This is a genomic window from Microbaculum mangrovi (genome assembly GCF_051390635.1).
Classification (GTDB): domain Bacteria; phylum Pseudomonadota; class Alphaproteobacteria; order Rhizobiales; family Tepidamorphaceae; genus Microbaculum.
In genome coordinates, this window is the sequence record NZ_JBPODT010000002.1 from 507,600 (window position 1) to 561,928 (window position 54,329).

Consider the following 54,329-nt stretch of genomic DNA (forward strand, 5'->3'; position numbering starts at 1 on the left):
GGCTTCCCGCCACCGATGCCCTGGTCAAGGTCATGGGGATCGAGCCTGGCATGCATGTGCTCGACATCTGTTCCGGGCTGGGCGGTACCAGCCGCTATCTCGCCTACCGCTATGGCGCGAACGTGCTCGGCGTCGACATCAACGAGTCGCGTGTTGACGGTGCCGCGCGCCTGACCGAACTGGTCGGCCTCGACGACAAGGTGAGCTTCCAGGTCGGCGATGCGGCGCGTCTCGACATGGAGGAGGGCAGTTTCGACAGGGCGATCAGCCAGGAGTCGTTTCTGCACATTGCCGACAAGGAAGCCGTCTTCGCCGGCTGCCTTCACATTCTCAAGCCGGAAGGCGTCTTCGGGTTCACCGACTGGATCGCCACGGAGAAGCTGAGCGACGAGGCCCGCAAGACCATCGCCGATACCTTCGCCGCGCCGCGCCTGATCGGCTACGGCGACTACGGCGCGATGCTGGAAGCCGCCGGGTTCGTTGCTGTTCGGGCCGAGAACGTGTCCAACGAATGGCGCGAGATCCTGAAGGAGCGGCTGGAGATGTTCCGGTCGCTCGAGCAGGAGACTGTCGCCCGTTTCGGCCGCGAGCGCTTCGACACCTATATCCGGAACTACGAGTTCTTCGTGGGCCAGATCGCCGCCGGTGCGCTCGGGGGCGGGCGCTTCGTCGCCAGGAAACACTAGCCGCAGGTGGTTTCCCGCCGGCTGGATGCGCCACGGCGGATCACCTTTGCGCGACCGGCTGTGCGACCGGCGCGGGAATCCGGTATGGATGTGCTCCCGTTTCCTCGGACCGTTCCGGATCTCGACCTGAAGAGCCGCCATGCAGCCGATCGTTTCCATCTCGAACCTGTCCAAGACCTATGCGTCTGGCTTCCAGGCGCTCAAAGCGATCGATCTGGATATCGTTTCCGGGGAGATCTTCGCGCTGCTGGGGCCCAACGGTGCCGGCAAGACGACGCTGATCTCGATCGTCTGCGGTCTGGTCACCGCCAGCGAGGGCACCATCACCGCCGGCGGCCATGACATCGTCCGCGACTATCGCGCCACCCGCTCGCTGATCGGCCTCGTGCCGCAGGAACTGACCACCGACGCCTTCGAGACGGTCTGGGCGACGGTCAATCACAGTCGCGGGCTGTTCGGGAAGCGAAAGGATCACGCCCTTGTCGAGAAGTTGCTGAAGCAGCTCTCGCTCTGGGACAAGAAGGACCAGAAGATCGTCACCCTGTCCGGCGGCATGAAGCGGCGGCTGATGATCGCCAAGGCGCTCGCGCACGAGCCGCGCATCCTGTTCCTCGATGAGCCGACGGCCGGCGTCGACGTCGAGCTGCGCCGGGACATGTGGGATCTGGTTCGCGGCCTGCGCGACGACGGCGTCACCGTGATCCTGACCACGCACTACATCGAGGAAGCCGAGGAGATGGCCGACCGCATCGGCGTCATCAACCACGGTGAGCTGATCCTGGTCGAGGACAAGAACGAACTGATGTGCAAGCTCGGCAGGAAAGCGTTGACCCTGCATCTGCACGAGCCGCTCGACGCGGTTCCGGAGGGGCTCGGCAAGTATGCCCTCGAACTGTCCGGCGACGGCACCGAGCTGACCTACACTTACGACACCCAGGGCGAGCGAACCGGCATCACGGCACTGCTGACCGATCTGTCCGCCGCCGATATCCGTTTCCGTGACCTGCATACCGAGCAAAGCTCGCTGGAAGATATTTTCGTCAACCTGGTGAGCGATCCGCGATGAACCTCCTGGCCGTCCGTGCAATCTACGCCTACGAGATGCACCGCACCTGGCGCACGCTCTGGCAGAGCGTCGTCGCCCCGGTCGTCTCCACCTCCCTCTATTTCGTGGTCTTCGGCGCGGCCATCGGCACGCGCATCAGCGAGATCGACGGCATCAGCTATGGCGCGTTCATCGTGCCGGGCCTGATCATGCTGTCGCTGCTGACCCAGTCGATCACCAACGCCGCGTTCGGCATCTATTTCCCGAAGTTCGTCGGCACGATCTACGAGGTGATGTCGGCGCCGGTCTCCTATTTCGAGATCGTCATCGGCTTCGTCGGTGCGGCGGCGACCAAATCGATGATCCTCGGACTGATCATCCTGGCGACGTCCACCCTGTTCGTGCCGCTGCGCATCGAGCATCCGGTCTGGATGCTCGCGTTCATGATCATGACAGCGTTCACCTTTTCGCTGTTCGGTTTCATCATCGGCATCTTGTCAGGCAGTTTCGAGCAGCTTCAGATCGTGCCGCTGCTGATCGTCACGCCGCTGACGTTCCTTGGCGGCAGCTTCTACTCGATCAACATGCTGCCGCCGTTCTGGCAGCAGGTGTCGCTGGCCAACCCGGTCGTCTACCTGGTCTCCGGATTCCGCTGGAGTTTCTACGAGCACTCCGACGTCGACATCGGCGTCAGCCTCGCGATGACTCTGGTTTTCCTCGCGATATGCCTGGGGCTGGTGGCCTGGATCTTCCGGACGGGATACCGGCTGAAGACGTGACGGCGACGGCGCGGGGCGGGACGACAGGATGACCATCCCCGCTTCCCCTGCCGTCATCGTCGTGCTAATGACCCGCGCCAATCTTTTTCCTTAGACCGCGAGTCGCTGGTTGGGGCCTGAAATGCCCATCGGCGGCGTATTCGCATATCCGGGAGTTGGCGATGACCGATCCGAAAGCCCTGACCCTCGATTCGGCGTTAGGGCCGATCGCGCTCACATTTGACGATGTTCTGCTCAAACCCGCGCATTCCGAGGTGATGCCGGGCGAGGTCGACACCTCGACGCGGCTGACCAAGGCGATTTCCCTCAATATCCCGATCGTATCCTCGGCGATGGACACGGTCACCGAGTCCCGGCTCGCCATCGCCATGGCGCAGGCCGGCGGCATTGGCGTCATCCACAGGAACCTCGATGCCGACCTGCAGGCCGAGGAGGTCCGCCAGGTCAAGAAGTTCGAGTCCGGCATGGTGGTGAACCCGGTCACCGTCACCCCGCAGGAAACGCTGTCCCAGGCGCTCGATACGATGAGTCGCCACGGCATTTCCGGCATCCCGGTCGTCGAGCGCAACGCGACCGGCGAGCAGACCCGTCTGGTCGGCATCCTGACCAACCGCGACGTGCGCTTCGCCACCAATCCCGACCAGCCGGTCTCCGAACTGATGACCAAGGAAAATCTGGTCACGGTGCGCGACACCGTCAATCAGGAGGAAGCCAAGAAGCTCCTGCACCAGCATCGCATCGAGAAGTTGCTGGTCGTCGACGAGGACTATCGCTGCGTCGGCCTGATCACGGTGAAGGACATCGAGAAGGCCCGCCTGCATCCGAACGCGGTGAAGGACGAGCAGGGTCGTCTGCGCGTCGCCGCCGCCACCACGGTGGGCGACGACGGCTACGCCCGCTCGGAAATGCTGATCGATGCGGGCGTCGACGTCGTTGTTGTCGACACCGCCCACGGCCATTCCCAGCGCGTGCTCGACTCGGTCAATCGCATCAAGCGTCTGTCCAACGCGGTGCAGGTGATCGCCGGCAACGTCGCGACCGCCGAGGGCACCCAGGCGCTGATCGATGCCGGCGCCGACGCCATCAAGGTCGGCATCGGCCCGGGCTCGATCTGCACCACGCGGATCGTCGCCGGCGTCGGCGTGCCGCAGCTTTCGGCGATCCTCGAGTCGGTGGAAGTCGCCCGCAAGGCCGACGTGCCGGTCATCGCAGACGGTGGAATCAAGTATTCCGGCGATCTCGCCAAGGCCATCGCCGCGGGCGCGGAATGCTGCATGGTCGGCTCGCTCTTCGCCGGCACCGACGAAAGCCCCGGAGAGGTTTTCCTGTACCAGGGCCGCTCCTACAAGGCGTATCGCGGCATGGGCTCCGTCGGCGCGATGGCGCGCGGCTCCGCCGACCGCTACTTCCAGCAGGAGGTGAAGGACACGCTGAAGCTGGTTCCCGAGGGCGTCGAGGGGCAGGTTCCCTATCGCGGTCCGCTCGCCAGCGTCCTGCACCAGCTTGTCGGGGGCTTGCGCGCCGCGATGGGCTACACCGGCTCGAAGTCGATCGTCGACTTCCATCGGCGCGCCCAGTTCATCCGCATCTCCCCGTCGGCGCTGCGCGAGAGCCATGCCCACGACGTGACGATCACGCGCGAGAGTCCGAACTATCCAGGCGGGATGTAGGAAACCGTAGCCAAGATCTCCCCGCCTGAATGGGGCGGGGCGATCGTGGCCGGCCCGGCGTTGTCGCCTATCGGACCCGCATCAGTTCACCCGCGGTGCTGGGGTCGCGCGCCGGCCAGCGGCCATGTTCGACCTGTGCCAGGAAGTCCGCGACGATCCCGTTGAAAGACGCCGGCTCCTCCAGGTTGACCGCGTGTCCGGTCTTGGGCAGCACCGCGAGCCCGGCCGTCGGTATGGTCCGCTTCAGGAACAGGCTCGGCTTGACGCAGTGATCGTCCTCGTCGCCGACGACGAGAAGGGTAGGCACGCCGAGGGCCGCAAACTGCGTCTCGAAATCGTAGAGCGAGGGTCGCGTCGCCTGATAGCCGCGCATCGTATTCGCCGATCCCGTCGCCGAATGCTCGGCAAGCTGGCATACGAAGTCCTCGAACCCGCGCGGATCCTTTTCGGCCAACGTCTGGCGCGTCGCCGCCGCGCTGTAGACGTCGGCGAAGGCGCCCATGCCCTTCTCCTCGATCAGATCGGCGGTCAGAAGGGCCTCTCGCTTGAACCGGGCGTGATAGTCCGGCTCGGATCCGGCACCCGCACCGGCGGCGACGAGAGACAGCGCGCGCGCCGGATAGGCCAGGCCGAAATGCAGCGTCGCGATGCCGCCCATCGACAGGCCGACCACATGGGCCTTATCGATCCCGAGCCCGTCCATCACGTCTCGGATGTCATCGACGACGCGCCCCTGACTGTAGGCCGCCACCTCTTCTGGCACGTCGGACGGCAGGTAGCCCCGCGCCGAATAGGTGATGCAGCGGTAGCGGCGCGAGAAATAGCGCGCCTGCGGCGCCCAGCTTCGGTGATCGCCGGCGAACTCGTGCACGAACACGATCGGATCGCCCCCTCCCGTGTCCTCGACATGGAGCGCGATGCCGTCGGTTGTCGTGATGCGCCCCATGTCGGATCTCCTGTGGATGCGGGACCGCATGACACCGTTTTCGTCGCGGTGCCGTCAAGTTGCCGTGTTGGCGATGCCGGATGCGATTGACCGCGGCGCGCGAACGTGGTCAGGACGACGGCAGTGGTCTCTCGGCCGGCGCCGTCGTCGGAACGACGGGATTGAAAGTACCAGGAACCGGACTCCGCCATGCCGCTCAACACCGCGTTGATCCTTCTGGCCGCGCTCGCCCAGATGGCGCTGACCTTCGCGATCTATATCGTGATGGTCCGCGGCCGTGTTTCGGCGGTCAGGGCGAACCAGGTGCGCGCCTCGCAATACGTCCTGGTCGAAGGCGAGCCGCCGCATCTCGCGCGCGTAACCAACAGTGTGCGCAGCCAGTTCGAGTTGCCGGTGCTGTTCTACGCGCTGGTGCTGATGCTGGTAGCCATCAACCGGGTGACGATGCTCGATGTCGTCCTGGCATGGGCCTTCGTCGTCCTGCGCGTCGTCCACTTCTTTGCCCACACGAAAGGACAGGACGTGGTTGTGCGCATGCGTGTATTCGGTTTTGGCCTGCTGGTGGTGATGGCGCTGGCCGCCCATGCCCTGGTCATCCTGCTCGGAGAGATATTCGCATGAAGCACGGTGGCATTGTCGCCGCGGCGATCGAGGTTCTCGCCGACATCGAGACCAATCATCGCCCGGCGTCCGCGGCGCTCACGGCCTGGGCCGTCTCGCATCGGTTCGCCGGGTCGGGCGACCGCTCCGCGATCGGCAATCTCGTCTTCGACGCCTTGCGCAAGCGCGCCTCGATTGCTTGGCGGATGGGTGCCGATACGCCGCGCGCGCTGGCGATCGGGGCCTATGCGCATTGTTGGGGCGTCGGCATAGACCGGCTCGAGGTCGCCTTCGCCGCCGACCGGCATTCGCCCGAGCCCCTGACCGATGCCGAGAAGATCGCGCTCAGGACCGGCAGCCTCGACGATGCGCCGGACTGGGTGAAGGGCGACTATCCCGAATGGCTCGATCCCGCCTTCGCGACGGCGTTCGACGGCCATGCGGCGGAGGAGGGCGCGGCGCTCGCCGTCCGCGCCCCCGTGGATCTGCGCGTCAACACGCTGAAATCGACCCGCGACAAGGTGATGAAGGACCTGACGCGTTTCGAGCCGGCTGAAACGCCGTTGTCCCCCGTCGGCATCCGCCTGCAGCCTGGGACCGGGCCGGGGCGGTCGCCGAATGTCCAATCCGAGGCGGCCTTCCGCAAGGGCCGGTTCGAGGTGCAGGACGAAGGCTCGCAGCTCGCCGCCTGCCTCACCGGCGCGGCGCCCGGCCAGCAGGTCGCCGATGTCTGCGCCGGCGCCGGCGGCAAGACGCTGGCGCTGGCCGCCCTCACCGGAAACACGGGCCAGATCTATGCATGGGACGGCGACCGGCATCGGCTCGCCGGTATCCACGAGCGCCTGCAGCGCGCCGGCGCCCGCAATGTTCAGGTGCGCGAGGCCGGCCAGCCGGAAGCGCTCGCCAGCCTCGCCGGCAAGATGGACGTCGTCCTCGTTGATGCCCCCTGCACCGGTACCGGCACATGGCGGCGACGTCCCGACACCAAGTGGCGGGTCAGCGAAAAGGCGCTGGAGGACCGCAAGGCCGATCAGGACGCCGTCCTGGCCCTTGCCGCGCCGCTGGTGAAGCCGGGCGGGCGGCTCGTCTATGTCACCTGTTCTGTGCTGCCGGAGGAAAACGACGCTCGGGTCGCCGCGTTCGTCGCCGCCGATCCGGGCTTCGCGCCGCTCGATCCCGCTGCGTTCGTGGCGGCCGCTCTGCTGCCTGAGGAGACCAAGGCGCGCCTGGCCGACCCCGCGCTTGCGACCGGACACGGCCTGCAGCTCACCCCGCGGCGCACCGGCACCGACGGGTTCTTCGTCTCGGTGCTCGAACGGCGGTGAGCGGCACGCGCCGCCAGCCCCGACAATAACAGCCCCAATTCGAACGGACCCGATTCGGACAGCGCCCGAATCGGTTTGTCAGCGTTTCGACCTAAGCGTCGAAAACGACTCGCGAATGTGCCACTCAGCACTGCGAGGGGGCGGGCCATCTGTTGCATCCCTGACCGAGCTCTGGACCCTGCCAGGAACTGTAGGGCTGGACGCTGTAGCTGGAGTCCGTGGTGCAGGCGGCGGTGAGGCCGGAGGCAACTAGGATTGCCGCGAAGGCGGATATCCGCAAACCAGTCCTGACGATACGCACTTGAACCTCCTCCGGAAACATCATTTGGGGCACCTTAATAGGAGAGACGGCGGGGGCAAATCAATCCGGCGCGACGGGCGGCCGTCGTGCGCAATCCTGTCAATTCTTGCGCCTCACCGGCTGGACACGACTCGTGCTTGCGCATAAATGCTCGCTATGACGGAACTCTCCCACGATCGCGTACTCATCGTCGACTTCGGCAGCCAGGTCACCCAGCTCATTGCGCGCCGGGTGCGCGAGGCCGGCGTCTACTGCGAAATCCACCCATTCCAGAAGGCCGAGGAGGCCTTCACGCGGCTTCGGCCCAAAGGCGTGATCCTGTCCGGCGGCCCGGCCTCCGTACTCGACGACAACGCGCCGTCCGCGCCGATGGCGGTGTTTCAGGCGGGCCTGCCCGTACTCGGCATCTGCTACGGCCAGCAGACGACGGCCCAGCAGCTCGGGGGAACGGTCGAGGGCGGCCACGCCGCCGAATTCGGCCGCGCCTTCGTCGAGATCAACGAGCCGTCCGCCCTCTACGAGGGCATCTGGTCGGTCGGCGAGCGCCACCAGGTCTGGATGAGCCACGGAGACCGCGTGACCCGGCTGCCGGAGGGCTTCGCCGTGCGCGCGACATCGCCGAACGCCCCGTTCGCCGTTGCCACCGACGAGGCCCGGCGCATCTACACCACAATGTTCCACCCCGAGGTCTACCACACCCCGGACGGGGCGAAGCTGCTGAAGCATTTCGTCGTCGACATCTGCGGCTGCCGGCCGGACTGGACCATGGCCGCGTTCCGCGACGAGGCGATAGCGCGCATTCGCGAACAGGTTGGCTCCGATAAGGTGATCTGCGCCCTGTCGGGCGGCGTCGATTCCGCCGTCGCCGCCGTGCTGATCCACGAGGCGATCGGCGACCAACTCACCTGCATTCTGGTCGATCACGGCCTCATGCGCATGAACGAGGCCAGGGACGTCGTCGACATGTTCCGCGGCCACTACAACATCCCGCTGGTCGACGTCGACGCGTCCGATACCTTCATTTCCGCGCTCGAGGGCGTCACCGACCCGGAGCGGAAGCGCAAGATCATCGGCGCCCTGTTCATCGATGTCTTCGAGGCCGAGGCCGAGAAGATCGGCGGCGCCGCGTTCCTGGCGCAGGGCACGCTCTATCCCGACGTGATCGAGTCGGTCTCCTTCACCGGCGGCCCCTCGGTCACCATCAAGTCGCACCACAACGTGGGCGGCCTGCCCGAGCGGATGAACCTCAAGCTCGTAGAGCCGCTGCGGGAACTGTTCAAGGACGAGGTGAGGGCGCTCGGCCGCGAGCTCGGCCTGCCGGAGGCGTTCGTCGGCCGCCATCCGTTCCCGGGCCCCGGTCTGGCGATCCGCTGCCCAGGCGGCATCAGCCGCGATAAGCTGGAGATCCTCAGGAAGGCCGACGCGATCTATCTCGACGAAATCCGCAAGGCCGGCCTCTACGACGCCATCTGGCAGGCCTTCGCCGTGCTGTTGCCGGTCCAGACCGTCGGCGTCATGGGCGACGGCCGCACCTACGACTTCGTCTGCGCGCTCAGGGCCGTCACCTCCGTCGACGGGATGACGGCGGATTTCTATCACTACGACATGGACTTCCTGGCCGCCACGGCGACCCGCATCATCAACGAGGTCAAGGGCATCAACCGCGTCGTCTACGACGTGACGTCCAAGCCGCCCGGGACGATCGAGTGGGAATAGGAGGCATGCGGAGGAGGCCGCTGCGGCATCGCATGCCCGAAGCCTGAAAACGAGACTACAGGCGGCCCGCGACGAAGACCCCGGAGCGACATATGCCCGTGACGATCTACGGCATCCGTAACTGCGACACGATGAAGAAGGCCTTCGCCTGGCTTGATGGCCACGGCGTCGCCTATGCCTTTCACGACTACAAGAAGGACGGCGTCACGGCCGAGGCGCTGCGGCGCTGGTGCGCGGCGGCCGGCTGGGAAAAGGTCTTGAACAAGGCCGGCACCACCTTCCGCAAACTGCCCGACGACGCCAAGGCCGCGCTGGACGAGGCCAGGGCCGTCGCGCTGATGCTCGACCAGCCCTCGATGATCAAGCGTCCGGTGCTGGAGACCGGCGAAACGGTCGAGATCGGCTTCAAGCCCGAGCGCTACGCCGCGCTGTTCGGCGCCGGGTAGGACTGCCGCGCTTGGGCTTGGTGGTCCGGGATTGACGCTCGTTTCGGACGGCCATGAGCCTATACTTGGTGTGTGTTCAGGCATGCCGCCCGAGGATATCTGTCGAAGGCCGCGGCGAGGGCGTTGCTGGTAGACCCTGCTCTGGCCGGGAGGCGGCCTTTTCGTCATCGTGCCGGCTGATTTCTTCAGGGATCCGGAAGCGCGCCAGGACCTGTCACCGTGACGATGCGACGCCCTCGATCAGGCCGATCAGTTTACGGCTTAACGGTCCGGGCTGGCGCTCGCCGGGCCAGGCGACGCCGAGCGAGCGTACGGGATGCAACTGCGCGTCCTGGCAATGCAGGAGCCGGATCGTGCCCGTTCGCACCTCGTCATCGAAGAAGTGGTCGGTCGCAAAGCTCCATCCGAACCCGCGACGGATCATCAGCCGGATGTGCTCGAGATCGTTGGCTGTCCAGAGATCCGAGGAGAACGTCCGCCCCGCGCGTTCGACCTCCAACTCGTAGGACCCGACATAGTAGATCTGCCGCTCGGAGGCGAAGTCGGCCAGCGTGAGTGGTCCGGTCCGGCGGGACAGCGGGTGATCCGCCGCCGCCGCCGGGCTTAGGGTGATCTGGTCGAAGGAGCGGCCCTCCATGTCAAGCGGCAGGGCCGCCAGCAGGCCGAGCGCGAAATCCGCCTTGCCGTTGCGGAGATCCTCCCAGGCTGAGTTGAACGAGGCGGCGAAGAACTGGATCCGTACGTTGCTGTGCTGTCGGGCGAATGTGGTCAGCGCGTCATGCAGCATCCTGATCGGGAACAGCACGTCGACGGCGATCCTGATGCGGGTCTCTTCGCCCAGTTCGAGTGCGCGCGCCCGTGACGCAAAGCGGCGCGCGCGCTCGACCACGGTCTTGGCTTCGGAATAGAGCGCACGGCCCCGCTCTGTCAGGATGACTCCGCGCGGCTTGCGATCGAGAAGAGCGAAGCCGCAATAGGCCTCGACCTGCGCCATAGCATAGCTCACCGACGAGACGGCCCGGCCCAGCTCTGCGGCCGCGGCCGAGAACGACCCGCGCTCGGCCACGACGATGAAGACGGTCAGGTGCTCGATCAGGTTCGGCTGCATTCGAATAATCCGAAAGAACTCTACGGTATTTTCCATATTTTAAGAAAACAAGCCCGCTGCTAGCGTGGTGTTCTGCCGGGGGCGTTTCCGGCCGTTCATGCAGGCTTTGGGAGGGGCAAGCGTGACAACCGAACACCGTGAATCCGGGCACGGCGGGTCTCACGACGGGCGTCTTGGGCGTTACCGCGCATGACCGCGACAGGCTGCGAGGCGGGCCGCGCGCCGGCTCTCGTCTGCGACGACGTCAGCCGCTGGTTCAAGGGCGTGCACGCCCTCAGCAACGTGTCGGTGACGATCGGCGAGGGGACGATCTTTGGCCTTGTCGGACCCAACGGGTCCGGCAAGACCACGCTGGTCAACGCCATCACCGGCTTCTATCCGCCGCAACAGGGCAGGATCCTGTTCGAAGGTGAACAGATCAACGGGTTGAAGCCGCATCGCATCGCCGAGCGTGGCATCGCCCGAACCTTCCAAAACGTCGCGCTTTTCCGCGGCATGAGCGTGCTCGACAACATCTTGATGGGCCGCCACATCTTCATGCGCCCCAATCCGCTCGCCTCGCTGTTCTACTGGTGGTGGGCGCAGAAGGAGGAGATCGCGCATCGTCGCAAGGTGGAGGAGGTGATCGACCTCCTGCAGCTCGAAAGCGTGCGCGACGAGCATGTCGACGTGATCCCCCTAGGCCTGCAGAAGCGCGTCGAGCTGGCCCGCGCATTGAGCGCCGAGCCGCGCATGCTGGTGCTCGACGAGCCGATGGCCGGCATGAACCAGGAAGAAAAGGAGTACATGGTCCGGTTCATCCTCGACGCGCAGGACGCGCTGGGGCTGACGGTGCTGATCATCGAGCACCACATGGACGTCGTCACGGCCATCTGCGAGCGCGTTCTGGTGCTGAACAACGGCTCGGCCATCGCCGAGGGGCCTGCCCGCGAGGCGATTTCCGATCCGCAGGTGGTCGAGGCCTATATCGGGAAGGCGCGCGATGCTGCTTGAGGAAACGAAAGCCGCTGGCGCTGCCGACACGCATCCCAATTGGAAGCGGGACGATCATCTGCTCTCGCTTTTGGCCCGCAACGCCCGGGAGCATCCCGATGAGGTTGCCATGCGCGAGCGCGACCACGGCATCTGGGAGCAATACACCTGGAGCGAATATTGCGAAACCGTCGTCTGCTTCGCGGCGGGGCTGGAGGAAAGGGGCGTCGGGCCGGAAGAGTTCGTCCTGGTCATAGGGGACAACCGGCCGAACCTGTATTTCGCGATGCTGGCCGCCATCTGCCTGCGCGCGATCCCGTCGCCCGCCTATCCGGATACGCCGCCGGAGGAGGTCGTCGGCCAACTCGCGCGCGAAGGCATCCGTGTCGCTGTCGCCGAGGATCAGGAGCAGGTCGACAAGCTTCTGGGCGCGCGCGAAAGCCACCGCGACCTGCGCCTCATCATCTATGACGATCCACGCGGTCTGGCCGGCAAGGAGCCGCCGGGCGTGGTCTCCGCCGCGGGTCTGATTGCCGACGGCCGAGCGCGGCTCGCGCGCGAGCCCGGCCTGCGCGAGGCGCTGCTGGCGCGCCCGAGGGCGCAGGACGTGGCGATCCTACTGCACTCGTCGGGCACGACGGGGGTGCCGAAGGGCATCCCGCTGAAGCACGGGCACATGCTCTCCGGCGTGCGCAATGCCGCCGCGGCCGGTTATTTCCGGCAGGGTGAGGTCCATATGGCGTATCTGCCGGTCGCCTGGGTGGGGGACTTCATCTTCTCGGTCACCGCCGCCCTGGAACTGCGCTTCAGCGTCAACATTCCGGAGGCGCAGGAGACGGCGCTGCACGACCTGCGCGAGATCGCTCCAACACTGTATTTCTGCTCACCGCGGGCCTGGTCGGCGATGCTGACCCGCATCCAGGTGGGCATCGCCGAATCCACCCCCTTCAAGCGCTGGCTCTACGATCGCTTCATGCCCTTTGCGCTCGACCTCGAGCGGGCGCGGCTGGACGGCCGCAAGCCGGGCTTGGCGGGCCGGCTGCGCCATGCGCTCGGCGAGCTGCTCGTCTACGGTCCCATCAAGGACCAACTCGGCCTGTCGCGCGTCGAGCGCCCCTATACGGCCGGCGAGGCGATCGGGGAGGAGGTATTCCTGTTCTTTCGCGCGCTGGGACTCAATCTGCGCCAGTTCTACGGCCAGACGGAGAATTGCGCGCTGGCCGTCGCGCAATCGCCTTCGGACGTGAGCCTCACCACGGTCGGGCGGCCCTTCCCCGGCGTCGAGGTCCAGATCGACGAAAGCGGCGAGATCCTCGTGCGCGGCGACAACATCTTCGACGGCTACTTCCGCGACGAGGCGGCGACGGCGAAGGTTCTGCGGGCGGGATGGCTGCACACCGGTGACGCGGGCCAGTTCGACGAAAACGGCGAGCTCGTCGTGCTCGGCCGCGTCTCGGAGGTGATGCATACCCGCGGCGGCACGCGCTACATCCCGACCTATCTCGAGAACCGCCTGAAGTTCAGCCAGTTCATCAAGGATGTCTGCATCGTCGGCGCCGGGCGCGACTTCCTCGCCGCGATCGTCTGCATCGATCTTCACGCCGCCGGGCAATGGGCGCAGGAAAACGGCATCCCTTACACGTCCTATGCCGAGCTTTCGCAGAAGCCTGCGATCTACGACCTCGTCCAGGGCATCATCGACCGGCTCAACGGCATGCTGCCGGCTGGCCTCCGCATCAGCCGCTTCGTCAATCTCCACAAGGAGTTCGACCCCGACGACGGCGAGGTGACGCGCACCAGGAAGCTGCGGCGCGACGTTATCGGCGAGCGCTACGCGAAGATCATCGAGGCGATCTACGCCGGCGCGGCGGACATCGAATTCGAGGCGCAGATCACCTACGAGACCGGCCAGACCGGCGTGATCGCGCGCACGTTGAGTATCCGGCCGCTGGTGCCGGCCGGGCACGGTGGTGGCTAACCATGGCGTATTTTGCCGAACTCGTCGTCAACGGGGCGCTGACGGGACTGATGTACAGCCTGGCGGCCCTCGGATTCGTTCTCATCTATAAGTCTGCGGGGGTGCCGAACCTGGCCCAGGGCGCCGCCATCATGATCGCCGGCTACGTGGTCTGGCTGCTCGTCTCCTTCGGCCTGCCGCTTGTCGTCGCCATCATTCTCGGCGCGGGCATCATGTTCGTGCTCGGCCTGCTGACGGAGCGCTTCCTGCTTCGCCGCATGGTGGGGCAGCCGGTGATCATGATCGTGATGCTGACGCTCGGCCTGGAGATCCTGCTGCGCGGCATCGGTCCCGGCATCCTCGGGGCCGCTCCAAAACCGCTCGATCTTGGCATCGGCCTTGCTCCGCTCATCGTCGGCGACGTGTTCATCAACCGCGCCTATCTCGTCGGCGGGGTCGTGGCGCTCGCGATGGTCGCGTCGGCGCTGCTGTTCTTCCGCACCAGGCTGGGGACCAAGCTGCGCGCGGTCTCCGACGACCACGTGTCGAGTTGGGCGGTCGGTATCTCGGTGGAGAAGGCGATCGGCATTTCCTGGGGGCTCGCCGGCATGTCGGCTGTCGCGGCGGGCGTGCTGTGGGGCTCGGTGCAGGGCGTTGATTGGACGCTGTCGATGCTGCTCTTTCCGGCGGTGGCGGTGGTGATACTGGGCGGCCTCGATTCGATCTGGGGCGTTCTGGTCGGCGGTCTGCTCGTCGGCATTCTCGGCTCCGTCATCCCCGGCTATCTCGACTCGGTTGTGGGCGGCGGCACACGCGACGTCGTCACCTCGCTCATCATCCTCCTGACCATAATAATCCGGCCGTACGGAATATTCGGCCGCGAAGACATCGAGAGGATCTGACGCATGTTCTACCGCCTCGCCGGTGTCCACCACACGCGCTACGAGACCGCCCGCGCGCTCTGGCCGGTGCCGGCCGACCGTTGGCAGCTCGCGATCGTCGCGCTCCTGGCGTTGGCCGCGCCATTCCTTCTGTCGAGCCTCTATCTCGGCAGCTATCTCCTGCCGTGGCTGATCTGGAGCGCGGCGGCATTGTCCCTGACGTTGCAGATGGGGCTTGCCGGTCAGCTTCACTTTGGATTTGCCGCGGTGATGGCGATCGGCGCCTACAGCTCGATCCACCTGACGCGCCTCGGCGTGCCCTTCGAGCTGTCGCTGATCGGCGCGGGACTGTCGGCCGCCATCATCGGCTCGTTCTTCGGAACCGCGGCGCTGCGCGTGAAGGGGCTGTACCTCGTGATGGCGACGCTCGCCATGCAGTATCTGGTCGACTGGGTGATCATCAACGTGCCGGCCATCTCCGGTGGCGCACAGGCGACGCTGCGCACGCCCTCGGTCTCTTTTCTGCTTGTCGGGCTCGACAGCCTGACGGCGCGCTACTATCTCGCGCTCGCCTGGGTGGCGCTCGTCGCGATCTTCTTCCTCAACGTGAAGCGGACCAGCTTTGGGCGTGCGCTCGTCGCGATCCGCGACAAGGATTTCGCCGCCGCCGTCATTGGCGTCGACCCGTTCCGCTACAAGCTGATGGCGTTCTTCACCTCCTCCTTCATGGGCGGTGTCACCGGCGCCGTCCTTGCCTTTTGCTACTATCGCGCGGTGACGCCGGAGCAGTTCAGCTTCAATGTCTCGATCCAGCTTGTGGCGATGGTGCTGGTCGGCGGTCTCGGCAGCGTGATCGGCGGCTTTCTCGGCGCCGGCTTCGTGCTTCTGGTGCCGATCATCCTCACCAACGTCGTCGCCGGCATGGCGGCGGCGGGCTGGCTCACCGTCTCGTCGAACCTGCTCGCGCACGTGCCGCTGATGATCTACGGCGCGCTCATCATCGGTTTCCTGCTGTTCGAGCCGCTCGGGCTCGCCAAGATCTACGACAACATCCGCAAGTACTTCCTGGTCTGGCCGTTCCGGCACTCCAGGAGCTGAGGTCGCGTTTCATAAGACAGATAACGGCAACCAAAACGGAGGAAATGTCATGAAATGGACTAGGAGAAGCGTGCTCGCCACCGCGCTGATCGCGGGGATGGCAGCCACCGGCGTGGCCACGGCGCAGGAGCAACCGATCAAGTTCGGCCTGCTGCAGGACTTTACCGTCGTCTACACCTTCGTCTCCGGCGAGTACAATCAGGGGCAGCGCGACTATCTCACCCTGGTCAACGAGGAAGGCGGCGTCGACGGCCACAGGATCGAGGCCATCGTGCGCGACACGGGCAACCAGCCCCAGCGCGGCATCGAGGCCTACAACCGCGCCAAGGAGGAGGGCGCGGTCCTGTTCGATTTCCTCTCCACCCCGGTCTCCCGCGCGCTCGTCGACAGCGTGCTGCAGGACGAGGTGGTGATGATCACGCCGCTCCATGGCCGTGGCGACGCCAGCGACGGCGAGACCTTTCCCTATATCTTTCCGATGATGGCGACCTACTGGTCGCAGGCCACTGTCCTGGCGCAATACATCGAGGACAATGGCGGACTCGAAGGCAAGAAGATCGCGCTCGTCCATATCGACACGCCCTTTGGCCGCGAGCCGATCCCGGTGTTGCAGGACCTCGCCGACGAAAAGAAGTTCGAATTCCAGTCGTTCGCCTATCCGAGTCCGGGCAACGAGCAGTCGGCCACCTGGACCGAGGTGCGCCGCTTCCGACCCGATTTCGTGCTGGTCTGGGGCGCGGGCGGCGGCCAGCCGGTCGCCGTGCGCGAGGCGGTCCGCAACGGCATCCCGGTCGAAAACCTGCTCTCCGTCGTTTGGCTCGCCGAGACGGACGTCGCCAATGTCGGCAGCGACACGATGAAGGGTATCAAGCGCTTCGAAGCGGTTTCGACCGGCATCGACAATCCGATCCTGCAACGCATCCAGGAAAAGGTGGTCGACAAGGGACTGGGCGCGGGCGATGCCAAGAACGTCGGCACGAGCTACTACAATATTGGCGTCGCGACCATGGCGGTCGCCGTGGAGGCCGCCCGGCTTGGGCTTGAGGCCGAGGGCGCACCGCTGACCGGCGCCAAGCTCAAGGCCGGCTTCGAGAAGATCGCCAACTTCGACGCGGAAGGCCTGATATCGCCGATCACCATCACGGCCCAGGATCATCAGGGCGGCGGCGCCGGTCGTGTGGCGCAGTGGAACGGCGAGGCATGGGAGGCGGTCTCCGACTGGGGCGCCGCCTATCAGCAGATCGTCCGGAAGGAGATCGAGCAGGGCGCCACGGCGTTCAAGCAGGGCAACTGACGATGCCCCGGCTCGCCCTTTCGAATGTGGAAGTCGTCTACGACAAGGTGTTCCTCGCGATCAAGGGCGTGTCGCTGGAAGTCGAGGAGGGCGACATGGTCGCTCTCCTCGGCGCCAACGGGGCCGGCAAGAGCACCACGCTGAAGACGATCAGCGGGCTGCTCGGTCCCGAACGCGGCGCCGTCACCCGCGGCGAGGTCGTCTATGGGGACAAGGATCTTCTGCCGCTCGGCGCGCCCGAGCGCGTCGCCGCCGGCCTTGTCCACGTGCTCGAAGGCCGCCGTATTTTCGGGCATCTCACGCCCGACGAAAATCTCGTCGCCGCCTTCCGCAGCGGTGGCTCGACCGCGCGCCTCAACGAGCTGCGCGAGCGGGTCTACACCTATTTCCCGCGGCTCAAGGAGCGCGCTCGCAGCAAGGCCGGCTATCTCTCCGGGGGCGAGCAGCAGATGCTTGCGATCGGCCGCGCGCTGATGACCGAGCCGCGCCTGATCATGCTCGACGAGCCCAGCCTCGGCCTGGCGCCGCTGCTGGTACAGGAAATCTTCGCCATCATCCGCGAGATCAACAGCCAGGAAGGCGTGAGCGTGCTCCTCGTCGAGCAGAACGCGGCCGCCGCGCTCGAGATCGTCCGCAAGGCCTACCTGGTCGAGAACGGCCACATCGTTATGAGCGGCACCGCCGAGGTTCTGAAACAGAATCCCGACGTGCAGGAGTTCTATCTCGGCGGTGGCGGCAAGGTGAACTACCACGACGTCAAGCATTACCGTCGGCGCAAGCGCTGGCTGGCTTGAGCGGTACGCGACGAAAGGATTGCCCGATGTCCGAACCGACCGACGGTCGACCCGACGCCGGTGACGAAGCCGCCTTGTTTCAGGGGCTGCGCCAACAGCTCGCGCGCGCGATCGCCGACCAGCCCTATTGGGCCGAACGCCTCGCCGGTATCGAGCCCGGTGCGATCACGGATCGCCGAAGCCTTTCCGCACTTCCCGTCCTGCGCAAATCCGACCTGGTCGCGCTGCAGGCCGCGGCCCCGCCCTTCGGGGGGCTGACACGCCCGACCGCCGGCAAGCTGTTGCGCCTTTACGTCTCGCCCGGCCCGATCTTCGATCCCGAGGGAGGCGGTCGCGACTGGTGGGGCGCCGCCCGCGCGCTCGAAGCCGCGGGCGTGGCGGCGGGTGAAATCGCGCTCAACACCTTTTCCTATCATCTGACGCCGGCTGGGGCGATGTTCGAGACCGGCGCCCATGCGCTTGGCTGTGCGGTGATCCCCGCCGGTCCGGGCAACACCGCCGATCAGCTCGCGGCGATCCGCCAGTACCGTCCGACGATGTATGTCGGGACCCCGGATTTCCTGAAGATCCTGCTCGACAAGGCGGACGCGGCCGGAATCGGTGTCGGCTCGATCCGGCGCGCCATTGTCTCGGGCGCTGCCCTTCCGCCGTCACTGCGCGGTGAGCTGGAAGGAAGAGGGATCGATGTCTTCCAATGCTATGGCACCGCCGATCTCGGGGTCGTCGGCTATGAGGACGAAGGCGACGGGCTGGCCGTAAACGACGGTCTGATCCTGGAAATCGTCAGGCCGGGAACCGGAGAGCCCGTTGCCGACGGCGAGGTCGGCGAGGTCGTCGTCACGCGGTTGAACCGCGACTATCCGCTGATCCGCTTCGCCACCGGCGACCTTTCGCGCAGCCTGCCGGCGGCATCCGACGGGCGCCCGCGCATCGCCGGGTGGATGGGCCGTGCGGACCAGGCGACCAAGGTGAGGGGCATGTTCGTTCGGCCCGAGCAGGTGGCCGTTGTCGGTCGGGAACTTGGCATCAGCGGGCGACTGCGGCTCATCGTCAAGCGCGCGGGCGAGCAGGATTCGTTGCTCCTGAAAATCGAGCACGAGGAGACGTCCATCGCCGAACGCGCAGCCAGGTTGTTGACCGAGACGACCAGGCTGCGGAGCGAGGTTGAGGTCGTCGCGCCGGGGGCTCTGCCGAACGACGGGAAAGTGATCGCCGACGAACGGTGATGCGCGTTTCGGGATTGGGGACGGCACGGACTGCGCCGCCCCGCCGGAGTGCAGCACCATCACCCCATTGAACCTGGATCACGGGCTAATCCCGACCGGCCGCCGGAGGATATCCGCCGTTGTCAAGCCAAGCGGTGATCGCTTTCAGGCGAAAAAGCGAATGGAATGGTTGGGTCAGTGCCTGTCGAGCATCCTTTGCTGCTCGTCCAGTGTGTCGCGCGACTTGTCGATGATCCATTGCATCAGCCATTGCAGCACCTGCGGGATCTCGGGCGTCTGCGGCTCGATGAGGAACTGGCCCCGCGGCGTGATTACCGTGTCGGGTACCGGCCTGACGAGAAGCTTCTTTTCCAGAAGATCCCCGAGGCAGTAGCGCCAGGCCAGGGCGATGCCCTGGCCGTTCACGGCGGCCTGCATCGCGACATGGTAATTGTCGAAGATCAGCCGTGAGGCGGAATCGATATGGCGCGCGCCCCTGCGCTCGAACCATTCGCCCCAATCCATGAAATCCCAGCGGGACGTGTGCCAGCCCAGCAGCGTCTGTCGGGCGAGCGCCTCGAGGCTCCCGATCCGGCCGCGCCCCTCGAGATAGGACGGGCTGCAGACGGGGAACACTTCCTCGTAGAAAAGCCGGTGGCTGGTCGCGCCGGGCCAGTTGCCGTCACCGAAGGTGATGTCCAGGTCGGGACTGGATGGATCGGGCACCGTCCCGCCCTGGTCGGAGACGATCGAGGTGACGATGCGCGGATGCCGCGCGTTGAACTGGGCGATAATCGGCAGCAGCCAGAAGCTGGCGAACTCCGCGTCGGTCCGGATCGTCACATGCGGCATCGGCTGGCTCAGCATCGTCGACGCACCGGCGATCCGCACCAGCCCGTCCTCGACCGCGCTGAGGAAGATCTCGCCCTCTCGGCTCAGGGCGATGCCCCGGCCGGCGCGCAGGAACAGCTTCACCCCCAGATGCGCCTCGAGCTGGCGGATTTTATGGCTCATCGCCGGTTGCGTCACGTTCAACTCGGCCGCCGCCCGCGTGAAGCTGAGGTGCTCGGCCACCCGCTGGAACGCCACCAGCCACTGCAGCGGGGGAAGGTCGTTCACAAGACTCATAAGCCATGCCTAATGAATCTATGAGGTTTTTTCAAGTTTTCATCATCCTGGCGACATGCAAGCTTCCGGCCACGAGTCAAAACTGAGTGTTTCAGCGAACGAAGATGGGATTTCCCGACGAAATGAAATCAAACCGAAGCGCCCTCGTGGCGGTGGATCTACAGGGCGAGAACGCCGCCGGTGGCGTCTGGCAGGTGGCGGGATACGAGACGATCCTCGCCAACGCTGCGAAGACGATCGAGGCCGCCCGCGCCGCCGGCATTCCGGTGATCTACAGCCGCCACGCCCTCGACCCCGCGGGCCACGACGCCCAGCGGCACGAGCCCCGCGATGCCGAGGGCCGGCCGCTCGCCAGCCGCAGCGACAGCCCCGCGGTCGGCATCTGCGACGAGGTGCGCCCGCAGCCCGGAGACGTCGTCTTCGACAAGCAGCGTTTCTCGGCCTTCTATGGCACCAAGCTGGACCTGCTGCTGAGCCAGGTGGACGCGGAGCACCTGATCGTCCTGGGCTGCTGGACCGAGGCCTGCCTGGAGACGACGGTCTGGGACGCGATCTGGCGCGACTACCGGGTGACGCTGGTGCTGGACGCCTGCGGATCGTTCAACACGTTCGCCCACAAGGTGGCCATGCTGGACATGGCGAACTGGCTTTACGGCGGGCAGATCCTGCGCGCCGACGAGGCGGTCAAGGCGATGGCAGGCCAGCCATACCGCGGCTGGACGTTCTCCGAGCCCCACGCGATGCACTATACCGCCGAGACCGTCGACAGCCTGTACGCCCAGCTCGGCGGCTGAGCCCGCTCCCCAAGACCCACAAGAACCCCTAACAAAAAGCGGAGATCGCCAATGAAAACACGTCTGCTGACCACATCCGCCGCACTTCTCGGCATCACCCTGGCCACCGCCGGCGGCGCCTTCGCCCAATGCACCGAAATCGGCATGCTGACGTGGGAAGGCTATGTCGACGATGCCTGGGTCAAGCCGTTCGAGGAAGAGACCGGCATTACCGTCAAGCGCACCTATGTCGGGTCCAACGACGAGTACATGGCCAAGCTGGCTGCGGGGGGCGGCGACTATGACGTCGTCACCATCGTCAGCTCCCTGGCCGGGCGCGCCATCGGCGCCGGCTTCGTCGAGCCGCTCGACGCCGCACAATTGCCGCATCTGGAGCAGATCTTCGAGGGCTTCCGCGATCTGGATTTCCTTCACAAGGACGACAAGCTCTATGGCGCGCCGACCTTCTGGGGCACCACGCCGGTGACCGTGAACGCCGATGTCATCCCCGAGGGCGAGGATTTCGGCATTCTCTTCGATCCCAAGTACGCCGGCCGCATCGGCATGTGGGAAGACGTGACCACCATTGCCGACGTCGCCAGCTACCTCGGCTACGACAACCTCTGGACCCTGTCGGACGAGCAGCTCGAAGAGGTCAAGAAGAAGATGATCGAGCAGAAATCGCTGGTGCGCACCTATTGGAGCCAGGCCGGCGAGGCGATCGAGCTCTTCGCGAGCGGCGAGATCGTGGCCAGCAATTCCTGGAACTACATCACCCAGGCGCTGCGCGAGCAGGGCATGAACGTGCGCGAATTTGTTCCGGAGAACCCGGTCGGCTGGCTGGACTCCAACTTCGTCGTGAAAGGCAGCGATTGCGCCGCCGAGGCGCACGCCTTCATCGACCACCTGATTGCGCCGAAGACGCAGGGCCAGATCGCCGAGGCCACGGGCTACACCGTGACCAACCCGGAGTCTCGTGAATTCATGGACGAAGCCGTCTGGGAACAGCTCTACATGGACGAGGGGCCGGACCTTCTGGAGCGCATCGAGTTCTGGCAGGACATTCCCCGCCGCGGCCGCTATCTGGAAGTCTGGAACGAGGTCAAAGCCGCGCGCCAATGACCCCAGCATTTTCCAAGAATGAAGGCGTCGCTCTCCGGGGCGGCGCCGTCAGGCTCGACCGGGTCAGCAAGTCGTTCGAGTCGTTCGTCGCGGTCTCCGAGGTCTCTCTCGACATTGAGGCGGGCGAATTCCTGACGCTGCTCGGCTCCAGCGGCTGCGGCAAGACGACCACGCTGCGCATGATCAGCGGCTTCGAGGCCGTCGACAGCGGCACGATCACCGTCGACGGCGTGCGGATGAACGAGCGTCCGCCCTATCGCCGTCCGGTCAACACCGTCTTCCAGAGCTACGCGCTGTTCCCGCACATGACGGTCGAGGCCAACGTCGCCTATGGCCTGACCCTGAAGAAGCTGCCCAAGGCGGAAATCGTGCAGCGGACCTCCGAGATGCTCGACCGCGTCGGCCTGCTGGATAAGGCCTCGGCCAGGCCCGACAACCTCTCCGGCGGGCAGAGGCAGCGGGTGGCGCTGGCGCGGGCGCTGGTGAACGAGCCGCGCGTCCTGCTTCTGGACGAGCCGCTGGGCGCGCTCGACGCCAAGTTGCGACGCGAGATGCAGCTCGAGCTCAAGCGGATCCAGACCGGCCTGGGCATCACCTTCGTCTACGTCACGCACGACCAGGAAGAAGCGCTGGTGATGAGCGACCGGGTTGCGGTCATGAACGCCGGCGAAATCCGCCAGATCGGCACGCCGGCGGACATCTTCGAGCGTCCCTGCGAACGGTTCGTGGCCGAATTCGTCGGCACGGAGAACTTCCTGCCGATCGCCGACACCGTGCCCGGCGGCGTCGCGCTGTCCGACGGCACGCGACTGCAACTGCCCGAGGGGGCGACGCCCGCGGACGCGGGGGTCGTCGCCATACGTCCGGAGAAGGTGCGGCTCGCCACCAACGGCGCGGAGACCAATGTCGTCGAGGCACGCCTCAGCGAGATCGCCTATGTCGGCACCGCCAATCGCCTGATCCTGCGCCTGCACGGCGGCGATATGCTGACGGCCGAGGTCAGTCCCGAAGCCCTTGCAGCCTGGCCCGGCCCGCTGGACGAGGGCGCACCGATGCGTCTCGAGCTCGCTCCCGACGCGCTTCTCGTCTTTCCCGAAACGCCGGCACGATGAGCAGCGCCACGGTTCAGGACGCCGGCGCGGCGCGCGGCTGGCGGGTCCCGGGTGGATGGCTCCTGGTCGGCCCGCCGCTGCTCTACCTGCTGGTCTTTCTGGTCATTCCCTATGGCGAGATCCTGCTGCACAGCGTCTGGCAGGTGGATGGCTATGTCATCTCGCGCACGTTGACGGGCGACAACTACGCCCGGATCGTCGAGAACCCGCTTTACCGGCAGGTGCTGTGGAACTCGTTTTCGACCGCGCTCCTGGTCACGCTGTTCGCGTTGGCGATCGGCTATCCGCTGGCGTTCTTTCTCGCCTTCGTGGCCCGCCGTCACCGGCAGATGCTCTATTTCCTCGTGGTGATCCCGCTGCTCACCAGCTTCCTGCTGCGGGCATACACCTGGAAGATCATCCTCGGCCGCTCCGGTCTGGTGAACAGCACGCTGACATCGCTGGGGCTGACCGACGCGCCGCTGGACCTGTTTCTGTACAATCAGTTCAGCGTCGTGCTGACGCTGGTCTACATCTTCGTGCCCTTCGTGACCCTGCCGATCTATGCGTCGCTGGAGAAGCTATCGCGCGACCAGATAGAGGCGAGCCTGGACCTTGGCGCGCGGCCCTTCACCACGTTCCGGCGCGTGATCCTGCCGCTCAGCCTGCCCGGCGTGGTGGCCGGCGGCACCTTCACCTTCGCGCTGAGCTTTGGCGATTTCGTCGCCCCGTCGCTGTTGGGCGGGCCGAATGAAATCATGATCGCCAACGTCATCATCAGCCAGTTCGGCACCGCCTTCGACTGGCCCTTCGGCAGCGCGCTGGCGATGGTGGTGGTGGTCATCGTGCTGGCCATCGTGGGCATCGGCGCACGGCTTGAGAAACGGTAGGACCGCAATGCAGGCCCGTTACGATCCCCTCCTGACCCTCCCGGTCCGCCGTGGTCTGTTGGTCACAGCTGTCGCGGCATTCGCCTTTCTCTACCTGCCCATCGCGGTACTGGTGGTGTTCTCCTTTTCCGACTCGCCTCTGCTCGTCTTCCCGATCGACAGCGTCAGCCTCGCTTGGTACCGGGCCCTGTTCGCCGATAGCGACCTGTGGCGCTCGGTCGGCAACAGCCTGATCGTCGCCGGCACGGTGGTGCCGCTGACTCTGATCCTGGGCGTGCCGCTGGCCTTCGGCCTGGACCGCGTGAATTTTCCCGGCAAACACCTGCTGGAGCACGGGATTCTGCTGCCTCTGGTGGTGCCGGGCATCGTCACGGGGCTGGCGCTCTTGCTGCTGTTGAGCCGCTTCGATACGCGGCTTTCCCTCTTCACCGTCGCCATCGGGCATTCGGTGTGGTGCCTGCCGATCGTCGTCACCCAGGTCTACGCGCGCCTGCGCCGTTTCGACCGCAGCATAGAGGAGGCGAGCCTCGATCTGGGCGCCGGCCCGGCGACCACCTTCTGGCGGGTGACGCTGCCGAACCTCAAGTCGGCGCTTCTCGGCAGCGCGTTGCTGGTGTTCGTACTGTCCTTCGACGAGATCCCGGTGACGTTCTTCCTGACGGGCAGCGAGAACACCTTGCCGATGCATATCTGGTCGATGCTGCGCGAGGGCGTGAACCCGGTGATCAACGCCATCGCCACCTTGACCATCGCCCTGTCGATCCTCGTCGCCTTCCTCGGCCTGCGGCTGCTGTCACGGGACTGAGTGGGGGCGGGGACCGGTCAATCGTCGGAATAGAACGCCCGCAGGGCGGCGAGTTGTTCGTCGGTCAGGGGATTGCGGAAACCGATCGTCTCGTCCCCCTTGATGCCGTTGAAAAGGCGGGCGACGAAGATGTCGGGCCGTTCCGACCGGCCCATGAGGAAGAGGTCGCGGGCCGGCAGGGTGAGTTCGGGATCGCCGTTGCCCGCCCCGTCATGGCAGCCGGCGCAGTAGGTCTGATGGATCACCCGCGCCTCCCGCATGGCGGTCGCCGCGACAGCGGGCTCCTTGCTCCCGGCCAGGTCGAGCGGATGACGGCTGGAAAGCTCGGCAAGCAGCGTGGCGAGCGGTTCCGTTTCGACGGATGGCTCCAGGCTCGTCTCCTGGAATTTGATGAGAGCCCGTGCCCCGTCCGCGTCTCCGGCCCTTTGCAGAAGCCAGGGCAGAAGCCCCAGGGAACCGGCAAGCCGTTCGGCCAGGCCGATCCTGTGCGGGGCGGGGAGGTCGGTTTCCGCCAGGCGTTCGACGTCGCCCAGCGCGATACGAAGCTCGCTCGCCAGGACACGCGCGTCGTCCCCGGCATATCCGGGCCCCGCGGTCGCGAGCCACAGAATGAGCGCGACGATGGCCGCAACGCCCCTGGGCGTTGCGGCCATCGCATTTTCGACAATGCGGCGCCGAGGCGCCATTACACCACCGGATTCGTCATTGATCGATGGAGATCTTCTGCTCTGTGGGCAAGCCCGCGTTCGTCCAGGACACCATCGAGCCGTCATACATCTGCACGTCCTTGTTGCCGAGGATCTCGGACGACACGAACCAGCCGATCGACGCCCAGTGGCCGGTGTTGCAGAAGCTGATCTGCTCGCCCGAAGTGGGCACGCCCGCCGCCTTGTAGAGCGTCGCGAGCGTCTTGGCATCGCGGAACATGCCGCCGCCATTTTCGGTCATCCAGCTCTGCGGCAGGTTGACGGCGCCGGGGATCGTACCCGAGGCCTTGGACGCGCCGTGCCGGTTCACACCCAGATACTGGTCGTTGTCGCGGTTGTCGACCATCAGCGTGCCGGCATCCAGTGCCGCCTTGACCGCGTTGTCGTCAATCAGCATGTCCTGTCTCAAGGCCACGTTGAAGGACTTGGGCTCGACCTTGGCCGCCCCCTTCTCGAGCGGATTGGCCGGGTTCTTGTTGGCATCCAGCTCGGCGAGATAGGCGTTCATGCCGCCGTTCAGGATCGACACGTTGTCGTGGCCCAGAACCTTGAACGTCCAGTACATGCGCGTGGCCATGCCCATGTCGGACGAGTTCGCCCCCGGCGCGACGAGCACGACATGGGTCGAATTGTCGATGCCGAGGCCGCCGATCAGCGCCGCGAGTGTCGCGGGGTCGTCGGGGAATACGCCGGGCACGTCGCCTTTCTTCACGCGCCAGCCGTCCTTTCCGTAGTCGGTGTTCACCGCGCCGGGGATGTGCCCGCGCAGGAAGTCGGTCTGGCCCCGGGCATCGACGAAGACGATGCCGGGCTGCCCGGTATTGGCCTTGACCCAGTCCACGTCCACCAGAGGCTCGGCCGCCATGGCGGGCACTGCCGCCACTATGGTCGCTGCCAAGAGTGCCGTCGCGGCCGCGATGGCTCTCACAGTGCTAGCAAGTCCGGTCATTTTCAGGTCCTCCCTTTCTCACTCCACCGCCGAACCATCGTGTCAAATCGTGACGACGAGGTCGGCGGCCAGGATGGCACGTGCCACCTCCGCCCAGCCGTCTTCGTCGTCTGAAGACAGACGCGTGACGTCTGCCTTTTCGACTGCGTTTCCGGCATGCAAAGTCTCCATGGCCCGCGCGACCAGCGCCGCGTCTGGAAACAGGCCTGTCTGCAATTCGAGCATCTTCATCGCGCGGCCCCCTTAGAGATTCACGACACGGTCGGCCGCGGCGATGGCGCTGCCCAGGGCCGCGGCATCGAGCAGGGCGAGGTCGTCGCCCATCTCCGCCACGGTCGTCTCGGGCACGATCTCGGCCAGTTCCAGAAGTTCGGTCTGCTCGGCATTCGCCTCGGTCTCTTCGACCGGTCCGGTCATGAACACCAGCCGCACGTCATGGCCGAAAATCGTCAGCCCGGCGGCCACGCGCATCGCCTCGGTGTGATCGCGCCGGCCCAGTACGAGAATTTTCTTCGGCTCCACGATGGTCTCCCTAGAGGCTCACGACGCGCGCCGCTTCCGCCACCAGTGCGGAGTTCACGGTCTGGCTGCCCTGTTCCACCGGGCAGGCGCGGCTGTCCATGTGGTGGTCCCACGAATGCTCGCAGACGACGACGCGCGCCGCGCCCGCGCTGGCCGCGGCGAAGTCCGCATCGTCCAGCGCCTTCACGCCGTCGTTGGTCAGGAAACAGCTCCAGCTGGCCTCTTGCGAAGTCAGGGCGCGGCCAAGCCCGGCGGCGATCCGTGCGGCCTCGGCGGTCGTGATATGCAACAGAACGTCCATGGTCGGTCCGGTCGGCTCCATCTTCAATGTTGCGGTGCGAAGGCGACGGCGGCGCCGGTGCGCGCGAATTCGATCAGGCTGCCGCGCAATGATCCGGCGTCGTCCGGCGTGGCCGCGTCCGATACAGCCATCGACCCGATACGCATCGGCGCGGTGTAGACCGCCTCCCGGCTGAAGCTCCGGCTCTCGCCACCCGTGCCGGTATCGACCGCCGCGCCGTCGTGGACGGTCACGAGGCTCTGTCCCGCGAGATAGGCGAGCGCGGCCACCGCCAGCGCATCGTCCGTCGTACCCGCCGGCCCGGCGTACACCACGAGCGGTTCCCGTCCACTCAGGCCGACGGTCCCGAGCAGCCAGCGCAGCGCATGAAATCCGATCGGTGCGCCATCGCCGCCGTCGAGCAGCCACGGGGCCGGCAGGCAGCGGGCGCCGGGCAGGGAGGTCGCCAGGCAATCGTCCTCGGCGCGGATGTCGATCACCCGGGCGTCGGCGGCGACGGTGTCCGCAATCTCGATCGGTTGGGCGGCGAGCGGAAAAGCCGTACCTAGTGCCAGCGCCAGCGCGCCTGGTCCGATAGCCCGGTTTTGCCGCCGGCCCAACTCAGCACCCCCCGAACCGGATGACCGGTTCCGGCGCGGCGCCGGCCGCGGGCGGGGCAGGGGGATTTTCCACGTAGTAGCCGATGAGCTCGACGGCGGGCAGTTCGCCGAAGCCCTGGCCCACGTCGATCATCGGCAAGGTCTCGGCCGGCTGCGGTGTCTGCGCCATCGCGACCGTCTCAGGCTCGACGGCGGCCAGCGGGAAGAACAGCCATGCCGCTCCGAGGCAGACGACGAGACTACCTGCACAGAAAACTAGGCTCGAGCGGTCCATCTCCCGCCTCCGTTTCTCAGAGTGAATCCTTGAGAAAACCGACATAAAGCACGGCAAAAGCAGCGATCGCCAAAACCAGCTGGGCCGTCGTTTCGAAATCCATGTCTCGTCCTCAGTCGCCGCGGTAGTGCTTGATGAGCTTGTTCACGCTGACGCCCTCTCCGGTGATGGGGTGCTCCACCTCCGGTGTGAAGTGGGGCACGCCATCGCGGTCCACGAACATGCTGGGCGGCGGCGAAACATACATCCACCCCAACCCCGCCACGACCACGACCAGCGAGGCTGCCACGTAGAACTGCATGAAGAGCTTTGCGGGTGTCATTCGCTCAGTCCTTCCGGATGTAGACTTTCCAGCAGCGCGGTTCCCGGATCGTCTCCAGATGGGCGGCGTTGAGTTCGTCGCACATCGGCGGCAGCGCCTCGACCGAGGACGGATTGTCCAGAACGATCTCGATGATATCGCCGGAGCCGACCTGGCCGATCGCCTTCTTGGTCATCAACTGCGGGCGCGGGCAGCTGTCGCCCAGGCAATCCACGCTCTGCGCGATGGTCACGTGCGAGCCGTCGCTCAGCGTCGCCTGACCCATCGGGGCTGCGTCGGTCGTTTCGGTTTTCTTTCTGCTGAACAGGCCCATGTCTAGTCGTCCTCTCGGGGTCTCGGGATCACGTCATTCCGCGGCTTGCGCGGTGGCCATCTTGCGGCTTTCCTGCACCTGGCGATGGTGCGCCGCCTGCGCGTCCTCCTTGCGCCTGATCGCGCGGTAGATGAGGAACAGCACGCCCATCTGCACCAGCCCGAAAACGACGGCGGGTATGCCGAGTTTCTCCTGCAGCGTCGCGGCATTCGCGAAGCCGAGCTGGAGGGCTTCCAGGTTAGGTTCGCCCGTCATCGACGCCGGTGCGGGCGGCCAGTAGTTGATCGACCAGAGCATCGAGAACAGGAACATTCCGATGAAGGTGAACAGCAGCGCCCACAGGGCGCCGACATTGCCTTCGCCCGTCTTGACCCAGGTCGACACCGTGCACGCGCCCGCCAGCACCATGCCGATGCCGAAGATGAACAGCCCCGCGAAGGTGTTCAGGCCGACGTCGAAGTGCAATGGCTTGCCTTCGCCGAACGTGATGAACAGCGTGAACCCGAAGGTCAGGATCATCATGGCGACCAGCAATGCCTTGGTATTGCGGTAGGTCTTGAACAGGATCGCGTCGCGCAGGGCGGCGGTGTTGCAGAAGCGCGAACGCTGAACCAGCAGACCGACGATCGAGCCGAAAATGAAAGCGATGATGCATTCCCCGATGGCGCTAATGGTTCAGCCCTCCAGAACTTTTTTGTAGATCATCGAGCCGACCCAGGCCCCGGCGATGATGCCGCTGATGGCGAGGTAGCCGCCCATGTTCATCTCCGGCGTCAGGCCGAAGAAGGTCGACACGTTGCAGACGAAGGCGAGACGGATGCCGATGCCCATCATCAGGCCGCCGATGGTGATCATCACCCATTCGGACAGGCGACGGGGCATCCGGATATAGAATTCCTTGCTGAGTATCGCCCCCACGAAGGCGCCGAAGAGCATTCCGAGGCTGATGTAGATCTTCCAGTAGCTCGCGTCCGGCGGGAACACGAGAGTCCAGAACGGGAGACGCTTCAGCTCGTCGCCCATGACGGCCTGGGCGGCAAGCCCGGTCATCATGGTCTCGCCGCCACCGACGGTCCACGCTCCCACGATCAGAAACAAAAAGATGTTGAGTATCGCGATCGCCGCAAGCGCGATCACCGGATCAAGAGTCTTCTTGAAGAACTCACTGGCCAAGACATCCTCCCACGGTGCCGTCTTGCTTTCGTTGGGCACCTTGCTGAAGCCTATGAGTGCGCCGATGCCCGGTGGTAGTAATTATTGGAAACACCCTCCAAACATGTAAGGATCGATGGCCGACGAGGGCGCCATAGCCCGGATTCGACAGGCGGCCTACCGGATGCGCAGGACGGGACCGAAGCGGAATGTCGATCTACGTTGAAATCGATCCGGACGACTTCCTGGGTCACATGTTCAACGCGTGTTCGGTCGATCAGGTTAGCGAGTTCCTGCCCGAAAAACGAGGCTTCCGCATTCATGGCCACAGCACCACGGTCCGCCTCGAGCGGGTCTTCTGGACCGTGCTCGAGGACATGGCCGACCGGATGGAGATCTCGCTGCCGCAGCTGATCGCCCGAATTCACGACCAGTGCCTGGTCGCGAACGACAAGAACATCTCGTCCTGTCTTCGCGTCATCTGCATGAAATACATGAACATCTACGCCTGACGGCGAAGGCATGGCGCGCGCCGGCCGCGCGCAGGTCGTCGTGGCCCTCCCATGATGAATTCAGCCTATGGCGCATTGTGTCATCCGCGACTGGATGAACGTCTGGCAGGCAGCGCGGCTTCATCTCCCCTCCGAGCGGAGAATCCCGAGAGGCCGATCGGCACGCCCAAGTCAAGGAATTGCCGGCATGAAACCGACCGCGCGTGTCCCCTCGAAAAGCTGCCACGGATCGGGAAGCGGGAATCGCTTCGTTGTGCGATCGCTATTGGCGTTCAAGGTGGGGGAGGGGAATGCTGTGATTGGCAGGGGGCGGCGAGAAATAGGGATCAACTGCTTTTCGCCGTGTGTTGGTTTTGGAAATATAGGTATTCTTGCCTCAAAAATGGGAAAATTCTGGTGAAATAAGCCAGATTTGCAGTAATGGCGCTCCAAAGCGGGATTGGCGGCAATAATCAACATATCATTCCGGCCGCACGACACGCCCGTCAAGCCAGATCAAAGGCTCCGCGATATCGGTGAATTCCGCCGTTTCGACGCGGCCGATGAAGATCGTGTGGGTGCCGTAGTCGACACGACCATCATCAACACATTGAAGCGTCGCTTGGGCGTCGGCGAGTTTTGGCGGGCCATCCTCCATCACCCAGTCGCCAACGGCAAAGCGAGCCTCTCCTTTCACCTTGCCGCTAAAGACCGGGATCAGCGGCTCATGACGGCCGTTCAGGAAATTGACGCAGAATCGCTGGCTGGAAACGATCGCCGGATGCAGGCTGGCCGTGCGGTTGACGCAGACAGCGATGCTTGGCGGAGAAACGCTGAGTGACATGATGGCAGTGGCGGCCATGCCCACGGGACTGCCCTGATGTTGGCTCGTGATCAATGAGACGCCGGAGGCCCATCGGCGCATGGCCTCGCAAAATACCTCCGTCTGGGCAGTTACGTGATCCAAAACATCCTCCCCTGTTCGTTTGTTCAGCCAAAGAACGTACGTTTGTTTGTCAAACCTGTGCAAGCCGGGGCGTGCATTTTTCGATGCGCAAAAGGGGCGCGCGGCGGCGATGCAAATTGAGTTGACGACGTGTCGAGGGGATATATAGTGGCAGGCAACAAACAATCGTTTGTTATAAGTATGGCGGCGGATTATCACGGATCGCCAAGCAGTCGAGAGGGAGGAGAATAATGAGGTTTGGTCTGTTCACCATGCCGGAGCATCCGCCGCATGAGAACTGGACGCTTTCTTACGACCGGGACATCGATAGGATTGTCACGGCGGAGAAGTTAGGCTTCAACGAATTCTGGATCGGCGAACATCATACGGGTGGCTATGAGAACGTCCCGATGCCGGAGCTTCTCATTGCCAAGGCCTCGGCCGTCACCAGCCGTATTCGCCTCGGCACCGGCGTCGTCAACCTGCCTTATCATGATCCGTTCCTTGTCGCGGAGCGCTTGGCCTTTCTTGACCATCTGACGCATGGACGGCTCGATTTCGGCTTTGGCGGCGGTGGTCTGCCGAGTGACCGCGCGCTGTTCGGCATGTCTTCCGAAGAAGCGAAACCGCGCACGAACGAGGCTCTGGAGATCATCTGGAACCTCCTTTCCAGCCGCAAGCCATACACGTTCGAGGGGCAGTATTTTAGCGTGAAGAACCGGCGCCTGCAGGTTCCGCCGCTGCAGGCCGAGCCGCCCTTCGCGGTTGCCGGACTGACTGGCACCCACAATTTCGAGCTGTGCGGCTCAAGGGGATGGAAGTCGCTGAGTGTCTACTTCACCCCCCTTGTGGGCGGCGGCGCGGCGCCGGACCTGCGCGACCATGCCAATGCGATCGTGAAGGGCGCCGAGGAAGCGGGACGTGACCCGCAAAAAGCGAGAGACAATTGGGCGGTCGTCCGCGAGGTCTATGTCTCGACGAGCAGGGAGCAGGCGATGGCGGATATCCGCGAAGGCGTCCGCATTTCCTACGACTATCTGCTCGGGCTCGGTCTCGGGGCGCTGATGAAGAAGGACGCGGACATGCCGGATGCGGACCTTACATTCGATTGGATGGTCGAGGAGATTCCGTGGATCATCGGTTCGCCCGAAGACTGTATCCGCCAGCTTCATGAGCTCAATGAGGAAACCGGTGGGTTCGGCACATTGCTGATCAATGTGCGCGATTGGACGACGTCCGATCTGTACAACCGCTCGCTGGAGCTTTTTGCGCGCTATGTGATGCCGCAGTTCAATGGTCAGAACGACATGGCGCTGCGCAACGAGTTGGCCAATGAGGCGCTCGGCAGATGAGTGCCGATCAATCCTCGATCGACGAGGGGATGCGTGTGAATTCCGTGCTCGTGCCGGTCAGCGACATGTCGGCGGCGTGTGCGTTCCTTGCAGATATCGTGAAGCTGCCGATGAAGTTTCGCGATGGAGAGCGATATGCAGCGTTCGATCTGCAGGGCCTCACGCTGGCGCTACTCGGCGCAGACGAGCGTATGCTGGACCAGCCTGCGCTTGGTATCCGCACGGGAAACCTGCAGGCAGCGCTTGCAGGGATGGAGGCGGCCGGCGCCAGCATTGCCGCGCCCGTCAGTGCGGGGCCGCATGAACTGCGAAGCAGCGCGCGGTTGCCTGGGGGAATGAGCGTGATCGTCAGCCAGAAGACTTGAGGCGCGACGAAGAACGCATCAGGCGCTCGCTTGCCGGAGTCGGGCCAATCCGTTCCCGTTGTTCGTCATCGCAAGCGCCAGTCACGACATAGGGCTGGCGCGGGCGATGACCGGACGGTTCGGCTCGGGCGCGCGAGGTTCGGATAAGCTTGTCTAGCGTTAGGTATGAGACCGCCTTGCGGAGGCGATCATGCTCCTTCTGCAGCGGCTTCAGCGCGCGCAGCCGGTTGGTTCCGTTGCCGCCATGATGCTGTTGCCAGCGGCAATAGCTCTGCTCCGCGATATGCACCTCGCGGACCGCGTCACCCATCTGGCGCCAGCCGTGTCGAGGAGTCTTCCATGATCGGTAGTGCCGAGGCGGTGGATGTCTCGCTGGCGCCCGTCACCAATTTTCCGGACCGCAATAGGGCCTACGCAACGTTTGTGCGCCGCTCCAATCGAGAGATCTGTCGCCGCTCGATCGCGCCGTTCGCCGACCCCGAGCCGTAGTGCCGGCAGGAGCGGCGGCGCGGGCGGAGCCTCTATCCGTGTGACGCCGTCTTGAGGGTTGCAAACAGATCGGACCGGGTGCTCACATCGAGCTTGCGCATGATGTTGATCCTGTGGGCATCGACAGTCTTCGGGCTGATCATCAACTGAGCGCTGATTTCCTTGCTGGTGAACCCGTCTCGCAGCATGAGGGCGATTTCCTTTTCCCGGCACGTCAGATTGCCATATCGCAGTTCCCATTCGCGATGAGACTCCCTGCGGCTGAATTCCGCATCGGCGATCTCGATCATCTTGTTGATATTGGCCAGAAGGTCGTTGGGCGCATAGGGTTTTTCCATGAAGCTGAAGGCGCCTTGGCGCATCGCCGCGACGGCCGCTGAAACATCGCCGTGAGCGCTGAGGAAAAGCACCGGCAGATCGTAGCCGCGATTTCTGATCTCCTGCTGCAATTCCAGGCCGTCCAGCTCGGGCATTCGCAAGTCCACGACGAGGCAGAACGGCCCCTGGATGTCCGACAGCGCGGCTAGAAAGCCGCGTGGCGAATTGTACGCCACCACATGGATGTTGATCGATTCCAGAAGCCAGACCAAAGATGACGTGACCTTTTCGTCATCATCGACCACATGAATCGTGACGGCGCGATCGGCGGCTCTCATATCGTTTCTCCTCCCTCCGGAAGTGTGATCCGGAAGCAGACATCGCCGTCTGTCGAGGAGGCGAGCCTGATCGATCCGCCGTGACTTTCGACAATCGTCCGGCAGATCATCAGCCCCATTCCGATTCCTTCCGGTTTGGTTGTTACGAAAGCATCGAAGAGCTGCGGATGTATTTCCGTCGGCAAGGCCGGCCCGGTGTTGCGGACGTTGATCGTCACGGTCTGCGGCTGGGGGCGGGACATCTCCAGCCGGATCCGTTTCTCCGCCCGCTCTGACGCATCAAGCGCCTCCAAAGCGTTCATCACGAGATTCACGATCACCTGCTGAATGGCCACCTTTCGGCACGTCAGGACAAACCGGTTCGTGTCCTCGCCGAAGTCTTTGCTGACTTCGACGCGGGCGCCGACGGATCTGATTTGATGCTTGAGGAGGGAGAGGGTTTGATCGATAAGCGCGCCGAGATCGACGTCCTCTGCCTTGGGATGGCGCCGCGCAATGAACTCGCGCGCCTGTTGCACAATGCCGCGTGCCTGGTGAATGAGGTCGGTCGCCTGTCCGAGCGCGTCTTCTATGTCCGCTGAAACCGACGCATCGGTCTTGATCCTGTTCTGGATGCCAAAGAGGTAATTCTGACAGGCGGTCAGGGGTTGGCCCAATTCGTGGGCCAGTTCGGAGGCGATTTGACCCATGACCGACAGGCGCGAGGCATGGGCGAGGGCCTCCTGTTGTCGATGCTCGCGGCGCTGCAACGCCTTGCGCTCACTGATATCGTTCACCACCAGGATGGTTCTCCGGCCGATGGTGGTTCCCGTGATCGTGAGATCACGCCACCTGCCGTTCAAATCCAGCCATCGAATATCGCCGCAGCACTCGATTCCGCGACGCGGCCATACCCCGACGAGCTTTGAGCCGACGCCGCCGGTTCCGGCAGGCACCCGACGAGACCAATCTGCGCGCCGGGCGTGCGGGATCGGAACGGCAAGGCAGGTGGCCGCGGAAAACGTCCTGGTTTTGTGCAGGCAGACTACTCGGCGGACGCCGTTTGGAGGCGGCCGAGGTCGGTTGTCTCGAGCAGGGACGCGAAGAGGTCTATCCGCGGTACCACCGATGACAGCAGGATGTGCTCTTCGAGGGTATGCGCCCCGGCACCGTCCACTCCCAATCCATCCAGCGTCGGCACGCCGATTGCGGACGTGAAGTTGCCATCGCTTGCGCCGCCGGCGGCCACGCCCACAAGTTCAATGCCGAGCGTCGCGGCGACCGTCCGCGCATGGTGGAAAAGCCTCTGCGATTCAGGCCCGTGGTCGAAGGGAGGGCGGTTGAGCTCGCCGGCGATTTCAAGTGTGACGTCCGGATCTCGCGGGATCAGAGATCGGATGGCGGCGAGCGTCGGTTCGACCTGATCGAGCCGCTGCAGTCGGACATCCACCTCGATACGGCAGTGAGCCGGCACCGTGTTCGGGCTGGTTCCGCCGCTGATCGTTCCAACGTTGACAGTGATGCCCCGCGCCAGGTCCGTCAGGGCTTCGATAGCGGGAATGTGCACGGCGATTTCGCTGACCGCGCTGCGGCCGAGCTCGAAGTTCGATCCCGAATGGGCGGCGTGTCCGCTCGCCGTAATGACGAAGCGCGCCACGCCCTTCCGGGACGTAACGATCTTGCCGCCGTCGCGCGCGGGCTCGACAACGAGTGCCGCCAGAGCCCGTCTGGCTTCGTCTTCGATGACCGTGCGAGAGGAGGGGCTTCCGATCTCCTCGTCGGGCGAGAACAGAAAGGTGACGGGCACCTTGCTCGATCGGCCCGTTTCGCGAAGCCTGCGCCAGGCGGCGAGCGCCATCAGCGCCGAGCCTTTCATGTCGTAGACCCCGGGCCCGTAAAGACGATCTCCCTCGATGCGCCATCGCAGCGCGGACTGGAGCGTTCCGCATGGATGCACCGTATCGAGGTGGGCGAGCACCAGGATGCCGGGCTCGGATCCGGCGGGGCCGCTGCGGGCCAGCAGCGTCTGGCACGCCCCGTCGCCGCCTCCCGCCCATTCGACGGAGAGGCCCGATCGGGCGCACTGCGCGGCGACCAGCTCCAGCAGCCGGGCGACCGACTTCCGTTCGGCACTGGGCGTCTCGATCGAGACCCATTCGTTCAGCTCGGCTACGTAGTCTGTAAGTCGCGAAGACGTCATGGCGAGTCCCTCAATCAGGCTGAGCGCATCGCAAGCGAGATCGCATTCGCGGCGCCGACGACGACCGGGGCGAGTTCGGCCTCTACGCGCTCGACGGACCAGCGCGGCCAGGGCACCGCGATATTGACGGCGGCGAGCACCGCGCCGCTTTCGTCGAATACCGGCGCGGAGACCGAGATGTCGCCGACAAAGGCTTCCTGGTTCGTCAGGCTGTAGCCCTGGGCCCGGACCCTGGCGCAGGCTTCCAGGATCTCCTCAGGATCGGTCTTGGTCGTGGGTGTGCGCGATTTCAGGTCGCTTGTCGCGAGGATGCGCCGCGCTTCCTCGTCGTCGAGATAGGCCAGTATCGCGCGGCCGGGTGCCGTGCAGTAGATCGGCAGCCGCGACCCCGAGGACAGGTCGACGCTGACCACGTGCCTGCTCGGATAGCGCAGCACGTAGACAACGTCCTCTCCCTCGCGCTCGGTAAGATTGACGGTCTCTTCGCAACTCGCATTCACGGCCTCGAGTATGGGGCCGGCGACCTCGTGCAGATGGCTCGATGCGATAAACGATGCGCCGAATTCGAGCATGCGGGCCGAAAGGCTGTAGAGGCGGGTGGCCTCTGACTGCCGGATGTAGCCCAGCGCACGCAGGGTGAAGACCACGCGCTGGGCGGCACTTTTCTCGATTCCACTCAGCCGCACGATCTCGGTGAGGCTGAGCGGCTTTCGCTTGGCATTGAAAGCGGAAAGCACCTGGAATGTTTTTTCGACGGATCCGAGAAATCGGCCGTCGCCCGTGTCTTCCTTGCGCGGCTTCGGGCGGGCCGCCGTGTTCTCGATCGCATTCACCGCAACAACCCCCTTGACAGAGTTCGACCTCCGGCTAGCATTATCGTATTACGATATTTAATATCGCATAGCGATACAAGAGGGTGGTCGCCGATGACACGTCAACGTGAGTGCCGTATCGGGTTCGACATCGGAGGGACCTTCACCGACTTCGTCCTGCTGGAGACGGAAAGCGGTCGGCTTCATACCCACAAGGCACTCACCACCTCGCAAGACCCCGCCGCCGGCTCGATCGACGGGCTGGAGGCGCTGGTTGCGAAAGCCGGCAAGTCGTTCGCCGACATCGCCGACATCGTCCATGGCACCACCATCGTCACCAACGCGATCATCGAACGTCGCGGCGCAAAGACGGCGCTGTTGACCACCCGTGGTTTTCGCGACGTGCTCGAAATGGCCACCGAGCAGCGCTACGACGCGCACGACCTGTTCATTCGTTTCCCCGATCCGCTGGTCGAGCGGTCCATGTGCTTCGAGGTGGACGAGCGCATTGCGGCCGACGGCTCCGTCGTGACCCCGATCGCCGCGCGGCAGGTGCGCGACTTGCTGGCCTCTGCGGTGGCCGCCGGGGCCGAGGCCGTGGCGGTGTCGTTCATGCACGCCTACAAGAACGACACGCATGAGCGCCTCGTGGCCGCGATCGCGGCCGACGAATATCCCGACCTCTCTGTCTGCCTGTCGAGCGAGGTCTGTGCCGAAGTGCGCGAGTATGAGCGGGCCACCACGACGACGGCGAATGCCTATGTGATGCCGTTGATCGATCCGTATGTGCGCAGCATCGAAGGCGCGCTGCGCGAACGCGGCTTCTCCGGATCGCTCTTCCTGATGCAGTCCTCTGGCCAGCTGGCCTCGCCGGCCATGGCCCGACGCTTTCCCATCCGGCTTCTGGAATCCGGCCCGGCGGGCGGGGCCATCGCCGCGGGATATTTCGGCCGCATCGCCGGTCATGACGATGTCATTGCCTTCGACATGGGCGGGACGACCGCGAAGGTCTGCCTGATCGAGGATGGCCGCGCCGACGTGGCGCCGATGATCGAGGCGGCGCGCGAGCATCGCTTCAAGCGTGGCAGCGGCCTGCCGGTCCGCGCGCCGGTCATCGACATGATCGAGATCGGGGCAGGGGGCGGCAGTATCGCCCATTTCGATGAGCTGGGGTTGATGAAGGTCGGTCCGCGGAGCGCGGGCTCCACGCCGGGGCCGGCCTGCTATGGACGCGGTGGCCAGAAGCCGACCGTGACGGACGCCAATCTAGTTCTTGGCTATCTCGACGGCGCCTCCTTCCTCGGCGGGCGGATGCAACTCGACCGAGACGCGGCCGAAAGCGCCTTCGCGCCGATTGCCGAGACGCTGTCCGACAGTTCCGTGGCGGCGGCCTGGGGCGTGCTTGCCGTCGTCTGCGAGAACATGGGTGGTGCGGCGCGCGCGCACGTGGTCGAGAAGGGACGGGATCCTCGCGGCTACACGATGGTCGCGTTTGGTGGCGCCGGTCCCGCCCACGCGATACGCGTCGCCAAATCGCTCGGGATGGCGAAGGTCGTGGTGCCGCAGGCCTCCGGCGTCGCCTCGGCGGTGGGTTTCCTGGGCGGTCGGGTGGGCCACGAAGCGGTCCGCTCCGCTCCCGGGCTGCTTGCCGGGCTCGATTGGGCCGCGGTCAATGATCTCCTGGGGGAACTGGAGGCCGACGGGCGCCTTCTCGTGGCGGAGGCCGGTGTTGACGCCGGCACGATCGAGATCCGACGCCAGGTGGAGTTGCGGCTGGCCGGCCAGGTCCACAACCTGCAGGTCCCGGTGCCCGATGGCGCTCTGGGCACGGACACCGTTCAGCACATCGCCGAGCTGTTCGCAAGGGAATATCGGCAGCTCTACGAGCGCGAGCCGAGCAATGCCGACATCGAGGTGATCAGCTGGCGCGTGACGTCGCTCGGTCCGGATCCGAAGCTGGCGCTTGCTTCGTTGGCCCGGCCCAGGTCCGCATCGGGTGCCTCGAAGGGAACGCGGCCGGTCTGGTTCCCGGAGACCGGATCATTCGTCGAAACCCCGGTCCACGACCGCTACGCCCTGGTCCCCGGGCAGGAGATCCACGGACCTGCGATCATCGAGGAAGATGAATCAACCACCGTCGTTCCGCCCGGCGACCATGTCGAGGTCGATGTAGGCGGCAGCCTGGTCATCCACCTGTCGCAGGGGACGGCAGCCTTTCGGCGCCCGGAGGCATCCGCGTCGCTTCCGCAGGAGATCGCACGGCTCGAGGCTGATCCGATCGGCCTTGAGATCATGTGGAGCCGGCTCATCAGCATCTCCGAGGAATCCTGGCTGACAGTCATCCGTACCGCGTTCTCGCTGATCATCGGCGAAATGCAGGACTTCGCCTGCGAGATCCTGGATGCCGAGGGGCAGTCGCTCGCCCATTCGCCGCGTGCCATGCCCGTCTTCAACATCACGCTCATGTCGGCCGTTCAGGAACTGCTGCGGGAGTTCCCTGCACACACGCTTGAGCCCGGTGACGTGCTGGTGACCAACGATCCCTGGATCTGTGCGGGCCACCTGTTCGACGTGGGGGTGGTCACGCCGGTTTTCCGCAACGGCAAGGTCGTCGCGATGATCGGTTCCATCGGCCATGTCAGCGACATCGGCGGAACCAAGGACCGGATGCGGGCGCGGGAGATCTTCGAGGAGGGCATCCAGATCCCTCCGATGAAGCTCTATCGCGCCGGCAAGGCGAACGAAGATCTGTTCCGTCTCATTCAAGCCAATGTTCGCAATTCGGCGCAGGTGATCGGCGACATAGAGGCGCTGGTTGCCGCCAATGCCGTCGGCGCGCGGCGACTCGAGGCCTTCCTCGCAGAGTATGGTCTGGAAGACCTGCGGGCGCTGGCCCACGTGATCCAGTCGCGCGCCGAGCGGGCCATGCGCGATGCGATCAGGGCGGTTCCCAATGGCGTCTACCGCAGTGAAATCGAGCCGCTGAGCAACGGCACCCGTCATACCTTCCCCGTTACGATCACGGTGAATGGCGACGAGATCGAGGTCGATTACGCGGGATCGCCGCCCGAGCTCCTGCAGGGCGGGCTCAACTGCACGCTCAATTTCACCCAGGCCAAGACGTTCTTTGCGTTGAAATGCCTGCTTACGCCGTCGATCCGTGCTTCGGCGGGCTGCTATCGGGCGCTGACAGTGAAGGCCCCGGAGGGCACCATCGTGAATTGCAGCCACGGAACGTCGGTCGGGCTGCGCCACCTCACCGGGTCGTATCTGGTGGGAAACATCTTTCAGGCGCTGGCCGACGCGATGCCGGATGCCGTCCAGGCCTATAGCGGACTCCCCGCGATCATTCATTTCTTCGGCAAGGACGAGAACGGACGACAGTTCAGCGAGCACCTCTATCTGGGCGGGGGGCAGGGCGCATCCTCCAGGCAGGACGGCAAGTCCGCCCTGCTCTGGCCGACCAGCGCGTCCAACGGCTCGGTCGAGGTGCTCGAGACACGCGCGCCGGTGCTCGTGCTGGAAAAATCCTATGTGCCCGAGAGCGCCGGACCGGGGCGCACCCGAGCCGGTCTCGGACAGCAGATGCGTGCCCGACGCATCCGGTCCCGAGGGCCCCGCGTGATGGTGAACTGCTATCCGGAGGGCGTGGGATTCAACGCCGTCGGCATGGCGGGCGGGCTCTCCGGTGGGGGCGCGCATTTCCGCATGTACGGCGAGGACGGCGGGCTCCTCCAGGACTACGGCAGCGGCTCGGTCGACATGCTCACCGCCACCGACCAGGTCGTCGAAGTCCGCGTTGGCGGGGGCGCCGGCTATGGCGATCCCCACGACCGCCCGGTCGATCATGTCATTGCGGATGTAAAGGGAGGCTACGTCAGCCCCGAGCAGGCCCGCGAAGTCTATGGCGTCGCGATCGACGGCGCTGGCAACCCGGCTGCCGACGGGACGGCGAACGGTGGGCGGCGCGCCCGCAAGCCGGTCGCCTAGCAAAGATAACGATGGGGAACACAGCAAGGGAGAACTGGAATGCGTATAAGTAAGTCAATCGGGGTCGCTCCGACCGCACTGGCCGCCCTGGTGGCTGCGGGCTTGGCGCTTGCGGCGACCTCGACCGATGGCATGGCCTACGAGGTCGAGAACGGGCGCAAGATCCTGGTTTGGGGGGGACGGACGCCCGTCAGCAACTTCGATCCGCATCAGCGGTTCGATTCGCCGCATCATGTGTTCCAGTCCGCGATCTACGAGCCGCTGGTGAAGTACAAGGGCAGTCCGTCCGAGATCGTGCCCTGGCTCGCCGAGAGCTGGGAGATGAACGACGACGCGACCGAATGGACCTTCAAGCTCGATCCGCGCGCGAAGTTCCAGAACGGCGATCCGGTGGACGCGGAGGCGGTCAAGTACTCGTTCGCGCGGGCGCTGGAGATCAACAAGGCGGTTGCGTGGATGCTCTCTGGCAATCTCAAGGAAGATGCCATCGAAGTCGTAGATGCGAACACAGTGCGGTTCAAGTTCGACGTCCCGTCGCCCAGCTTCATCGGCTATCTGCCGTGGTGGATGATCGTCAACCCGAAACAGGTCGAGGCGCAGGCCGCCGACGGCGATCTCGGCCAGGCCTGGATGATGACCAACACGGCGGGAAGCGGCCCCTTCCGGGTCAAGCAGTTCCGTGCGGACGCGGTCTACCAGCTCGAAGCTCTGGACGATTACTGGCGCGGCTGGCCGCAAGGCGAGGACAAGCGCCTCGGTGGCGTCATCTATCAGGTCATTCGCGAGCCTTCCGCGCAGCGGACCGCTTTGATGACGAAGCAGGCGGACATCGTGGAAGGGTTGACGACGGCGGACTACCAGCAGGTCGCGAACGTTCCGGGGATCGTCATCGAGAACAACGTCGGCGCCAGCCCTTTCGCGATCAAGTTCAACTATCAGGACGGACCGACCAAGGACGTCAATCTACGGCGGGCCATCGCTTACGCGTTCGACTATGAAGCGCTTCCGGAACTCTACTCGGGGGATGCGACGCTGATGACCAGCCCGTTCCCCAGCGTGCTGAACGGCCATGTCGAGGTCGCGGACTTCCCGCGGCGGGATCTCGAGAAGGCCAAGGCCTACCTGGCCAAGACCGAATGGGCCGATGGTGGTCTCGAGCTCGAATATGTGCACCAGCAGGGCAATGACGAGACCCGCCGCGTCGGGTTGATCCTGCTGGATAGCCTGAAGGACCTGGGTATCAGCGTCCGCATAACGCCGCTGCTGTGGGCCAACATGGTCGCGAACGCGCAGAGCATAGAGACGGCCGCCGATATGACGGGCCTTTTCATGGCGACCTATACGTCCGATCCCGACTCGGCGTCGTCCCAGTACCACAAAAGCGCCTGGGGGCAGTGGTTCGGCGTTAGCCACTACGACAATCCGGAGGTCTTCTCCCTGATCGAGAAGGGCAGGACGACGGCGGCCTGGGATCAGCGCGCCCCGATCTATGCCGAGATCCAGAACAGGATCACGGCCGATCAGCCGGAGATCTTCGGCTACGTGCCCAATGTCCGCCTTGCGCACCGCGACTACGTCAAGGGGTACGAGTACACCTCGATCAAGACGTCGGGCTTCGCCGATTTCGGCAGCCTCTGGATCGAAGACTGAGCCGGCGGGCCGGACAAGGACCAGGCGATGACCCTCTATCTCGTCAGGCGGCTCCTCGTTCTCGGAACCATGATGTTCGGCCTGCTCTGCATCACGTTCTTCATCGCGAACATCGCTCCCGGGGATCCGGCCGCGCTTGCGGCCGGCCCCAACGCGACGAAGTCAATGGTCGAGACGATCCGCGTCGAATACGGGCTCGACAGGCCGCTGTGGGAGCAATTCGGTCGTTACGTTTCGGACGTTTTCGCCGGCGATCTCGGTCGCTCGATCTCGACCACGCGACCGGTCATCGATCACATATCCGAGGCCTTTCCCGCCACGATGGAGCTGGTGCTCGTCGCCATGGGCTTCGCGGTCGTCGTGGGCGTCTTCATCGGCGTTCTTGCCGCGGTGTGGAGAGACACCGTTATTGACCACGCCGTTAGGGTATTCGCCGTGTCGGGGATCGCTCTGCCGATGTTCTGGTTCGGCCTGCTGCTTCAGCTCCTCATGGCGGTGAAGCTCGGCTGGCTGCCGGTCAGCGGCCGGCTCGGCCTCATTACCGAACGGCCGGAGCCGATCACGCATCTGCTCATTCTGGATTCTCTCCTGCGGGGGCAGTGGGGCACGGCGCTGGAGGCATTGCGCTACATCGCGATGCCGGCGCTGGTGCTGTCCTTCCCGTGCCTTGCCTCGGTCGCCCGCGTCGCGCGGTCGGAAATGATCGAGACCATGGCCTCCGACTACGTACTCGGCGCCCGCGCCCAGGGGCTCGGCACGTTCAGCATCCAGATCCGTCACGCGCTGCGCAACGCGATGCTGCCCGTGCTGGCGCTGATCGGCCTGCGCTACGGCTGGATGCTCGGAGGGACCGCTCTGGTCGAAACGGTCTTCGACTGGCCGGGCCTGGGGCTCCTGATGGTCAATTCGGTGCTGATGTCGGACTTCAAGCCCGTTCTGGCGGTCACCCTGATCATCGGCTTCAACGTCATGCTGGCGAATTTCCTCGTGGACCTGGCCTATGCCTGGTTCGACCCGCGGCTACGGCAGGGCTGACCATGACCGATACGACTGTAGCCCCTGGATCGGAGCGGGCCGGCTTCGAAGCGGAAGAAAAGCTGGATCGGTACAGGGAACTGCGCCGGGCCGTATGGCTCCTGACGCGCAGTTTCTCCTCGATGCTGGGGCTCGCCATCGTCGTCCTGTTCATGATCCTGGCGCTCTTCGGAAAATGGATCGCGCCGTATCCCGAGGCCGCCCTCGGCACCGTCAACATGGCCGAGATGCTTCAGCCGCCGAGCTGGCAGCACTGGTTCGGCACAGACGACATGGGCAATGACGTGCTCTCCCGTGTCATCATCGGAACCCAGATCTCGCTGCAGGTCGGCCTCATCATCACCGTGGGCGCCGCGCTGGTCGGCGTGCCGCTGGGCATACTCGGCGGTTATCTTGGCGGCTGGGTGCGCAGTACCATCATGGCGCTGACGGATCTCTTCCTTTCCGTGCCGAGCCTGGTCCTGGCGATCGCGATCGTCGCGGTGCTCGGACCCGGCATCGTCAACACCATGATCGCGCTGGCCGTCGTGTGGTGGCCCGGGTACGTCCGGCTGATCGACAGCAAGACGCTGGCCATCAAGAAGGAGCCGTATGTCGAGGCCGCCCGTGCGCTTGGCGCCTCCACGCCGCGCATCATCTTCCGCTACCTGCTGCCGGGGTGTGCTTCGCCGCTGATCGTGAAGGCGAGCATGGACATGGGAGCCGCGATACTGGCCGCGGCCGGCCTCGGCTTCATAGGGCTAGGCGCAAAGGCGCCGTCGCCGGAATGGGGGGCGATGCTGAGTGTCGCGCGCGGTTACCTTCCCGAATGGTGGTGGTTCGCCTTCTTTCCGGGCATGGCGATCTATCTCAGCGTGCTCGGCTTCAACCTGCTCGGGGACGGCCTGCGCGACGTACTCGACCCGAGGACCTCGCGATGAGACACGTTCCTGCCGGAAGCGAGACCCGGACGGAGACCACGCTTTCCGTCAGCGACCTCTCGCTCGAACTCGCCACCTACGACGGGACCGTGCAGGTCCTCGACAATATCAATCTTGCCGTCGGCCGCAGGGAGACGATCGGGGTCGTGGGCGAGACCGGCTGCGGAAAATCGGTTCTCGCGAAAAGCGTGCTGGACCTGCTGCCGCGCGGCATCGCCCGTTACCGCCGGGGCTCGATCCGCTGGAAGGGCGAGAACCTTCTGACGGCCACCCGAAAGCGGCTGCGGCAGGTGCGCGGCACCGAGATCGGCATGGTTTTCCAGGATCCGATGACCTTCTTCGACCCGCTGTACACGGCGGGCAGCTACATGATGGAGGCGATCGGCCATCGCGAGCGCGTCAAGGGGGACGGCGGGTCGAAGGCGCGGCGCAAGGCGGAGGCGATCGACCTGCTGGGCAGGCTCGGCCTTACCGAACCCGACCGGGTCTTCGACAGCTATCCGCACCAGCTTTCCGGCGGCATGCGTCAGCGCGTATTGATCGCGGCGGCGATCGCGGGCAGTCCCGAACTGATCATCGCGGACGAACCGACGACGGCGCTCGACGTGACCGTTCAGGCTCAGATTCTGCACCTGCTGAAGGAGATCGTCGAGACGCGCGATACCTCGATCCTGCTGATCTCCCACGACCTGGGCGTCATCGCCAGCATGTGCGAACGCATCATCGTCATGTATGCCGGAACCATCGTGGAGACGGCGACGAAGCGGCAGCTGCTGTCGCGACCGGCGCATCCTTATACCATCGGGCTCATATCGGCCGTGCCGCGCCTCGGGTACCCGCAGAAGCAGGTGAAGAGTATCGCCGGGCACATCCCGAACCTGTTGAACCCGCCGCCCGGTTGCCGCTTCGCCCCGCGATGCCCCAAAGCGACGGCGCTGTGCCGGAAGGAGAAGCCGGAGCTCGCGACGTTCTCCTGCGGGCGCCAGGTCGCCTGCCATCATCCGGAGCCGTTCGAATGAGTGGGCAACGCATCGCCGAGCTTGTTGCCCTGCGCAAGGAATTCGCCGTCTCGCGGGGCCTGTTTGCCAAGCGCGCCGTCGTTGCGGTCGATGACGTGAACCTGGCGCTGGAGGCGGGCGAAAGCGTCGGTATCGTCGGCGAATCCGGTTCCGGCAAGTCGACCGTGGGCCGGTTGCTGCTCGGGCTCGTCGCGCCGAGCGCCGGAAAGGTGGTGATCGAAGGCAAGGAACTCGCCACGCTGACCAAGACGGAGATGCGCGCGCTGCGCCGTCATGTTCAGATCGTGTTCCAGAATCCCCATACGGCGCTGCATCCGCGGATGATGGTCTCGCGGGCTCTCGCCGAGCCGCTTCGGATACAAGGGGACCTCAGCCATCAGGAGATCACGGCGCGCGTGCGCCGCATGGTCGACACGATCGGCTTGCCCCAGAGTTTTCTCGGTCGGTATCCGCACGAGCTCTCCGGAGGTCAGAAGCAGCGCATTTGCATCGCCCGTGCGCTGATCCTCAATCCGCGGATCATCGTGCTCGACGAACCCACCTCCGCGCTGGACGTATCGGTGCAGGCGCAAATTCTGGAGTTCCTTCAGTCGCTGAGGCAGGACTTCGGCCTGACGTACCTTTTCATCTCCCACGATCTCGCGGTGGTGCAGGCCATGTGCACGCGGGTTCTGGTCATGTACCGGGGACGGATCGTCGATCAGGGTGCGACACGCGACATCCTGGAATCTCCCAGCCATCCTTACACCCGGCGATTGCTCGCTGCGACGCTGGAGCCCTCGGCGGACGCGGCCCTACCGGAGATTCCGGACGGAGACCCGGTTTCAGCGGCGACAACAACAACGTGAGAAGGCGCTGCGCGCGCTTGCGCGAGGCGCGCCGCAGGGCTTGGGCGAGACCCCTTCTTCCGCCCAAAAAGGTGAAACGGAATCATGAGCCTCAACGCGGACACCTCCCGCATGCAGGACAGTATCGCTGTGATCGGTGCCGGCATCATCGGCTTGTCGGTGGCGTGGAACCTCGTCAAGCGCGGCCGGCGGGTCGTGGTCTACGATCCCAACGAGCCCGGCAGCGGTTGCTCGGCGGGCAGTGCGGGCGCCCTCAGTCCCGGGTCGGTGGTGCCGCTGGCCATGCCGGGGCTGCTTGCCTCCGTGCCCGGCATGATGTTGAACCGCGGCAGCGCGCTCCACATCCCCGTCGACTACTGGCTGAAGGCCGCGCCATGGCTCGCCGCTTTCATCACGCAGGCGCGGCCGCGCCGGGTGGCGGTGATCGCGGACGCGTTGGCGCGGCTCTACCGGCCCTCCCTTGAGTTCCACAAGGCGCTGGTGTGCGAGATTGGTGCGCCTGACCTCATCCGCCTGACCGGTCAGCTCCACGTCTATCGCAACCGCCGGCAGTTCGCCCGCAGCAAGGCGGAATGGCGGATTCGTGCCGAGCACGGGGTGACCTACGAGAAACTCGACCGGGCGGGCATCGAGGCGCTGGAACCTCTGGTCGGCCCCGACTACCGGCTCGGCATTTTCATTCCCGAAGCTGGCATGAGCGTCAATCCGCTGCGTCACGCGCAGGCGATCGCCGAGGCGTTGACGAGAGAGGGCGTCTCGTTCGTCAGGCACTCCGTGAATGATCTGTGCTTCGAGGGCCGCGCGGTCGAAGGCGTGGTGACGGGGCAGGGGCGGCGGAGCCACGCGGATGTCGTACTTGCCGCCGGCGCCTGGTCCGCGCGCATCCTGAGAAAGCTCGGTATCGGCGTGCCGCTGGAGACCCAGCGCGGATACCACGTCGACTTCAGGGACTCCGGCATCGCCTTGCAGCGGCCCATAGTTCCGGCGGATCGGAAGGTCTTCGTGACGCCGATCGAGACCGGGCTGCGCGTGGCAGGTACGGTGGAGCTTGCCGGCCTCGACGCTCCGCCGACGCCGCGCCGCGCCGATCTGTTGCACTCCGACCTCAGGGCGGTACTGCCGTCCGTCCGGCTCGATGCGCCGCAGCCCTTCTGGATGGGGCACCGGCCCTGCCTGCCGGACTCGCTGCCGGTGATCGGCAGCAGCCGCGACTGGCGGGGTCTGCATTTCGCGTTCGGCCATGGCCATCTCGGCCTGTCGGCCTCCGCGGTGACCGGGGACATCGTCGGCCGGATCCTGTGTGGTGAAACTGCGCCGATTGACCTCGCCCCCTACCGGGTAGAGCGCTTCAAGAATGCGTCCTGAGCTGTGGACGCATCCCGCTGAAAGGGCGACGCGACGGACGTCGCGGCCGGGCAAGGCCGTTGGCGGAATGGCACATCGACGAGCCTAAACGTCGACGCGCCCCTCGATATCGCTTGCGTGACCTACCAGCAGCTCACCGTCTTGATGGCGTTCGACGCGTCGACGTTCAGGTTCAGCCGGCCGTACTTGAACTCCTGCGTGACCGCCGTTCCGGGCTTGAGCACGCGCACGGACTTGGCGCCGGACTCCCGCTGCGCCCGGTCGATCACCTCCCGGGTCGCCGGCTGGCCTATCGCCCACGGGATCGCGTCGGCGTTGCAGGTCTGCTGCGGTTCGGCAACGCCCGAGCCCGACAGCGTGCCGGAGCCGATGCCGCGGGTGCCGCCGGTGCCGCTGGACCCCCCGTCCGAAACGCCGGACCCGCCGGAGCTGACCGTCGCGGAATTGCCCCCCGACGGGCCCGCGCCAGCGATTGCCGCGCTCCCGGTTTCGGCGCCGTTACAGGCGCTGGCGAAGACAGCGGTGGCGATCAGCCCGGCGCCAATGGCGAGGTGTTTCATGGTGCTTGCTTCCGTTTTCGTGCGCTTCGGTATGTCTTTCGGGCCAAGATAGGCGCTCGCGGCCGCCGGCGCGACCGATACCGCCCGTGCGATCGGGTGCATGGGCGAAACGGGAATCGGCGTTATCTTGTGGCAACGCGTCATCCCGCCGTTCTACGGCTCCCCCGGAGGTTCCCATGTTCGTTCTCATCGCCGGTCTTGCCATTTTTCTCATCGGACACTCGGCCAAGATCGTGGCGCCCGGGTGGCGCGAGGGCGTGATCGCCCGCTACGGAGACAACGCCTGGAAGGGCGTCTATTCGCTGGTCGCGCTCGTCGGCTTCGTGCTGATCGTCTGGGGCTACGGGCTCGCCCGGCAGGACCCGGTCGTGCTGTATTCGCCGCCGGTCTGGACCCGCCACCTCGCGCTGGTGCTGATGATGCCGGTCTTCGTCATGCTGGCCGCCGCCTATATTCCCGGCCGCATCAAGACGACGCTGAAGCATCCGATGCTCGCCGCGGTGAAGCTGTGGGCGGTGGCGCACCTGCTCGCCAACGGCACGCTCGCCGACGTGCTCCTGTTCGGCTCGTTCCTGGCCTGGGCGGTCTGCGACCGCATCTCGCTCAAGCGCCGCCCGGAGGTTCCGCAGATCACCGGCCTGTCGCCGGCACCGGCCAACGACGTCGTAGCGCTCGTCATCGGCGCGACGCTCTATGTCGTGTTCCTGGTGTTCCTGCACGAATGGCTGTTCGGCGTCTCGCCGCTCGCCTGACCGCCGGTTGCGGCATCCGCGGCACCCCCTCCATTCACTCGTCATGCCCGGGCTCGACCCGGGCATCTCGTGCCACACGCCCGGGATTGCCGGGACAAGCCCGGCAATGACGTGCGCAGTGGCGGGCGGAACGGCGCGACGCGGACCTCTCCCCCCTCCGCTCATTCCCGCGAAGGCGGGAATCCAGCGGCCGCAGTACCGCGTCCTCTCCAGTCTCCACGTCATGCCCGGGCTCGACCCGGGCATCTCGTGCCATACGCCTGAGATTGCCGGGACAAGCCCGGCAATGACGTTGGGGGGCTTCCACTCTCAATATCGACGGCAGCACGATACGGACGGGCTGCCTGGGGCCCGGATCAAGTCCGGGACACGGGTTTGTTCGGGTGGCACGGCCGAGCTTCACACCAAAGCCGCGTGCTCCGGGCTTGACCCGGAGCCCAGGGGACGGCTGGCGAGACCTCTCTGCCTCCGCTCGTTCCCGCGAAAGGGGGACTCCGCAAGCCGCGCTGAAAGGCCGTGCCCCAGGCGGGCCGATCCCCGCTTGCGCGGGGAGGAGCGGCCGGGACGGGCGCGTGAAGGGATCGGGATCAGTTCTGCCGATTCCATTCTTCTTTTCAGTCTCTTACGCGAATTCCGAGCCCATTTTCTTCACGCCTTGCGAAACGGGCGTATCCTAGCCCCCATCCCCTTCCACGCGGGGGCGTGCCTGGATCCGACACGGGCTCACGCGGAAGGGGAGCGGCGCCTCCATGGTCCGTCGTCGGGACGGACCATCGGGGAGGATGTGGATCGCCGGTCCCGTACTACGGCGGGGCCGTGGTAGACCAGCACGACAACGCCGGTCGCCGGGGCGCGCGTCAGGCTCCCATGGTCGGGGGTACAACGGCGAACCGCAGCGATACGGCCGCAGGCGGTCCGAGGGTCCAGAAATCGCCGCGGCGGGCGCTCGCAGGAGCACCGTTTCGGACTACCCGCATTGGTGCTTTCGCGAGCGCCCGCGCCCCCAGACCGTCGTCTGACCAGACGGTCGTCTGGACTGTCATTGGGGGCACATAAGCGGTTCTTTGAACTGCGGCGACCGACGCCGCGCTGAATCCGAATTGCGCCCCCCGCGCGTTGGACGCCGGGGCGGATTACGCATGCCTCAGTCAGGCGTTGCCGCACGTGTTCCAGCAATCCAGGACCACCGTCCTCGCTAAAGGCGTGACCACCGTGGCCATGGATGCCCAGGACCAGCCCGGGCATGACGATTGATGGGCACGCGCGTTCCATTCCCAACGTCATCCCCGGGCTTGACCCGGGGATGACGTGAAAACGGGCACGACCGCCCGGTCCACGGCTCCGCGCCTTGCGTGCTCGTGCCCGACAGGGACGGCGCGCACCCCTCCCATTCGCGCGCTATCTGTATTAGAAGGGCGCCAACAGACATCCAACGGACTTGCGAACGATGAACGAAGCGGTGCGCGACGTCGCCAAAGCGAAGCTGATCGAGGGGGCAACCGGAGCCTGGGAAGTGGTGATCGGCATGGAGATCCATGCCCAGATCTCCTCGAAATCCAAGCTGTTCTCCGGGGCCTCGACCGAATTCGGCGGCGACCCGAATTCCCACGTCTCCCTCGTCGACGCGGCGATGCCGGGCATGCTGCCGGTGATCAACGCGTTCTGCGTCGAGCAGGCGGTGCGCACGGGACTCGGGCTGAAGGCGGAGATCAACCTGAAGAGCGTCTTCGACCGCAAGAACTACTTCTATCCCGACCTGCCGCAGGGCTATCAGATTTCCCAGTACAAGCACCCGGTGGTGGGCGAGGGGATCGTCCTCGTCGATCTGCCCGACGGCGAGCTGATCACCGTCGGCATCGAGCGCATCCATATGGAGCAGGACGCGGGCAAGAGCCTGCACGACCAGCACCCCTCGAAATCCTACGTGGACCTCAACCGCTCCGGCGTCGCGCTGATGGAGATCGTCTCCAGGCCCGACATCCGTTCCTCCGAGGAGGCGCGGGCCTTCGTCACCAAGCTGCGTTCGATCCTGCGCTATCTCGGCACCTGCGACGGCAACATGGAGGAGGGCAGCCTGCGCGCCGACGTCAACGTGTCGGTAAGAAAGCCCGGCGCGCCGTTGGGCACGCGCTGCGAGATCAAGAACGTCAACTCGATCCGCTTCATCGGCCAGGCGATCGAATACGAGGCGCGCCGCCAGATCGACATCCTCGAGGACGGCGGCACGATCGACCAGGAGACCCGCCTGTTCGACCCGAAGAACGGCGAGACGCGCTCGATGCGCTCTAAGGAAGAGGCGCACGACTACCGCTACTTCCCCGATCCCGACCTGCTGCCGCTGGAGCTGACGCAGGCCTGGGTCGACGAGATCGCCGCCGGCCTGCCCGAGCTGCCCGACGACAAGAAGGCGCGGCTGATCGCCGATTTCGGCCTGACGCCCTACGACGCCGGCATCCTGGTCGCCGAGCGCGAGACGGCCGACTTCTTCGAGAAGGTGGCGGCCGGCCGCGACGCCAAGCTGGCTGCGAACTGGGTGATCAACGACCTGCTCGGCGGGCTCAACAAGGCCGGCAAGTCGATCGACGAGAGCCCGGTTTCCGCCGATCAGCTCGGCGCAATCATCGACCTGATCGGCGAAAAGGTCATTTCCGGAAAGATTGCCAAGGACCTGTTCGAGATCGTCATGGCCGAGGGCGGCGACCCGCGCACCATCGTCGAGGAGCGCGGCATGAAGCAGGTCACCGACACCGGCGCCATCGAGAAGGCCGTCGACGAGGTGATCGCCGCCAACCCCGACAAGGCCGAGCAGGCCAAGGCCAAGCCCAACATGGCCGGCTGGTTCGTCGGTCAGGTCATGAAGGCGACCGGCGGCAAGGCCAATCCGCAGGCCGTCAACGAGTTGGTGAAGCAGAAGCTCGGGATCGAGTGATTTTCGTCCGCACCGCCGCAGCCTCGGACCTGCCCCGGGTCCGGGCGTTGCTGGTGGAGACGTGGCACGCGACCTATGACGGCATCTACGGGGCCGACAGGGTGACCGCCATAACCGACGACTGGCATTCGCTGTCGTCGCTGCGGCGTCACCTCGATATGCCGAACGCGGAATTCGTCGTCGCCGATGACGGACGCGAAATCGCCGGCATGGCCCTCGCGCGATCCGAGGCCGGCGGCAAGCGGGTGATGCTCCAGCAGCTCTACATTCGTCCGGCATACCAAGGGCAGGGGATCGGCAGTCAATTACTCGCCGAGATCGTCGCCTGCTTCCCGGAGGCCGATAGGCTGCGGCTCGAAGTGGAACCGGCGAACGACAAGGCGGTCGCCTTCTACAAGGCACGCGGCTTCGTGGTTGTCGACCGGACCGATAGCTGCGGCACGGATCGATCCGGTATTCCCGCGTTGGTCCTGGAACGCGCCCTGATCTGATCGGCCAGGTCATGAAGGTGACCGGCGGCAAGGCCGATGCGCGGGCGGTCAACGATCTGGCGAAGCGGACGCTGGGGATCGAACAGGCGGTCTCGGCGGCGGTGAAATGCTACCCTTGGACGGCGATCTGATCGATTCGGAGTGAGGCCATGCAGACCAGCTCGGTATTCGCAGTGATGTTCACGGCGTTGTGGCTCGCGGCATTGATCGCCTTCATCCCCTGGGTCGGCAAGACACGCCACCCGGATTCGAAGCCGCTCGGCGCCTATCTGATCTTTCTGTCCGTGTTCACGATCACCTCCTACGCGATCTACTTGATCATCCTCGCGTTGCAGGGCAGCGTCTGGCCGGGGCTTCTCCAAACCGGCCTCGTGCATGCGATCGTGGTCATCATCGTCTGTTTCCTGCCCGCTTTCCTGCTGGCGAGCTGGATGATCGCGCGCAAGCCGCCGAAAGCGCCGCCACTCGACGATTCCGGCGCCGCATCGTAACGGTTCCACTTGCCCCGTGATGACCGCGCGCCATATTGCCGCTGCGTTTGTCAGGGGGAAAAAGCAACGGAGTGCAACGACCCATGCCGAAGCCGATCGAACTCTACTACTGGCCTACGCCGAACGGCTGGAAGGTCACAATCTTCCTGGAGGAAGCGGGAGTTCCCTACGACGTGAAATACGTCAATATCGGCAAGGGCGAGCAGTTCGAGCCGGATTTCCTGGCGATCTCTCCGAACAACCGCATGCCGGCGATCGTCGATCCCGACGGGCCGGGCGGCGAGCCGATCTCGGTGTTCGAGTCCGGCGCGATCCTGCAGTACCTCGGCCGCAAGACTCAGCTGTTCTACCCCGCCGGCGAGCGCGCCCGCGTCGAGGTCGAGGAATGGCTGATGTGGCAGATGGGCGGTCTCGGGCCCATGCTCGGCCAGAACCATCACTTCCGCAACTACGCGCCGGAGAAGATCCCGTACGCAATCGACCGCTACGTGAACGAGGCGGACCGTCTTTACGGCGTTCTCGACAAGCGCCTCGAGGGCCGCGACTTCGTCGCCGGCGACTACTCCATCGCCGACATGGCCATCGTCTCGTGGACCCGCGGCTACGAGCGCCAGGGCATCGACATCGCGAAGTTTGCGAACGTGAAGCGCTGGCTCGATACGGTCCTGGCCCGCCCGGCGGTACAGCGCGCCATGGCGGTCGGCGAGGAGAAGCGGACCAATCTGGCCGACGACAAGGAAGCCCAGAAGGTGCTGTTCGGCCAGCGCGCGCGCTAGGGGGCGAGGCGGTGCCGGCGATCGGAGGACCGGAATGGACTGGAGGATGTCTGTGCGGAGCCGTCCGATATCGGGCTAACGCGCCGCCGCAATGGGCGAGCTACTGCCATTGCGGAATGTGCCGCAAGGTTTCCGGCGCGCCCTACATGGCCTTCGTCGAATTTCCCGAGGGCGCGCTCGAATGGACGCAAGGCGAGAGAAGCCGGTACGCCTCGAACGAAGGCGTGGCACGCGGCTTCTGCGGGGAGTGCGGAAGTTCGCTTACCTTCGAGGCCGACGGTCTGGTGTTCATGGCCCTCGGCAGCCTCGACCACCCGGAAAATGTCGAGGTGCAGCGGCACTGCTACACGAAGTTCAAGCTGCCGGGAATCAAGCTGGCTGACGGCTTGCCGGAATTCCCCGGACCGTTCGGCGGCAAGGGCGGGTTTCCGATCGGCTGATC

General features: G+C 65.2%; 59 protein-coding genes (1 of these 59 only partly in view). 37 read left to right on the forward strand and 22 right to left on the reverse strand.

What is annotated here, in order from left to right; genetic code table 11:
- The 4 genes from ACSF9G_RS08825 to guaB form a co-directional block, all read left to right on the forward strand.
- Positions 1–686, forward strand: the 3' portion of a protein-coding gene (locus ACSF9G_RS08825) for a class I SAM-dependent methyltransferase (protein ID WP_436640624.1). 139 nt of this gene lie to the left of the window's left edge; 686 of the gene's 825 nt are visible here — the last part of the coding sequence; the start codon falls outside the window, past its left edge; the stop codon is at positions 684–686.
- A 139-nt stretch (positions 687–825) separates the two neighbouring features.
- Positions 826–1,752, forward strand: a complete 927-nt coding sequence (locus tag ACSF9G_RS08830) for an ABC transporter ATP-binding protein (protein WP_436640627.1) — start codon at positions 826–828, stop codon at positions 1,750–1,752.
- Positions 1,749–2,510 (forward strand): ABC transporter permease, encoded by a 762-nt coding sequence (locus tag ACSF9G_RS08835; protein ID WP_436640629.1) that lies wholly within the window; start codon positions 1,749–1,751, stop codon positions 2,508–2,510. The genes ACSF9G_RS08830 and ACSF9G_RS08835 overlap by 4 nt, the downstream gene beginning before the upstream one ends.
- 161 nt (positions 2,511–2,671) lie before the next feature.
- The gene (guaB, locus tag ACSF9G_RS08840) at positions 2,672–4,180 is read left to right on the forward strand and encodes an IMP dehydrogenase (protein WP_436640631.1); all 1,509 of its coding nucleotides are present in this window, start codon (positions 2,672–2,674) and stop codon (positions 4,178–4,180) included.
- A 67-nt stretch (positions 4,181–4,247) separates the two neighbouring features.
- Here guaB and ACSF9G_RS08845 read toward each other — a convergent pair whose 3' ends face one another.
- The gene (locus ACSF9G_RS08845; RefSeq protein ID WP_436640633.1) at positions 4,248–5,126 is read right to left on the reverse strand and encodes an alpha/beta fold hydrolase; all 879 of its coding nucleotides are present in this window, start codon (positions 5,124–5,126) and stop codon (positions 4,248–4,250) included.
- A 189-nt stretch (positions 5,127–5,315) separates the two neighbouring features.
- Here ACSF9G_RS08845 and ACSF9G_RS08850 point away from each other — a divergent pair, with 189 nt between their 5' ends.
- The 4 genes from ACSF9G_RS08850 (at position 5,316) to ACSF9G_RS08865 (ending at position 9,514) form a co-directional block, all read left to right on the forward strand.
- Positions 5,316–5,747, forward strand: a complete 432-nt coding sequence (locus ACSF9G_RS08850; RefSeq protein WP_436640635.1) for an MAPEG family protein — start codon at positions 5,316–5,318, stop codon at positions 5,745–5,747.
- Positions 5,744–7,051 carry an RsmB/NOP family class I SAM-dependent RNA methyltransferase gene (locus tag ACSF9G_RS08855; protein WP_436640638.1) on the forward strand — a complete coding sequence of 436 codons (1,308 nt, stop codon included), beginning with the start codon at positions 5,744–5,746 and terminating at the stop codon, positions 7,049–7,051. Before ACSF9G_RS08850 ends, ACSF9G_RS08855 begins: the two co-directional genes overlap by 4 nt.
- A gap of 457 nt (positions 7,052–7,508) precedes the next feature.
- A complete protein-coding gene (guaA, locus tag ACSF9G_RS08860) occupies positions 7,509–9,068 on the forward strand; it encodes a glutamine-hydrolyzing GMP synthase (protein ID WP_436640640.1) in 1,560 nt (519 codons plus the stop codon).
- A 92-nt stretch (positions 9,069–9,160) separates the two neighbouring features.
- A complete protein-coding gene (locus ACSF9G_RS08865) occupies positions 9,161–9,514 on the forward strand; it encodes an ArsC family reductase (protein ID WP_436640642.1) in 354 nt (117 codons plus the stop codon).
- A gap of 214 nt (positions 9,515–9,728) precedes the next feature.
- Here the strand turns inward: ACSF9G_RS08865 and ACSF9G_RS08870 are convergent, their stop codons facing one another.
- On the reverse strand, positions 9,729–10,622 hold the full coding sequence (locus ACSF9G_RS08870; protein ID WP_436640644.1) for a LysR family transcriptional regulator: 894 nt from the start codon (positions 10,620–10,622) through the stop codon (positions 9,729–9,731).
- 189 nt (positions 10,623–10,811) lie between these two features.
- Between ACSF9G_RS08870 and ACSF9G_RS08875 the strand changes: the two genes are divergently transcribed.
- The 7 genes from ACSF9G_RS08875 to ACSF9G_RS08905 are packed head-to-tail and all read left to right on the forward strand — an operon-like array spanning position 10,812 to position 18,844.
- On the forward strand, positions 10,812–11,615 hold the full coding sequence (locus ACSF9G_RS08875; protein WP_436640646.1) for an ABC transporter ATP-binding protein: 804 nt from the start codon (positions 10,812–10,814) through the stop codon (positions 11,613–11,615).
- Positions 11,605–13,572 (forward strand): AMP-dependent synthetase/ligase, encoded by a 1,968-nt coding sequence (locus ACSF9G_RS08880; protein WP_436640648.1) that lies wholly within the window; start codon positions 11,605–11,607, stop codon positions 13,570–13,572. Before ACSF9G_RS08875 ends, ACSF9G_RS08880 begins: the two co-directional genes overlap by 11 nt.
- A 2-nt stretch (positions 13,573–13,574) precedes the next feature.
- A complete protein-coding gene (locus ACSF9G_RS08885; protein WP_436640650.1) occupies positions 13,575–14,453 on the forward strand; it encodes a branched-chain amino acid ABC transporter permease in 879 nt (292 codons plus the stop codon).
- Positions 14,454–14,456: 3 nt separating this feature from the next.
- Positions 14,457–15,530, forward strand: coding sequence for a branched-chain amino acid ABC transporter permease (locus ACSF9G_RS08890; protein ID WP_436640652.1), 1,074 nt, complete (start codon positions 14,457–14,459; stop codon positions 15,528–15,530).
- A gap of 49 nt (positions 15,531–15,579) precedes the next feature.
- Positions 15,580–16,824, forward strand: a complete 1,245-nt coding sequence (locus ACSF9G_RS08895; protein WP_436640654.1) for an ABC transporter substrate-binding protein — start codon at positions 15,580–15,582, stop codon at positions 16,822–16,824.
- Between the two features lie 2 nt (positions 16,825–16,826).
- Positions 16,827–17,618: an ABC transporter ATP-binding protein gene (locus ACSF9G_RS08900; RefSeq protein WP_436640656.1), complete on the forward strand. Its 792-nt coding sequence runs from the start codon at positions 16,827–16,829 to the stop codon at positions 17,616–17,618.
- Between the two features lie 26 nt (positions 17,619–17,644).
- Entirely contained in the window at positions 17,645–18,844 is a 1,200-nt protein-coding gene (locus ACSF9G_RS08905; RefSeq protein ID WP_436640658.1) for a phenylacetate--CoA ligase family protein, read from the forward strand.
- A gap of 174 nt (positions 18,845–19,018) precedes the next feature.
- Here ACSF9G_RS08905 and ACSF9G_RS08910 read toward each other — a convergent pair whose 3' ends face one another.
- Positions 19,019–19,951, reverse strand: coding sequence for a LysR substrate-binding domain-containing protein (locus ACSF9G_RS08910; RefSeq protein ID WP_436640660.1), 933 nt, complete (start codon positions 19,949–19,951; stop codon positions 19,019–19,021).
- A gap of 122 nt (positions 19,952–20,073) precedes the next feature.
- On the opposite strand from ACSF9G_RS08910, the gene ACSF9G_RS08915 reads away from it, so the two are divergent.
- Genes ACSF9G_RS08915 through ACSF9G_RS08935 form a run of 5 tightly spaced genes read left to right on the forward strand, consistent with a single transcriptional unit; the run spans position 20,074 to position 24,632 of the window.
- Positions 20,074–20,745, forward strand: a complete 672-nt coding sequence (locus ACSF9G_RS08915; RefSeq protein ID WP_436640662.1) for a cysteine hydrolase family protein — start codon at positions 20,074–20,076, stop codon at positions 20,743–20,745.
- A 51-nt stretch (positions 20,746–20,796) separates the two neighbouring features.
- Positions 20,797–21,846 carry an ABC transporter substrate-binding protein gene (locus ACSF9G_RS08920; protein WP_436640664.1) on the forward strand — a complete coding sequence of 350 codons (1,050 nt, stop codon included), beginning with the start codon at positions 20,797–20,799 and terminating at the stop codon, positions 21,844–21,846.
- On the forward strand, positions 21,843–22,958 hold the full coding sequence (locus tag ACSF9G_RS08925) for an ABC transporter ATP-binding protein (protein ID WP_436640666.1): 1,116 nt from the start codon (positions 21,843–21,845) through the stop codon (positions 22,956–22,958). The genes ACSF9G_RS08920 and ACSF9G_RS08925 overlap by 4 nt, the downstream gene beginning before the upstream one ends.
- The gene (locus tag ACSF9G_RS08930; RefSeq protein WP_436640668.1) at positions 22,955–23,827 is read left to right on the forward strand and encodes an ABC transporter permease; all 873 of its coding nucleotides are present in this window, start codon (positions 22,955–22,957) and stop codon (positions 23,825–23,827) included. The genes ACSF9G_RS08925 and ACSF9G_RS08930 overlap by 4 nt, the downstream gene beginning before the upstream one ends.
- 58 nt (positions 23,828–23,885) lie before the next feature.
- A complete protein-coding gene (locus ACSF9G_RS08935; RefSeq protein WP_436640670.1) occupies positions 23,886–24,632 on the forward strand; it encodes an ABC transporter permease in 747 nt (248 codons plus the stop codon).
- Between the two features lie 17 nt (positions 24,633–24,649).
- Here ACSF9G_RS08935 and ACSF9G_RS08940 read toward each other — a convergent pair whose 3' ends face one another.
- From ACSF9G_RS08940 to ACSF9G_RS08990, 11 genes are all read right to left on the reverse strand, one after another.
- A complete protein-coding gene (locus ACSF9G_RS08940; RefSeq protein WP_436640672.1) occupies positions 24,650–25,285 on the reverse strand; it encodes a c-type cytochrome in 636 nt (211 codons plus the stop codon).
- 49 nt (positions 25,286–25,334) lie between these two features.
- On the reverse strand, positions 25,335–26,288 hold the full coding sequence (locus ACSF9G_RS08945) for a sulfurtransferase (RefSeq protein ID WP_436640674.1): 954 nt from the start codon (positions 26,286–26,288) through the stop codon (positions 25,335–25,337).
- Between the two features lie 42 nt (positions 26,289–26,330).
- Positions 26,331–26,519: a hypothetical protein gene (locus ACSF9G_RS08950; RefSeq protein ID WP_436640676.1), complete on the reverse strand. Its 189-nt coding sequence runs from the start codon at positions 26,517–26,519 to the stop codon at positions 26,331–26,333.
- Positions 26,520–26,531: 12 nt separating this feature from the next.
- Positions 26,532–26,810 (reverse strand): hypothetical protein, encoded by a 279-nt coding sequence (locus ACSF9G_RS08955; protein ID WP_436640678.1) that lies wholly within the window; start codon positions 26,808–26,810, stop codon positions 26,532–26,534.
- 10 nt (positions 26,811–26,820) lie between these two features.
- Positions 26,821–27,111, reverse strand: coding sequence for a hypothetical protein (locus ACSF9G_RS08960; RefSeq protein ID WP_436640680.1), 291 nt, complete (start codon positions 27,109–27,111; stop codon positions 26,821–26,823).
- Positions 27,112–27,134: 23 nt separating this feature from the next.
- A complete protein-coding gene (locus ACSF9G_RS08965; RefSeq protein ID WP_436640682.1) occupies positions 27,135–27,710 on the reverse strand; it encodes a hypothetical protein in 576 nt (191 codons plus the stop codon).
- Position 27,711: 1 nt separating this feature from the next.
- Positions 27,712–27,984, reverse strand: coding sequence for a hypothetical protein (locus ACSF9G_RS08970; RefSeq protein ID WP_436640684.1), 273 nt, complete (start codon positions 27,982–27,984; stop codon positions 27,712–27,714).
- A gap of 112 nt (positions 27,985–28,096) precedes the next feature.
- Positions 28,097–28,306 carry a hypothetical protein gene (locus ACSF9G_RS08975; protein ID WP_436640686.1) on the reverse strand — a complete coding sequence of 70 codons (210 nt, stop codon included), beginning with the start codon at positions 28,304–28,306 and terminating at the stop codon, positions 28,097–28,099.
- Between the two features lie 4 nt (positions 28,307–28,310).
- Positions 28,311–28,619, reverse strand: coding sequence for a sulfurtransferase TusA family protein (locus ACSF9G_RS08980; protein WP_436640688.1), 309 nt, complete (start codon positions 28,617–28,619; stop codon positions 28,311–28,313).
- A 33-nt stretch (positions 28,620–28,652) separates the two neighbouring features.
- Positions 28,653–29,291, reverse strand: a complete 639-nt coding sequence (locus tag ACSF9G_RS08985; RefSeq protein ID WP_436642094.1) for a YeeE/YedE thiosulfate transporter family protein — start codon at positions 29,289–29,291, stop codon at positions 28,653–28,655.
- Between the two features lie 3 nt (positions 29,292–29,294).
- A complete protein-coding gene (locus tag ACSF9G_RS08990) occupies positions 29,295–29,831 on the reverse strand; it encodes a YeeE/YedE thiosulfate transporter family protein (protein ID WP_436640690.1) in 537 nt (178 codons plus the stop codon).
- A 149-nt stretch (positions 29,832–29,980) separates the two neighbouring features.
- Between ACSF9G_RS08990 and ACSF9G_RS08995 the strand changes: the two genes are divergently transcribed.
- Complete coding sequence (locus ACSF9G_RS08995; protein ID WP_436640691.1) at positions 29,981–30,283, forward strand: ribbon-helix-helix domain-containing protein; 303 nt, start codon at positions 29,981–29,983, stop codon at positions 30,281–30,283.
- A gap of 171 nt (positions 30,284–30,454) precedes the next feature.
- Here the strand turns inward: ACSF9G_RS08995 and ACSF9G_RS09000 are convergent, their stop codons facing one another.
- Both ACSF9G_RS09000 and ACSF9G_RS09005 read right to left on the reverse strand, forming a co-directional pair.
- Positions 30,455–30,742: a hypothetical protein gene (locus tag ACSF9G_RS09000; RefSeq protein WP_436640692.1), complete on the reverse strand. Its 288-nt coding sequence runs from the start codon at positions 30,740–30,742 to the stop codon at positions 30,455–30,457.
- A gap of 1 nt (position 30,743) precedes the next feature.
- Complete coding sequence (locus ACSF9G_RS09005) at positions 30,744–31,187, reverse strand: flavin reductase family protein (protein ID WP_436642096.1); 444 nt, start codon at positions 31,185–31,187, stop codon at positions 30,744–30,746.
- Between the two features lie 272 nt (positions 31,188–31,459).
- Between ACSF9G_RS09005 and ACSF9G_RS09010 the strand changes: the two genes are divergently transcribed.
- Both ACSF9G_RS09010 and ACSF9G_RS09015 read left to right on the forward strand, forming a co-directional pair.
- Positions 31,460–32,560, forward strand: a complete 1,101-nt coding sequence (locus ACSF9G_RS09010) for an LLM class flavin-dependent oxidoreductase (protein WP_436640693.1) — start codon at positions 31,460–31,462, stop codon at positions 32,558–32,560.
- Positions 32,557–32,925: a VOC family protein gene (locus ACSF9G_RS09015; RefSeq protein ID WP_436640695.1), complete on the forward strand. Its 369-nt coding sequence runs from the start codon at positions 32,557–32,559 to the stop codon at positions 32,923–32,925. Before ACSF9G_RS09010 ends, ACSF9G_RS09015 begins: the two co-directional genes overlap by 4 nt.
- Here the strand turns inward: ACSF9G_RS09015 and ACSF9G_RS09020 are convergent.
- A complete protein-coding gene (locus ACSF9G_RS09020; protein ID WP_436640697.1) occupies positions 32,909–33,235 on the reverse strand; it encodes a hypothetical protein in 327 nt (108 codons plus the stop codon). The genes ACSF9G_RS09015 and ACSF9G_RS09020 overlap by 17 nt on opposite strands.
- Positions 33,236–33,264: 29 nt before the next feature.
- Here ACSF9G_RS09020 and ACSF9G_RS09025 point away from each other — a divergent pair, with 29 nt between their 5' ends.
- Positions 33,265–33,414: a hypothetical protein gene (locus ACSF9G_RS09025; protein ID WP_436640699.1), complete on the forward strand. Its 150-nt coding sequence runs from the start codon at positions 33,265–33,267 to the stop codon at positions 33,412–33,414.
- A 32-nt stretch (positions 33,415–33,446) separates the two neighbouring features.
- Here the strand turns inward: ACSF9G_RS09025 and ACSF9G_RS09030 are convergent, their stop codons facing one another.
- The 4 genes from ACSF9G_RS09030 to ACSF9G_RS09045 all read right to left on the reverse strand — a co-directional run bounded on the left by ACSF9G_RS09030 (position 33,447) and on the right by ACSF9G_RS09045 (position 37,082).
- Positions 33,447–34,070: a response regulator transcription factor gene (locus tag ACSF9G_RS09030; protein WP_436640701.1), complete on the reverse strand. Its 624-nt coding sequence runs from the start codon at positions 34,068–34,070 to the stop codon at positions 33,447–33,449.
- Entirely contained in the window at positions 34,067–35,005 is a 939-nt protein-coding gene (locus tag ACSF9G_RS09035; RefSeq protein ID WP_436640703.1) for a sensor histidine kinase, read from the reverse strand. The genes ACSF9G_RS09030 and ACSF9G_RS09035 overlap by 4 nt, the downstream gene beginning before the upstream one ends.
- Positions 35,006–35,094: 89 nt before the next feature.
- Positions 35,095–36,249: a M20 family metallopeptidase gene (locus ACSF9G_RS09040; RefSeq protein ID WP_436640705.1), complete on the reverse strand. Its 1,155-nt coding sequence runs from the start codon at positions 36,247–36,249 to the stop codon at positions 35,095–35,097.
- A gap of 14 nt (positions 36,250–36,263) precedes the next feature.
- On the reverse strand, positions 36,264–37,082 hold the full coding sequence (locus tag ACSF9G_RS09045; protein ID WP_436640707.1) for an IclR family transcriptional regulator: 819 nt from the start codon (positions 37,080–37,082) through the stop codon (positions 36,264–36,266).
- Positions 37,083–37,175: 93 nt separating this feature from the next.
- On the opposite strand from ACSF9G_RS09045, the gene ACSF9G_RS09050 reads away from it, so the two are divergent.
- The 7 genes from ACSF9G_RS09050 to ACSF9G_RS09080 all read left to right on the forward strand — a co-directional run bounded on the left by ACSF9G_RS09050 (position 37,176) and on the right by ACSF9G_RS09080 (position 47,888).
- Positions 37,176–41,051, forward strand: a complete 3,876-nt coding sequence (locus tag ACSF9G_RS09050; protein ID WP_436640709.1) for a hydantoinase B/oxoprolinase family protein — start codon at positions 37,176–37,178, stop codon at positions 41,049–41,051.
- A 39-nt stretch (positions 41,052–41,090) separates the two neighbouring features.
- Positions 41,091–42,701: an ABC transporter substrate-binding protein gene (locus tag ACSF9G_RS09055; protein ID WP_436640711.1), complete on the forward strand. Its 1,611-nt coding sequence runs from the start codon at positions 41,091–41,093 to the stop codon at positions 42,699–42,701.
- Positions 42,702–42,728: 27 nt separating this feature from the next.
- Positions 42,729–43,736 (forward strand): ABC transporter permease, encoded by a 1,008-nt coding sequence (locus tag ACSF9G_RS09060; protein ID WP_261614483.1) that lies wholly within the window; start codon positions 42,729–42,731, stop codon positions 43,734–43,736.
- A gap of 2 nt (positions 43,737–43,738) precedes the next feature.
- Positions 43,739–44,656, forward strand: a complete 918-nt coding sequence (locus ACSF9G_RS09065; RefSeq protein WP_436640714.1) for an ABC transporter permease — start codon at positions 43,739–43,741, stop codon at positions 44,654–44,656.
- On the forward strand, positions 44,653–45,675 hold the full coding sequence (locus ACSF9G_RS09070; RefSeq protein WP_436640716.1) for an ABC transporter ATP-binding protein: 1,023 nt from the start codon (positions 44,653–44,655) through the stop codon (positions 45,673–45,675). The genes ACSF9G_RS09065 and ACSF9G_RS09070 overlap by 4 nt, the downstream gene beginning before the upstream one ends.
- Positions 45,672–46,523 carry an ATP-binding cassette domain-containing protein gene (locus tag ACSF9G_RS09075; RefSeq protein ID WP_436640718.1) on the forward strand — a complete coding sequence of 284 codons (852 nt, stop codon included), beginning with the start codon at positions 45,672–45,674 and terminating at the stop codon, positions 46,521–46,523. Before ACSF9G_RS09070 ends, ACSF9G_RS09075 begins: the two co-directional genes overlap by 4 nt.
- A gap of 84 nt (positions 46,524–46,607) precedes the next feature.
- The gene (locus ACSF9G_RS09080; protein ID WP_436640720.1) at positions 46,608–47,888 is read left to right on the forward strand and encodes an NAD(P)/FAD-dependent oxidoreductase; all 1,281 of its coding nucleotides are present in this window, start codon (positions 46,608–46,610) and stop codon (positions 47,886–47,888) included.
- 122 nt (positions 47,889–48,010) lie between these two features.
- Here ACSF9G_RS09080 and ACSF9G_RS09085 read toward each other — a convergent pair whose 3' ends face one another.
- The gene (locus ACSF9G_RS09085; RefSeq protein ID WP_436640722.1) at positions 48,011–48,448 is read right to left on the reverse strand and encodes an I78 family peptidase inhibitor; all 438 of its coding nucleotides are present in this window, start codon (positions 48,446–48,448) and stop codon (positions 48,011–48,013) included.
- Positions 48,449–48,624: 176 nt separating this feature from the next.
- On the opposite strand from ACSF9G_RS09085, the gene ACSF9G_RS09090 reads away from it, so the two are divergent.
- The 6 genes from ACSF9G_RS09090 to ACSF9G_RS09115 all read left to right on the forward strand — a co-directional run bounded on the left by ACSF9G_RS09090 (position 48,625) and on the right by ACSF9G_RS09115 (position 54,327).
- Entirely contained in the window at positions 48,625–49,200 is a 576-nt protein-coding gene (locus ACSF9G_RS09090) for an NnrU family protein (RefSeq protein WP_436640724.1), read from the forward strand.
- A gap of 1,447 nt (positions 49,201–50,647) precedes the next feature.
- Entirely contained in the window at positions 50,648–52,129 is a 1,482-nt protein-coding gene (gatB, locus tag ACSF9G_RS09095) for an Asp-tRNA(Asn)/Glu-tRNA(Gln) amidotransferase subunit GatB (protein WP_436640726.1), read from the forward strand.
- Complete coding sequence (locus ACSF9G_RS09100) at positions 52,126–52,620, forward strand: GNAT family N-acetyltransferase (RefSeq protein ID WP_436640728.1); 495 nt, start codon at positions 52,126–52,128, stop codon at positions 52,618–52,620. The genes gatB and ACSF9G_RS09100 overlap by 4 nt, the downstream gene beginning before the upstream one ends.
- A gap of 149 nt (positions 52,621–52,769) precedes the next feature.
- Entirely contained in the window at positions 52,770–53,111 is a 342-nt protein-coding gene (locus ACSF9G_RS09105) for a hypothetical protein (RefSeq protein WP_436640730.1), read from the forward strand.
- An 83-nt stretch (positions 53,112–53,194) separates the two neighbouring features.
- A complete protein-coding gene (locus tag ACSF9G_RS09110; protein ID WP_436640732.1) occupies positions 53,195–53,887 on the forward strand; it encodes a glutathione S-transferase N-terminal domain-containing protein in 693 nt (230 codons plus the stop codon).
- An 11-nt stretch (positions 53,888–53,898) separates the two neighbouring features.
- On the forward strand, positions 53,899–54,327 hold the full coding sequence (locus tag ACSF9G_RS09115) for a GFA family protein (protein WP_436640734.1): 429 nt from the start codon (positions 53,899–53,901) through the stop codon (positions 54,325–54,327).
- The last annotated feature ends 2 nt before the right edge of the window (positions 54,328–54,329 follow it).

Bases quoted from the DNA above. Each gene is read 5' to 3' on its own strand.
- ACSF9G_RS08910 (WP_436640660.1), bottom strand. From the start codon at position 19,951: ATGAGTCTTGTGAACGACCTTCCCCCGCTGCAGTGGCTGGTGGCGTTC.
- gatB (WP_436640726.1), top strand. From the start codon at position 50,648: ATGAACGAAGCGGTGCGCGACGTCGCCAAAGCGAAGCTGATCGAGGGG.
- ACSF9G_RS08980 (WP_436640688.1), bottom strand. From the start codon at position 28,619: ATGGGCCTGTTCAGCAGAAAGAAAACCGAAACGACCGACGCAGCCCCG.
- ACSF9G_RS09015 (WP_436640695.1), top strand. From the start codon at position 32,557: ATGAGTGCCGATCAATCCTCGATCGACGAGGGGATGCGTGTGAATTCC.
- ACSF9G_RS08875 (WP_436640646.1), top strand. From the start codon at position 10,812: ATGACCGCGACAGGCTGCGAGGCGGGCCGCGCGCCGGCTCTCGTCTGC.
- ACSF9G_RS09110 (WP_436640732.1), top strand. From the start codon at position 53,195: ATGCCGAAGCCGATCGAACTCTACTACTGGCCTACGCCGAACGGCTGG.
- ACSF9G_RS09020 (WP_436640697.1), bottom strand. From the start codon at position 33,235: ATGGGTGACGCGGTCCGCGAGGTGCATATCGCGGAGCAGAGCTATTGC.
- ACSF9G_RS08885 (WP_436640650.1), top strand. From the start codon at position 13,575: ATGGCGTATTTTGCCGAACTCGTCGTCAACGGGGCGCTGACGGGACTG.
- ACSF9G_RS08975 (WP_436640686.1), bottom strand. From the start codon at position 28,306: ATGACACCCGCAAAGCTCTTCATGCAGTTCTACGTGGCAGCCTCGCTG.
- ACSF9G_RS09065 (WP_436640714.1), top strand. From the start codon at position 43,739: ATGACCGATACGACTGTAGCCCCTGGATCGGAGCGGGCCGGCTTCGAA.
- ACSF9G_RS08865 (WP_436640642.1), top strand. From the start codon at position 9,161: ATGCCCGTGACGATCTACGGCATCCGTAACTGCGACACGATGAAGAAG.
- ACSF9G_RS08995 (WP_436640691.1), top strand. From the start codon at position 29,981: ATGTCGATCTACGTTGAAATCGATCCGGACGACTTCCTGGGTCACATG.
- ACSF9G_RS08945 (WP_436640674.1), bottom strand. From the start codon at position 26,288: ATGACCGGACTTGCTAGCACTGTGAGAGCCATCGCGGCCGCGACGGCA.
- ACSF9G_RS08930 (WP_436640668.1), top strand. From the start codon at position 22,955: ATGAGCAGCGCCACGGTTCAGGACGCCGGCGCGGCGCGCGGCTGGCGG.
- ACSF9G_RS08960 (WP_436640680.1), bottom strand. From the start codon at position 27,111: ATGGACGTTCTGTTGCATATCACGACCGCCGAGGCCGCACGGATCGCC.
- guaB (WP_436640631.1), top strand. From the start codon at position 2,672: ATGACCGATCCGAAAGCCCTGACCCTCGATTCGGCGTTAGGGCCGATC.
- ACSF9G_RS09030 (WP_436640701.1), bottom strand. From the start codon at position 34,070: ATGAGAGCCGCCGATCGCGCCGTCACGATTCATGTGGTCGATGATGAC.
- ACSF9G_RS08845 (WP_436640633.1), bottom strand. From the start codon at position 5,126: ATGGGGCGCATCACGACAACCGACGGCATCGCGCTCCATGTCGAGGAC.
- ACSF9G_RS08920 (WP_436640664.1), top strand. From the start codon at position 20,797: ATGAAAACACGTCTGCTGACCACATCCGCCGCACTTCTCGGCATCACC.
- ACSF9G_RS08850 (WP_436640635.1), top strand. From the start codon at position 5,316: ATGCCGCTCAACACCGCGTTGATCCTTCTGGCCGCGCTCGCCCAGATG.
- guaA (WP_436640640.1), top strand. From the start codon at position 7,509: ATGACGGAACTCTCCCACGATCGCGTACTCATCGTCGACTTCGGCAGC.
- ACSF9G_RS09000 (WP_436640692.1), bottom strand. From the start codon at position 30,742: ATGTTGATTATTGCCGCCAATCCCGCTTTGGAGCGCCATTACTGCAAA.
- ACSF9G_RS08950 (WP_436640676.1), bottom strand. From the start codon at position 26,519: ATGAAGATGCTCGAATTGCAGACAGGCCTGTTTCCAGACGCGGCGCTG.
- ACSF9G_RS09025 (WP_436640699.1), top strand. From the start codon at position 33,265: ATGATCGGTAGTGCCGAGGCGGTGGATGTCTCGCTGGCGCCCGTCACC.
- ACSF9G_RS09070 (WP_436640716.1), top strand. From the start codon at position 44,653: ATGAGACACGTTCCTGCCGGAAGCGAGACCCGGACGGAGACCACGCTT.
- ACSF9G_RS09040 (WP_436640705.1), bottom strand. From the start codon at position 36,249: ATGACGTCTTCGCGACTTACAGACTACGTAGCCGAGCTGAACGAATGG.
- ACSF9G_RS08830 (WP_436640627.1), top strand. From the start codon at position 826: ATGCAGCCGATCGTTTCCATCTCGAACCTGTCCAAGACCTATGCGTCT.
- ACSF9G_RS08900 (WP_436640656.1), top strand. From the start codon at position 16,827: ATGCCCCGGCTCGCCCTTTCGAATGTGGAAGTCGTCTACGACAAGGTG.
- ACSF9G_RS09105 (WP_436640730.1), top strand. From the start codon at position 52,770: ATGCAGACCAGCTCGGTATTCGCAGTGATGTTCACGGCGTTGTGGCTC.
- ACSF9G_RS08925 (WP_436640666.1), top strand. From the start codon at position 21,843: ATGACCCCAGCATTTTCCAAGAATGAAGGCGTCGCTCTCCGGGGCGGC.
- ACSF9G_RS09010 (WP_436640693.1), top strand. From the start codon at position 31,460: ATGAGGTTTGGTCTGTTCACCATGCCGGAGCATCCGCCGCATGAGAAC.
- ACSF9G_RS08870 (WP_436640644.1), bottom strand. From the start codon at position 10,622: ATGCAGCCGAACCTGATCGAGCACCTGACCGTCTTCATCGTCGTGGCC.
- ACSF9G_RS09090 (WP_436640724.1), top strand. From the start codon at position 48,625: ATGTTCGTTCTCATCGCCGGTCTTGCCATTTTTCTCATCGGACACTCG.
- ACSF9G_RS08835 (WP_436640629.1), top strand. From the start codon at position 1,749: ATGAACCTCCTGGCCGTCCGTGCAATCTACGCCTACGAGATGCACCGC.
- ACSF9G_RS08915 (WP_436640662.1), top strand. From the start codon at position 20,074: ATGAAATCAAACCGAAGCGCCCTCGTGGCGGTGGATCTACAGGGCGAG.
- ACSF9G_RS08855 (WP_436640638.1), top strand. From the start codon at position 5,744: ATGAAGCACGGTGGCATTGTCGCCGCGGCGATCGAGGTTCTCGCCGAC.
- ACSF9G_RS09050 (WP_436640709.1), top strand. From the start codon at position 37,176: ATGACACGTCAACGTGAGTGCCGTATCGGGTTCGACATCGGAGGGACC.
- ACSF9G_RS08880 (WP_436640648.1), top strand. From the start codon at position 11,605: ATGCTGCTTGAGGAAACGAAAGCCGCTGGCGCTGCCGACACGCATCCC.
- ACSF9G_RS09005 (WP_436642096.1), bottom strand. From the start codon at position 31,187: ATGCGCCGATGGGCCTCCGGCGTCTCATTGATCACGAGCCAACATCAG.
- ACSF9G_RS09075 (WP_436640718.1), top strand. From the start codon at position 45,672: ATGAGTGGGCAACGCATCGCCGAGCTTGTTGCCCTGCGCAAGGAATTC.
- ACSF9G_RS08970 (WP_436640684.1), bottom strand. From the start codon at position 27,984: ATGGACCGCTCGAGCCTAGTTTTCTGTGCAGGTAGTCTCGTCGTCTGC.
- ACSF9G_RS09085 (WP_436640722.1), bottom strand. From the start codon at position 48,448: ATGAAACACCTCGCCATTGGCGCCGGGCTGATCGCCACCGCTGTCTTC.
- ACSF9G_RS08895 (WP_436640654.1), top strand. From the start codon at position 15,580: ATGAAATGGACTAGGAGAAGCGTGCTCGCCACCGCGCTGATCGCGGGG.
- ACSF9G_RS08890 (WP_436640652.1), top strand. From the start codon at position 14,457: ATGTTCTACCGCCTCGCCGGTGTCCACCACACGCGCTACGAGACCGCC.
- ACSF9G_RS09060 (WP_261614483.1), top strand. From the start codon at position 42,729: ATGACCCTCTATCTCGTCAGGCGGCTCCTCGTTCTCGGAACCATGATG.
- ACSF9G_RS09080 (WP_436640720.1), top strand. From the start codon at position 46,608: ATGAGCCTCAACGCGGACACCTCCCGCATGCAGGACAGTATCGCTGTG.
- ACSF9G_RS08905 (WP_436640658.1), top strand. From the start codon at position 17,645: ATGTCCGAACCGACCGACGGTCGACCCGACGCCGGTGACGAAGCCGCC.
- ACSF9G_RS08940 (WP_436640672.1), bottom strand. From the start codon at position 25,285: ATGGCCGCAACGCCCAGGGGCGTTGCGGCCATCGTCGCGCTCATTCTG.
- ACSF9G_RS09055 (WP_436640711.1), top strand. From the start codon at position 41,091: ATGCGTATAAGTAAGTCAATCGGGGTCGCTCCGACCGCACTGGCCGCC.